Origin of the sequence: Citrobacter sp. NCU1 (assembly GCF_010231475.1) — a bacterium.
Classification (GTDB): Bacteria; Pseudomonadota; Gammaproteobacteria; order Enterobacterales; family Enterobacteriaceae; genus Citrobacter_D.
Genome location: NZ_NRDO01000028.1, coordinates 1 through 40,788 on the forward strand (window position 1 = coordinate 1; position 40,788 = coordinate 40,788).

Sequence of the window (40,788 nt, forward strand, 5' to 3'; positions counted from 1 at the left end):
TGCAGCACTGGCAAAATCTGTTTATGCAGTATGACGCCTGGGGCAACCTGGTCCGCCGCCGCAGCGGTCTGTATGAACAGCACTATGCCTGGGATGCAGAGAACCGCCTGATATCAGCGCAGGGCACCGGTCCGCAGGGACGTTTTCAGGCGCACTATCAGTATGATGCGCTGGGCTGACGCACGCGAAAACAGGTTGCCACCGCCAACGGCACTACTGAAACCCGCTTCCTCTGGCAGGGATACCGTCTGTTGCAGGAGCAGCACGACGGCGGGCAATGCAGCACATACCTTTATGACCCGAACGAAGCGTGGAGCCCGCTGGCGCGAATCGACCATCTGCGCGACGATACACAGGGTGAGATTTACTGGTTCAGCACTGACCTGAACGGCGCGCCGCTGGAAGTCACCGACGTACGCGGCAACGTGCGCTGGAGTGGTCATTACAACAGCTTCGGTGAAGTACGGCATCAGACGGCAGGCTTCACCGGCGCGTTACAACACACCGCCCTCGCCCATCAGCCCCTGCGCTACGCCGGGCAGTATGCAGACAGCGAAACCGGACTGCACTATAATCTGTTCCGCTACTACGACCCGCAGGTCGGACGGTTTATTGTTCAGGGTCCGATTGGGTTAAACGGTGGGTGGAACCTTTATCAGTATGCACCGAATCCGCTGGGATGGATTGATCCGTGGGGATTAAGTGGAGAGCCCGTAGGTAGTGAAAATAATCCATTTGGTTCTTCTCGCGCTGCTCGTCGTGAAGCCATGAGACAAGCTGGGATACCCACAAGCCAGCAACCGATTAGCCAATCACGAAATAGCTCAGGCCGAGAATATTCTCACGAGACACCAAAGCCCGGTGGTGGCACTGGCTTATCATCTGTACAAGAACAAACAATGGATATTAGTCATCCAGACAAGCCACACTGGGAAGCTGGGCAAGTTAAAACAGATGATTTTGGAAATCCTCGAATGAATAAATATGGACGACCTCAACTACGTAACGGTAAAGGGAAAGCATATTATGGTAAAGGAGGATGCAAATGAGTGTATCTGAATACGAACGAGCATTGCTCTATCGAAAAGCTCAAGGCAATGTATGTAAAAATGATTATTTTAATAAAATTCAATCATTTACAAACAGTATCATTGAGGTGGAGAACTTTCTTAACTTGGAAAAAACTGATGATATTATAAATTCCCTTAAAAATAAAAAAATAAGCTCAAAAGCTAAAATTGAAATTAATAGCTATCAACAGCTTGTTAATTTCATCAAAGAAAAAGCTGCAGAGCATTTTTCTTATTTATTAATTGATGAAGAATGGAAGTTTTGCGGCGCTTATAAAATAAGTAATAAGTTTTCTAGTGACTATAATTTTGATGAATTGCATTCGGACGAGATAAGAATAATATCTTGTGATCTGTCTTTTCAGATTCAAATAGACTATAGCAACAATGAAATAGAGTGTGAATATATTCTTTATAAATAGAATGTTATAAAACCAATACCGGGAGATATTTTTTCTTCCGGCTTTATTTTTTATTTAGTTGCTGCTATTCAGTCCACTAAACAATCGCCGCTTTAATCCCCTTAACCACCTGTTTAACCTGATTAACCTGCTCGCGCAGTTCCGGAACCTCGTTGCTGTCAGCAATGACGATCAGGCATCCCTCTGATATTTTCACCGTCACACCGCGCCCTGTCTCAATTCCGCCCTCTTTCAGCCAGTCGCCTTGAAGGTTCAGACTGGAATGGTGTAAATAATAGGTGGTCATGCCTGTTTTACTTTTTTCGGAGAAGGCCCTGAAAAAACTTACCTGATAATATCGCTGAGTCACTTGTTTTATATTTTGGTATTTAACCTTATGATTAAATAGTAGAATAACTATCGTGCAGATAGCTATTTTATCAGGGTACGGCGGTAGCGTACGCACTCTGAGGTAGTCATTCCGGGAATATAAGAACGACACTACAGGTCTGATTCGCTGTCCCCCTGCTAAAACACGACGAAGCCCGGCAGGGGCACAGCAGCGCGCATTTTCGTTATGACGCCGCGGATAACCTCGCCGCTAATGATAACGACCCGCCGGTCACCGATAACCGGCTGCAGCACTGGCAAAATCTGTTTATGCAGTATGACACCTGGGGCAACCTGGTCCGCCGCCGCAGCGGTCTGTATGAACAGCACTATGCCTGGGATGCAGAGAACCGCCTGATATCAGCGCAGGGCACCGGTCCGCAGGGACGTTTTCAGGCGCAATATCAGTATGATGCGCTGGGCAGACGCACGCGAAAACAGGTTGCCACCGCCCACGGCACCACCGAAACCCGCTTCCTCTGGCAGGGATACCGACTGTTGCAGGAGCAGCACGAAGACGGGCAATGCAGCACATACCTTTATGACCCGAACGAAGCGTGGAGTCCGCTGGCGCGAATCGACCATCTGCGCGACGATAAACAGGGTGAGATTTACTGGTTCAGCACTGACCTGAACGGCGCACCGCTGGAAGTTACCGACGTACGCGGAAACGTGCGCTGGAGTGGTCATTACGGCAGCTTCGGCGAAGTGCGGCATCAGACGGCAGACTTCACTGGCGCGTTGCAGCACACCGCCCTCGCCCATCAGCCCCTGCGCTACGCCGGGCAGTATGCTGACAGCGAAACCGGACTGCACTATAATCTGTTCCGCTACTACGACCCGCAGGTCGGACGGTTTATTGTTCAGGATCCGATAGGGTTAAACGGTGGGTGGAACCTTTATCAGTACGCGCCGAATCCGTTATCGTATATTGACCCTATTGGATTAAGTAGCTGTGTTTTAGGTAGAAACATGGGAGCTAGATCTGGTGACGGAATGGCAAATCACCACCTAATCCCTGAGCAATTGATGAAAGATCAGCGATTTAAATCTATGTTTGATCGACTTAAAAAAGTCGGTTGGGATGGTGATAGAGCATCTAATGGCACATTCTTACCTGGCTCTAAAGATCTAGCTGTAAAAATAGGAGTGCCTGGGCACTGGTCTAATCATAATCAATATACTGGAGCTGTGCGGGATAAACTGACTCAACTGGCAAAACAAGCTGATCGTTTAAGTGATACGCAATTAGTATTAGGCGTAAAAAAAATTCAGGATTGGGCCAGGGCTGGACTTGATAAAAATATTTTCAAAATAGATCCTAATACGGGGAGATTGTTGTGATTAATTCATCCGTTGATTTTTATGTTGTCAAATATGATCCTGATGGTGAAGGCGCCCCTCATTTTATGGAAAAAGAGTGGACTCCTGAATTACCAATTTTAGACATCCACAAAAAACCACCATCATTAAGTGATTTTGCTAGTGCATATAATCTAAAAGCAAAAACCTATAAATTAGATGGGGATTATTTGGTAGAAGATGATTTAATTTCATTGGACTTTTATAACCTATGTAAAGAATTTAACGTCAAATGTATATGCATACCTGTGAATATAAGTTTATTAAGAAAAAAAATACCCAGTAAAAAATACTTCTTATATTTCAATATAACTTCTCTATCTATATTGGATAATAATAAATCTGATTTTTCCATATCAAAAGATATCTATAATGGAAAGAATAATACTCCTGAAGATAAAAATATGGATATGATTTATTATGATAAGATAGATAAATTTCATGTGATTGACGGCATAAGTGAACACTTGTTTTACTGTAAAGATATTATGGATACAGTGTGTTCCAAATCTTTTAAAGATAAATTTGATTACCTTAATTTAAAGGGTGTTAAATTTATACCAATAGATCAAGATTACAAATATGATGCATGGGATGGTTGGTGATATGTAAACGTTAGCGGAGCCGCAGCACCAACCTGAATGGCGCACCGCTGGAAGTTACCGACGTACGCGGAAACGTGCGCTGGAGTGGTCATTACGGCAGCTTCGGTGAAGTGCGGCATCAGACGGCAGGCTTCACCGGCGCGTTGCAACACACCGCCCTCGCCCATCAGCCCCTGCGCTACGCCGGGCAGTATGCAGACAGCGAAACCGGACTTCACTATAATCTGTTTCGCTACTACGACCCGCAGGTCGGACGGTTTATTGTTCAGGATCCGATAGGGCTAAACGGTGGGTGGAATCTTTATCAGTATGCACCGAATCCGCTGGGGTGGATTGATCCGTGGGGATTAACCAGTTGTCAGCTATCAAAAGCAATGGAGATAAATGGCACACCACGACCTAAAAATTCAGCAGCACATCATATAGTTCCTGAAACAGCTAAATGTGCTAAGCCAGCCAGAAATATATTGAAGAAACATCAGATAGATATCAATAGTGCTGCTAATGGTGTTTTCTTGCCCAACCGAAATAATATGGATGAAATGTCAGGAATATTACATAATGGTAAGCACCCTGATGATTACATATCAGCAATAAATGAGCGAATCCGAAATGCAGATAAGCTCGGCGGTAAACAAGAAACTCTTAATGAGCTGGAAAGAATAAATAATGAACTTTCCAGTGCAGATCGTAACTCAAGTTGGTATACAATATTATTATGAAAACAATCTATTTATTAAAGTCAACATCGCGAAATACTTGTTCATTCATTCAAGATTACCCTGATGGAGAGGAGAGTATCATGGGAAGTGCTGTCGATGCTTCATGGCATCCTTTTGGCGATAAGTACTGCGCTATCACTCTAGAACTAAGAAGAAATGACGCTGGAAAAAGAAATTATCAGTTTGATTTTAGCAGCATGTTAAATCCTTTTCTCGTTATTAGTGAAGACGCACTGACTAAACTGGATGATATTTTAAAACCAAGAGGACAAATACTCCCCGTCATTACTGAAAGTAAAAAAAAATTTTACGGTTACTACCCAACAAATTCACTTTCGGGTTGTCTCAATATGGAGAAGTCAGTTTATCGTGTAGCTGAACGTGGTTTAATTATTGAAAAACCTGTACTGGTCGCATCAAACATAGTCGATGACTATTTATTTTCAATTGACGAAGATATAAGTAGAATATTTGTCACAGATAAGTTCAAAAAGAGAGTTGAAGAAGCCGAATTATTAGGATTTGACTTTTCAATTGAAATACCCACAGTGTAAAACCTAAGGCCGAAGATGTTAATAACTACCGGCCTCCTTGCTATTTACCCCCCATTAAAAACACTAAGCAAGTATCATTTTCATTCCATTAACCAGCTGTTTAACCTAAAAAAAAGTCCCTTCCTAGGTTCGTGCATTTCATTGCAGTCAGCACTCAGAGTCAGGCATCCATTCGAGACTTTTACAGTAACGTCAATTTCGGTATCAAATACCACTTCAGCCAGTCCGAGAAAAAACCTGCTATATTCTTCTCGTGGAAGGTTTTAAATTAGTTCACCCGATAATACAGCTGGGTCATTCATTTTATATTTTGGTATTTAACCTTTTGATTAAATAGTAAAATAGCTATTGTGCAGATAGATAGTTTTTCAGGGTGTGGCGGTAGCGTATGCGCGCTGACCTGGCGTTCCTGATATGCAAGCACAAAACCGTGGGTCTGATTCGCTTTAGCACCTGTTAAAACACGATGAAACCCGGCAGGGGCACAGCAGCGCACATTTTCGTTATGACGCTGCGGATAACCTCGCCGCCAGTGATAACGACCCGCCGGTCACCGATAACCGCCTGCAGCACTGGCAAAATCTGTTTATGCAGTATGACGCCTGGGGCAACCTGGTCCGCCGCCGCAGCGGTCTGTATGAACAGCACTATGCCTGGGATGCAGAGAACCGCCTGATATCAGCGCAGGGCACCGGTCCGCAGGGACGTTTTCAGGCGCACTATCAGTATGATGCGCTGGGCAGACGCACGCGAAAACAGGTCGCCACCGCCCACGGCACCACCGAAACCCGCTTCCTCTGGCAGGGATTCCGCCTGTTGCAGGAGCAGCACGAAGACGGGCAATGCAGCACATACCTTTATGATCCGAACGAAGCGTGGAGTCCGCTGGCGCGAATCGACCATCTGCGCGACGATAAACAGGGTGAGATTTACTGGTTCAGCACCGACCTGAATGGCGCACCGCTGGAAGTTACCGACGTACGCGGAAACGTGCGCTGGAGTGGTCATTACGGCAGCTTCGGTGAAGTGCGGCATCAGACGGCAGGCTTCACCGGCGCGTTGCAGCACACCGCCCTCGCCCATCAGCCCCTGCGCTACGCCGGGCAGTATGCAGAAAGCGAAACCGGACTGCACTATAATCTGTTCCGCTACTACGACCCGCAGGTCGGACGGTTTATTGTTCAGGATCCGATTGGGTTAAACGGCGGGTGGAATCTTTATCAGTATGCACCGAATCCGCTGGGGTGGATTGATCCGTGGGGATTAAGTAAATGTCCTGGCGTTACCCGTGGCGCAAATGGTGAAATTTTATCGGCGCAGGTGACCATATTTCCCTCTGATCTGAGAACCGGAACAGGCGTGAATGCCAGTGCACGATACGCGGCCAGAGCGATGGGGAATCAGACCGACGATGCCGGGCATATATTAGGTAAGGTACTCGGTGGGCAAGGGGGTAAAGGTAACGTATTCCCGCAGTTGCCTGCGATTAACCGTGGCGGATATCGCATCTTTGAGAAGTCAGTCAAAGACTATGTTACTCAGCATGGTGCTGTAGATATAAACTGGACATTTGTATATAAAAATGGCGGCGCAAGACGAACTGATATTATTTACGACGTATCCCAAAATGGGAAGACAGTCCTTTACTCTGTATTCGGGAATTAATTATGAATGCTAAAGAAACACTGATTGCCTTTATGAAAGTCATGAATAGTTGGGAGAATGGTTATCGTGATGCTTTTATGTCTGATCATTGTGTAAATAAAGAGCCGTACCTGGCTGAATTGAATAATATCTTTAGCAAATGGTGTACTATTAAAGAAAGAAAGTATGGTCGTCAAGCATCAATGCAAGTTAGCTTCCCACCCGATTATGATCCTGAAAAGGATGAAATCATAAGTGAGGATGTTATAAAAAACAAAGCATCTATTATTGTGCAGAAACATGCTGGCTTCAAAAATAAATATCGTTATACATTACAATTTAAAAATAACGAATGGCGTATTGATAAAAAAGAACGTTTTAGTTCAGATGAAAATAAATGGGTAAAAGATAATTTATAGAGACTGCAAATAATTCTGTGTAACCGCTAGCTTATTAAAGGTGATCGCTCAGACGATCACCGAACTCGATAATAAAATGGCTCATCGCCAGCTGCCAGTTCTGGATCGGAATACTCCATTTTTTTGATGCATCCCTGATTACCAGATAAATAATCCTCCGTACTGAGCCGTCTATCGGGAAGACTTACGCTTCTTTATGGCCGCCGGATAACGCTGTTCAGCGACTCGATAGGATTCGTGGTGTAGAAGGTCTTGCGAATATCAGGCGGGCACCGCACTGTTAGATATTCACCATGTCGCTCAGAAGCATCCCGCTGGCCAAGTTATATCTGGTTATGATCCTAAAACAGCACCATCTATAGCTGTACCAAGTGCTAAGTATAAATTAATACCAACTATGAGAGGTCCGTTTACTGGAACGGCAAGAGAACTATTAGCTAAAGATATACAAGATCTTCATAACTTTACAATGCTCCACCTTCAGCTATTCAAGATCTTATCAAACTGAATAAATAAATGTTCTCTGAGGGGTTCACTAAATTAAAGTGAGTTAAATGGATTCTGAGAAATTTATAGATGTATTAAATATTGTTGTGAAAGATGCCGCAGTGGTGGATGTAGTATCTTTACTGAAGTCGCCACCAGGTAAGGAACCATCAAAAAAATAGGTTGATTAATCTAATTCTTGTAATTCTCAAACCGATGATATCAAAGAGCTTATAAATAAGATAAATAAACGTACTGCTGATGATACTTTATTCTGTGTGCTATATATTATCGATGGCGTAAGTACGATAAAAGATGGCGAAAGCAAAGGAAAATTAGTTCTGACTTGCCATAAAGATAACAAGCCATCTTTTGTATTGAATAAAAATAAAGATCTACATGGTATATATAGCGCAAGTTAGACAGAAATCGGAGGATATATAACACGCTCCTTCCAGCTATTTTATTTAAACCATTAAATTCTGATAATGTATTAGATTCGAGAGATGAAGCGGAGTTTGATTATTACTGGATGAGTGAATTTAATTCACTAAAGAATGAACACATTCAAGATGAATACTGGTGCGAATATCATCTACAACTGGCCTACAGAAATGTAGGAATCCCATAAAATCGTGCCATCCACATTTAGAGATCTTACGGAATACTAATTTATAAGGTTATGGCGGTAACATATGTTCCTGCGGCCCATAATTTACAAAACCACGGGTATTGAAAAATGGATCTGACGCATGGTATATCCAGGCAATTTTCGACCATGGGAAGATGACGCAGTAGCCTGGTAACCCAGTGTCAAACAAAGGTGCAATATTGTCGAAAAGTCCCAAAATTTTGGTGACACAAAGTAGTGGGTTGATATACCTGCAAAACCTTTCATCAACTCCCTTTTACCGAAGACTTGTGTGGCGTGGAAACATTACATAAAAATCACCACAGACCTTCGCATAAACGGGAGTTGCAGAACAAAATTGAATGTTGTCCCACCGCCAGCACAACCCCCCAACCTACACCCGCCAGAAGAAACGAGAGAAGAGTATGAGCACAGGATATATTTCAAGACGCCCCAGTATCATCGCGACGCACATCAGGTACTTTGCCCCCTCGTTAAGGGTGCCGAATGTTGAAACGGTTTCACCAAACCCTAGTCCCATATTATTAATACAGGCCGCAACGGTTGCAAATGAGGTTAATAAATCATAACCCATCATATTAAGCAGCCAGATGAAAAAAACGGTAAATAAAATATAAAGGAAAAAGAAACTCCAGACTGAGCGCATAACACGGTCAGTAACGACACTTCTGCCAATCTTAATACTTATCAAGGCCCTGGGATGTGCTAACTGGTGCAATTCATGTCGGCTTTGTTTGAAGAGAATGAGAAATCTGAGAGCCTTAATACCGCCGCACGTCGAACCAACGCAGCCGCCAAAAAAGCTCACTAGCAACAAAAAGATGATCGTATGTGTCGGCCAGTCCGCATAATCCAAAGGCGCCAGGCCATTATCCGTCATCATCGAACTTGCCAGGAAGAACGAATGCACGAGGCTTTCAGGAATGTTGTACATTCCTGCATGCCAGACTTGCCATGCCGTAATCAGAATAACAATTAACGCGGCTAACAGAAAAAAATGCACCTCTACGTTGCGAAGTAGAGGTTTGAGAGTTCGCCTGATAATGACCACATACCACAGCGTAAAGTTGAACGCTGATAATAGAGAGAACAAGCCCGCCACAAATTCAATAGCGTAACTGTCATAGAACCCTATACTCTCCGTATGTGTTGAAAACCCCCCCAACGATACCGTCGACAATCCGTGACAAATGGCATCAAAAACCGGCATTCCTGCAATGACGTACGCGAGACTACATGCAATCCCGAGCAACAGATAAGTTAACCAAAGCGTGCGAGAGGTATCAGCAAGACGCGGTGTCAATCTCTCTTCTTTGAATGGGCCAGGCATTTCAGATTGATACAGTTTTGATCCACCAATTCCCAACAGTGGCAGCACGGCCACTGCCAACACGATAACCCCTAATCCACCAATGAAATTAAGTTGGGCACGGTAGTAAAGGTAGGATCGGGGTAACGCATTAACATCACCGATCACAGTTGCGCCCGTGGTTGTGATGCCAGAAACACCTTCGAATAACGCGTCTGCAAAGGTTAAATGAAGCATGTCATCCAGCCATAAGGGAAACGCGCTGATCGTTGAAAACAAAAGCCAAAACAACACGATAATGATAAACCCATCTCGCGTTCGCAGTTGAATACCTGTTCTTTTTGTCGCCATCCACGCACCGCCGCCGAGGATGAAAAATGCGATGAACGTTTCCAGAAAAACAAAAAAACTTCTTTCCTTGTTAACCAATGCGATTATCATTGGCGGCAGCATAGAAAAACTATAAAGCCAGACCAAAAAACCACACATATGAGTAACAACTCGAAGCTGAGATGTATTCAGGGAATAATAGGTTTTCAAACAACACCCCGGGCTTAAAGCGAAGATTCGTCATTTTTATCGCATTAGTATATCTCTTCTCGCGATAAATCACCTGCTTGCGGCATTCCCATGCATACTTTGTGCTTACTTTGCAACCAGTCCACCTTACCGACTCATCAGGTTTATCTGTCACATGGATTCCGCCGCGGTCGGCAAATGTCTTTGCCACTGGCTCACTGAGTTTGAGTCAATACCGGACATGAATGCCGTCACCGCAACGCTCCGGCCAACAGGAGAAAGCCTGCCAGTATCATGGTATTGGAGAGGTCGCGTAAAGCCGGACTTTCGCAAAAGTCCCAGCGATTGCCGGGACTTTAAGGAGGGATAGGATGTCTCGCAGGACTACCCCATGCTTTCTGCTGCAGCCCCTTTCACGAAAAGGAATTCACCGCAAAAAGGTAAAAGATGAATTAGTTGGTTGCTTTACCAATCATAGCGCCCGCGCCCGCGCCCACCGCAGCCCCCTGAACCACACTACGACCTGTCATTGCAGCAGCCCCGGCACCGACAGCAGCCCCGACAGCGCCGCCTTTACGTGCCGACTTCCCCTCTTTACCGTGTTCAGTCATGGCGCCAACCCCCCCGCCAACGACGGCGCCTTTAACAGTAGAACTCACACTTTTTCCCGTCAAAGCGCCAACAGCGGCACCCGCGACTGCACCACCTGAAGTTTTATCCATTGCCTGGGCTGAAAAAACAGGAACCATTGATAAAGCACAAACCACCAGCAATGCTCCTTTAGCAAAATTTTTCATGTGTATATCTCTTTTTTTAGAGCAGTTAATCTTCCCTGTGAATTTTACTTACCCAAAAGCAAACCTCAAGTTAAAAGCTTTCACAACCCACAGCAGTCTCGCCAGTATCAGAATATTCACTCTCAATCGCCGCCGGTTTGGTAGCCGCCACAGGGTTACTCGTTACCCCACTGGTTCAGGAATGTGGCTATCTCATCAATACGCTGCCCGTCGATACCCGCTTCGCTGGCCATCACTTTCTGCGCGTCCTCACTGATTTCTTCATTATTCATCAAGCGTGTGATCAGTAACTGGAAATAGCGTGCCAGGGCGTCACGTTCTGACTCGCTCACCGGTACCTCGCATTCCGTCGAATACTCATCCACGATGTCATAATATTTGAGCGGTATTTCATTGTTCATAAATTGATCCTGGGGGTTAATGTTTATGTCAGTCGCTGTCTGCGTTATCTGACGTAGATAATTTCATTCTCAAGGATTGCACTCCCTTAGTTCCTTACTCGGGGACTGCGACCTGCTTATGTTCCGGGCGCGGGTTATTTCTACATCTCGCGTTCGGCAGGCTCAAGTATCATCCCATCAATAATCTGTCTTTTACCCCTCATTTTCTACTACTTATTGTGCAAACTCGCCTTGATAAACTCACGTTAACATTAGTTTGCGAACCAACGGCATGATTTACCTGAGAGTACACATCCCGTGCAGTTCACTACCCGATGATTTTCACCTGGCGATAATGAGTAAAAAATGTCATCACCCGATGGGTTTTCGTAATACTGACTCAAATTGCAATCACCAGTAGCAGCATATGTTTTATCAGCAAAGCCTAAAAATTAGTGTACGGTTCAATATCATCTGTACAAGCTTGTCAGTGTATTAAATCATCCGCGCTGGATTACTGCAGAACAATCGGTCGCAGATTAATCATCGCCCACCTATTTTGATAAACCTGCAATCCGGCAAGTGAGTTATATTTTTATGCCGCCTCAGCAAGTTATCAACACTAAATTTCAAAACTTGATTTATCATTTAATTTTATTTCAAAGGCATTTTTTAAAGCATTGGTGATCCCTTCGAAATCATTCATTCCTAATGTATCATTCAGACATACTTGTGTTGTTCCATCTGACAATGTTTTAATGGCCTCATTTATATTTTCGGTAGACAAAGTAAAACATACCCCTCTATCCTTTGGATGCGTAGGGTTAAATTTACCACTCGCCAGTTGCCAATATCTGAATAAATATTGTGTTAGCCGTAGCGGCGCCCTGAATTTTTCACCTGATGATTCAGTTAATAAATCTTCTTCATGCTTCCATATTTCATTGAAAGTACTTTTCAGGAAGGGTTGTGGGATATGTCTACTATAGAAGCCTTCAAAAAGCCTTTCTTTTCTGTTAAGAAAATTTTTCATCATGAATCGTCCATAATTCGGACTATAGTATTTGTTTTTATGCTCACGCATTTTTATTTTTTTATCGAAATGGCTATTTATCACACTGACATTGAGAAAATCGGATGAACTCATGATGATTTCACCTTTATTTTTCGGAGGATATTTTTTTATGATCAAAAAATCATTGGGATAGCCATTCTCAAAATAAAAATTCTCTGCCAATGGTGATGTAATAAACATATCATCATTGAATAATACAAATTTATCGCTTAATCCCTTTATTTTATGGATATTTAATTCTATAGCATTAGAATTGAATGTTGGTAAATATTCATTTGGAATAAAATCATGATGGAAAACAATGTTTAGTTTTTCATGCTCTGTATTAATCCATGACGGAATTTGTCCACAAGTAACTAAATGTACTTTCCTTACCCATGGCGCGTATTTTTCCACACATCTGAACCAATAGTTGAAAATCCCCATATCTCTGAATCGTGAGGCATTGATAGCATTCTCTTGATGTTTACCCTTTCCTTTAAATTTAATAAAGTTTTTTTTGCCAGGAAGGATCGCAGGAATCAACCCACAAAACAACAAAATCAATATCGCTCATTTGCACTACCCTGGATAGTTATTTTTCGCAAGATGATAACATACTGCAGAACCAATTTTTTAACTAATGCTGGCAAATTTTCAACGAAATTTTTGTATCTAAAAAATACAGCACCAACAAAAAAATATATATTAAAATCAAACAGTTAAAACAAAACAAGCTGTATGTCATAAATATTTTAGGGTCTCGACCATCACTCTGATAGATCATTTCCGTGTATTTGCTGTTTCTTAAAGCGGTAAAGCCGATTTGCAGAGTGGTTAGCTGCCTACCTGGAGTGACTTCGTTTTATTCGCCCTACTTACCCGTTTTCATAACCGTTCGAATCCTAATAATAAAAAACGGGAACCAACTGGCTCCCGTTCTCATACAACCCAGAAACTGGATTACATGTTTTCGATGATCGCGTCACCAAACTCTGAACATTTCAGCAACTTAGCGCCGTCCATCAGACGTTCGAAGTCATAAGTAACGGTCTTCGCAGCGATCGCGCCTTCCATACCTTTAACAATCAGGTCTGCTGCTTCGAACCACTGCATGTGGCGCAGCATCATCTCGGCAGACAGAATAATTGAACCAGGGTTCACTTTATCCTGACCTGCATATTTCGGTGCAGTACCGTGGGTGGCTTCAAACAGCGCGCACTCGTCACCGATGTTTGCTCCCGGCGCGATACCAATACCGCCAACTTGTGCTGCCAGAGCATCGGAAATGTAGTCACCGTTCAGGTTCATACACGCGATAACGTCGTACTCCGCCGGACGCAGCAGGATCTGCTGCAGGAACGCATCGGCGATCACGTCTTTAACCACGATCTCTTTGCCAGTGTTCGGGTTCTTGATTTTAACCCACGGGCCGCCATCGATCAGTTCGCCGCCGAACTCTTCACGCGCTAACTGGTAACCCCAGTCTTTGAACGCGCCTTCTGTGAACTTCATGATGTTGCCTTTGTGCACCAGGGTCACAGAATCGCGATCGTTGGTGATGGCATATTCAATCGCCGCACGCACCAGGCGTTTCGTCCCTTCCTCAGAGCACGGTTTGATACCAATGCCACAATGTTCCGGGAAGCGAATTTTCTTCACGCCCATCTCTTCACGCAGGAATTTAATCACTTTCTCTGCATCAGCAGAGTCTGCTTTCCATTCGATACCTGCATAGATGTCTTCAGAGTTTTCACGGAAGATGACCATGTCGGTCAGTTCAGGATGTTTAACCGGGCTTGGGGTGCCCTGATAATAACGAACCGGGCGCAGACAGACGTATAAGTCGAGTTCCTGGCGCAGCGCGACGTTCAGAGAACGAATACCGCCACCGACTGGGGTCGTCAGGGGGCCTTTAATGGCTACGCGGTAATCACGAATCAGATCCAGGGTTTCAGCAGGCAGCCAAACGTCCTGACCATATACCTGAGTGGATTTCTCACCGGTGTAGATTTCCATCCAGGAGATTTTACGCTCGCCTTTATAGGCTTTCTCGACTGCAGCATTCACAACTTTGATCATCGGAGGGGTTACATCTACACCGATGCCGTCGCCTTCAATGAATGGGATAATCGGATTATTCGGCACGTTCAGTTTGCCGTTTTGCAGGGTGATCTTTTTGCCTTCAGCCGGAACAACTACTTTACTTTCCATTCACCTCTCCTTCGAGCGCTTCTGGTTTGCTCGTCTGTCATCACGCTGCATGTGCAATTGCGTCCTGCTACACGGATGCGTTAGAGCAATTTTTTGTTAATGTTTTGTAATGAGCGTGTCAATACTACCTTATTGTTTGCTGCCATGAAAGACACTCGTTATTAGGCTATAATGCGTCAATTGATAAGGCCTGAAAATACCATGCAAAAAACTTCTTTTAGAAATCACCGCCTTGAGCGATTCAGCTCACGACAAACCACCAGACAGCGCAAAGAAAACCAGCCAAAACGCGTGGTTTTATTCAATAAACCTTACGATGTTTTGCCACAATTTACCGATGAAGCGGGCCGCAGCACGTTGAAAGATTTTATTCCCGTGCAAGGTATCTATGCCGCAGGCCGTCTCGACAGAGACAGCGAAGGGCTTCTGGTGCTCACCAACGACGGCGCATTGCAGGCAAAACTCACGCAGCCTGGCAAACGCACCGGCAAAATTTATTATGTGCAGGTTGAGGGGGAGCCAGGCATTGATGCGCTGAACGCCCTGCGTCACGGCATTACGCTCAATGATGGCCCTACCCTGCCTGCAGGCGTTGATATTGTGGTTGAGCCGGAATGGCTCTGGCCAAGAAATCCGCCGATTCGCGAACGCAAAAACATTCCTACCACGTGGCTTAAAATCACGTTATATGAAGGCCGTAATCGCCAGGTTCGCCGAATGACCGCGCATGTTGGGCATCCGACGCTACGGCTGATCCGCTACGCGATGGGCGACTATACGCTTGACGGACTGGCTAACGGCGAGTGGCGGGAACATCCTTCGTCACACAGTGTCTGAAGAAGCGCCTCGCCCAACATCATCATGGAAGAAAATTATGGATACCCGTGTTATCGCCGCGTTAGCCTTATTGACCGTATCGCCATTTTGCGTTGCGAAGCAGGATTGCGAAACCATTGCGGGTGCCAGTGCAGGTGCTGCGGATTATCTTTATGAAACCGCAAAGGTGAAAACAGACTCTCGACTGCATTTCTACTCCGCGCCATACGCGGAATGCCGACTCCCCGCACATCTGATCAACGGTGACTCGGTAGAAGTACTACGAAGCCTGCAATACAAGCCATCAGATGATGCGCCAGTCCACACATATCGTTACGTGCGTTACCGTGATGCTAAAGGCTTGTTTGCGACCGGATGGGTGCCCGCCGAAGGCCTGGCTCCGCTACCGAATGCATTACCGGTTAATGAAACCTGTCAACAATGGGCGCAAAAGGCAATGCCGGCACGCGTCAGCGGCGCACCGGCAGCGGATAACCATTTTCAGGTTCAGGCTGGCGGACGCGCCTCGTTTTACACGATGCCGAATGAACAATGTCGCAGTTCCTCTCTGTTCCTGATCCCCGGCGACATCGTTTCCGCCCAGGAACAATCAGAAGATGATTTTCTTGAGGTGGCGTATTACACCGCCGATCGTCACGTCGTGCGCGGCTGGTTGAAAAAATCGCAGTTGCAGCCAGTAAATAGCGGTGATAGTTATCGCGATGATATCAATCCGTTATCTACAAATCTGGCGACACGCGTTGCCACACTCAATTTGCGTCACGACTATCAATGTGTCTTTTATGAGAGCTGGAACGCTAAAAAGGCCATTGAGATTATCGTTCGCGAAGACCATCAGGCCCCGTTGTGCCGTGGAGGCGCCGATCCAGCAACATCACCAACAACGGCCTACATCAGTATCGATAAGACCAGCGGCGAGATTAGCTGGCCAGATGTCGCTGAAGGATTCGAAGAAGAATAAGAGGTCACCGATGTTTAAACCGCACGTCACCGTTGCCTGCATTGTGTATGCAGAGGAAAAATTTTTAGTCGTTGAGGAAACCATCAACGGCAAAGCACTGTGGAACCAGCCCGCCGGACATCTGGAAGCGGATGAGACATTAGCCGAGGCCGTCGCGCGTGAACTGTGGGAAGAGACCGGCATCAGCGCGCAACCTCAGTACTTTATTCGTATGCACCAGTGGATCGCTCCCGATAAAACGCCGTTCTTACGTTTTCTGTTTTGCATTGAGCTTGCCAATATGTGCGATACCGAGCCCCATGACAGCGATATCGATTGCTGCCGCTGGGTGAGTGCGAAAGAGATACTTGATGCGCCAAATCTGCGTTCTCCGCTGGTTGCCGAGAGTGTGCGCTGTTACCAGAGCGGACAACGTTATCCGCTGGAGATGATCGGCGAATTTAACTGGCCGTTTACAGAGGGTGTCAAGTAAAGGGCTGCGTGATAGAATACGCCGCCTTGAAGTTCAATGTCGTGAGTATTCCTATGTCTGAAAGCCCAAAAAAAGTGATCGTCGGCATGTCCGGCGGTGTCGATTCCTCCGTTTCCGCCTGGCTGTTGCTGCAACAGGGTTATCAGGTAGAAGGCCTGTTCATGAAGAACTGGGAAGAGGACGACGGTGAGGAATATTGCACAGCGGCCGCCGATCTTGCAGATGCTCAGGCCGTCTGCGACAAACTCGGCATTGAACTGCATACCGTTAACTTTGCCGCAGAATACTGGGACAACGTTTTTGAACTCTTTCTTGAAGAGTACAAAGCCGGTCGTACGCCGAACCCGGATATTCTGTGCAATAAAGAAATCAAATTTAAAGCCTTCCTCGAATTTGCCGCAGAAGATTTAGGTGCCGATTACATCGCCACCGGTCACTACGTGCGCCGCGCCGATGTAGACGGTAAAAGCCGTCTGCTGCGAGGACTTGATGGCAATAAAGATCAAAGCTATTTCCTCTATACGCTCGGCCATGAGCAGATCGCGCAAAGTCTGTTCCCGGTGGGTGAACTTGAGAAACCGCAGGTCCGCAAAATTGCCGAGGATCTGGGGCTCATCACCGCGAAGAAAAAAGACTCCACCGGTATTTGCTTTATCGGTGAACGTAAATTCCGTGAATTCTTAGGTCGTTACCTCCCGGCACAACCCGGTAAAATTATCACTGTTGATGGCGACGAGATTGGCCAGCATCAGGGGTTGATGTACCACACTCTTGGTCAACGTAAAGGTCTGGGGATTGGCGGAACCAAAGAAGGTTCTGAAGATCCGTGGTATGTCGTCGACAAAGATGTTGAGAACAACATTTTGGTTGTTGCTCAGGGTCATGAACACCCGCGTCTGATGTCTGTCGGGTTGATCGCGCAGCAATTGCACTGGGTTGATCGCGAACCATTCAGCGGAACCCTGCGCTGCACAGTGAAAACCCGTTACCGTCAAACTGACATCCCTTGCACGGTTAACGCCCTGGACGATGATCGCATTGAAGTGATCTTTGATGAGCCGGTTTCTGCGGTAACACCAGGCCAGTCAGCCGTTTTTTATAATGGTGAAGTGTGTCTCGGCGGCGGAATCATCGAGCAGCGCCTGCCCCTGCCGGTATAATTATTCTCTTAGACTGATACAAGGAAGCAGTGATCGTGGCAAAGAATTTTTATGACATCACCCTCGCGCTGGCCGGTATTTGCCAGTCGGCACGCCTGGTGCAAGAACTGGCGCACCAGGGACACTGTGATGCCGATGCGCTACACGTTTCACTGAATAGCGTCATTGACATGAACCCCAGCTCAACGCTGGGCGTGTTCGGTGGCAGCGAGGCCAATTTGCGCCTCGGACTGGAGACCCTGCTCGGCGTGCTCAACGCCAGCAGCCGTCAGGGTTTAAACGCAGAGCTGACCCGTTACACCCTGAGCCTGATGGTGCTGGAGCGCAAGCTGTCAGCTGCAAAAGGGGCGATGGATACGCTGGGCGAGCGAATCAACGGTTTACAGCGCCAGCTCGACCATTTTGATTTGCAGTCGGAAACGCTGATGAGCGCCATGGCGGGCATCTATGTTGACGTCATTAGCCCATTGGGACCACGCATCCAGGTGACCGGTTCCCCCGCTGTTTTGCAAAGCCCTCAAGTTCAGGCAAAAGTTCGCGCCTCTCTCCTTGCAGGTATCCGTGCAGCCGTGCTCTGGCACCAGGTTGGCGGAGGTCGTCTGCAATTAATGTTTTCTCGCAATCGTCTGACCACTCAGGCCAAACAAATTCTTGCTCATTTAACCCCGGAGTTATGATCTATGGAATTATCCTCACTGACCGCCGTTTCCCCTGTCGATGGACGCTACGGCGATAAAGTCAGCGCGCTGCGCGGGATTTTCAGCGAATACGGTTTGCTGAAATTCCGTGTACAAGTTGAAGTACGCTGGCTGCAGAAACTGGCCGCGCACGCAGCGATCAAGGAAGTTCCTGCTTTTGCTGCCGACGCAAACGGTTTCCTTGATACCGTCGTGGCGAACTTCAATGAAGACGATGCCACCCGTATCAAAACCATTGAGCGCACGACAAACCACGATGTGAAGGCAGTGGAGTATTTCCTGAAAGAAAAAGTGGCCGGAAACCCGGAACTGCATGCGGTTTCCGAATTCATCCACTTTGCCTGTACTTCTGAAGACATCAACAACCTGTCTCACGCATTGATGCTGAAAACCGCCCGTGATGAAGTGATCCTTCCATACTGGCGCCAGTTGATTGATGGTATTAAAGATCTGGCAGTGCAATATCGCGATATTCCGCTGTTATCGCGCACCCACGGTCAACCCGCCACACCGTCAACCATCGGCAAAGAGATGGCTAACGTGGCGTACCGTATGGAGCGCCAGTTCCGCCAGTTAAATCAGGTAGAAATTCTCGGTAAAATCAACGGTGCGGTCGGCAACTATAACGCGCACATCGCCGCGTACCCGGAAGTTGACTGGCACCAGTTCAGCGAAGAGTTTGTCACGTCGCTGGGCATTCAGTGGAACCCGTACACCACCCAGATTGAACCGCATGATTACATTGCAGAGCTGTTTGATTGTATTGCCCGCTTTAACACCATCCTGATCGACTTCGATCGTGATGTCTGGGGTTACATTGCCCTCAATCACTTCAAACAGAAAACCATCGCCGGTGAAATTGGTTCTTCGACCATGCCGCACAAGGTTAACCCGATTGACTTTGAAAACTCCGAAGGCAACCTGGGCCTGTCTAACGCAGTACTGCAACATCTGGCGAGCAAACTGCCGGTATCCCGCTGGCAGCGTGACCTCACGGACTCTACCGTTCTGCGTAACCTGGGTGTTGGTATCGGTTATGCGCTGATTGCCTACCAGTCCACCCTGAAAGGCGTGAGCAAACTGGAAGTGAACCGCGACCGTCTGCTGGACGAGCTGGATCACAACTGGGAAGTGCTGGCGGAGCCGATCCAGACCGTCATGCGTCGTTATGGCATTGAAAAACCGTATGAGAAGCTGAAAGAGCTGACCCGTGGTAAACGCGTCGATGCCGAGGGCATGAAGCAGTTTATCGACGGTCTGGCACTGCCGGAAGAAGAGAAAGTGCGCCTGAAAGCCATGACCCCTGCGAACTACATTGGCCGCGCCATCACCATGGTTGACGAGCTGAAGTAACTGCATTGCCCGGTGGCGCTGACGCTTGCCGGGCCTACTATCGCGTAAGCCGGATAAGGCGCTCGCGCCGCCATCCGGCACTTCCCTCCCCTCGGTTTAGTTAATGTTTATAACCACAACAACATAATCGGCGTTAAACTATTCATACTATTTACGTAGGGAGAAAAGAGAATGCGCGTACTGGTTGTTGAGGATAATGCGTTGTTACGCCACCACCTGAAGGTTCAATTGCAGGATTTAGGGCACCAGGTAGATGACGCAGAAGATGCAAAGGAAGCCGATTATTACCTTAACGAACATCTGCCTGATATTGCGATTGTCGATTTAGGCCTCCCGGATGAAGATGGGCTTTCTCTCATTCGCCGTTGGCGTAGTAACGAAGTTTCTGTGCCCGTCCTTGTGCTCACCGCGCGTGAAGGCTGGCAGGACAAAGTCGAAGTGCTCAGTGCCGGCGCCGACGACTACGTGACAAAACCCTTTCATATCGAAGAGGTGATGGCGCGTATGCAGGCATTGATGCGCCGCAACAGCGGCCTGGCCTCCCAGGTCATTTCACTGCCCCCTTTTCAGGTCGATCTCTCCCGCCGCGAACTGTCGGTGAATGACGAAGTGATTAAGCTGACAGCATTTGAGTACACCATTATGGAAACGCTCATCCGCAATAATGGCAAAGTCGTCAGTAAAGATTCGTTGATGTTGCAGTTGTACCCGGATGCTGAACTCCGCGAAAGCCACACTATTGATGTATTGATGGGGCGTCTGCGCAAAAAAATCCAGGCCCAGTACCCTGACGACGTGATCACCACCGTGCGTGGTCAGGGATATCTTTTCGAACTGCGCTAATGAATAGATTACTGCGTCACTTTTTTCCCCTGTCGCTGCGGGTCCGTTTTTTACTGGCGACGGCGGGCGTTGTACTGGTCCTTTCCCTGGCTTATGGCATGGTGGCGCTGGTCGGTTACAGCGTTAGCTTCGATAAGACAACGTTCCGCCTGTTGCGCGGGGAAAGTAATCTTTTCTATACCCTCGCAAAATGGGAAAACAACAAACTTCAGGTCGAACTCCCCGAACATCTCGATATGCAAAGCCCAACGATGTCGTTGATTTATGACGAGAACGGCAAACTGTTATGGGCGCAGCGCGACGTGCCCTGGCTGGTCAAACGAATCCACACTGACTGGCTGAAAACCAATGGTTTTCACGAAATTGAGGCCGATGTCGATGCGACCAGCGCATTGTTGAGTGGCGATCATTCCGTCCAGCAGCAACTTAAAGAAGTACGGGAGGAGGATGACGATGCTGAGATGACCCACTCTGTGGCAGTGAATATTTACCCCGCGACCGCGCGCATGCCGCAACTCACTATCGTCGTTGTTGATACTATCCCAATAGAGCTGAAACGCTCTTATATGGTGTGGAGTTGGTTTATCTATGTGCTGGCCGCCAACCTGCTGTTAGTGATCCCCCTACTCTGGGTCGCCGCCTGGTGGAGTCTGCGACCTATTGAGGCGCTGGCGAGAGAAGTGCGTGAACTGGAAGATCATCACCGCGAAATGCTTAACCCTGAAACAACGCGCGAACTGACCAGCCTTGTGCGTAACCTCAACCGACTGCTGAAAAGCGAGCGGGAACGTTACGACAAATATCGCACGACCCTGACCGACCTCACTCACAGCCTGAAAACACCACTGGCGGTGCTGCAAAGTACGCTGCGTTCCCTGCGCAGCGAAAAGATGAGCGTCAGCGAAGCCGAACCCGTAATGCTGGAACAAATTAGCCGTATTTCGCAGCAAATTGGTTATTATCTGCACCGCGCCAGCATGCGCGGCAGCGGCGTTTTGCTCAGCCGTGAACTGCATCCTGTCGCACCGCTTCTGGACAATCTGACGTCGGCGCTGAATAAGGTCTACCAGCGTAAAGGGGTCAATATCAGTCTCGATATTTCGCCAGAAATCAGCTTTGTGGGTGAACAGAACGATTTTGTCGAAGTGATGGGCAACGTGCTCGATAATGCCTGCAAATACTGTCTTGAGTTTGTCGAAATCTCAGCTCGCCAGACCGACGATCACCTGCATATTCTGGTTGAGGATGACGGACCGGGGATCCCGCACAGTAAGCGAGCGCTGGTCTTTGATCGTGGCCAGCGCGTTGATACCCTGCGACCAGGGCAAGGTGTGGGGCTGGCGGTGGCGCGTGAAATTACCGAACAGTATGACGGGCAAATTATTGCCAACGACAGTCTGCTGGGGGGTGCGCGCATGGAGGTTATTTTTGGTCGACAGCATCCAGGCCAGAAAGACGAGTGAATAGGTTTGTAATATTTGTGTATATAGTTCACCGCATCGGGTTACGCATCCGTTATAATCGGTGTCAGATACCAGCCTGCGGATACTTTATATGGAATACCAATTAAACCTCAACTGGCCCGAGTTTCTCGAACGCCACTGGCAAAAACGTCCAGTGGTGTTGAAGCGCGGGTTCACCAACTTTATTGATCCGCTCTCTCCTGACGAACTGGCAGGACTGGCAATGGAAAGTGAAGTCGACAGCCGCCTTGTCAGTCATCAGGACGGTAAATGGCAGGTGAGCCATGGCCCTTTCGAAAGCTACGACCATCTTGGCGAGAACAACTGGTCGCTGCTGGTACAAGCCGTGAACCACTGGCATGAACCGACCGCCGCGCTGATGCGCCCTTTCCGTGCCTTGCCTGACTGGCGTATCGACGACCTGATGATCTCTTTTTCCGTTCCCGGCGGCGGCGTAGGTCCCCATCTGGATCAGTACGATGTCTTTATTATTCAGGGAACTGGCCGTCGTCGCTGGCGGGTCGGTGAAAAGCTGCAAATGAAGCAGCATTGCCCACATCCCGACCTGTTACAAGTTGATCCTTTCGACGCCATTATTGATGAAGAGCTGGAGCCTGGCGATATTCTGTATATTCCACCGGGATTCCCACACGAGGGTTATGCGCTGGAAAATGCCATGAACTACTCCGTCGGGTTCCGCGCGCCCAATACTCGTGAGCTGATCAGCGGTTTTGCCGATTATGTTCTGCAGCGCGAACTGGGCAGCACGTATTACAGCGACCCCGATATGCCGACTCGCGATCACCCTGCCGACATTTTGCCGCAGGAAATGGATAAATTGCGTGAAATGATGCTCGGCTTAATCAATCAGCCGGAACATTTCAAACAGTGGTTTGGTGAGTTTATTTCCCAGTCTCGCCACGAACTCGATATCGCGCCGCCGGAGCCTCCCTATCAGCCCGATGAGATTTATGACGCCCTGAAGCAAGGCGATGTGCTGGTTCGTCTTGGCGGATTGCGTGTACTGCGCATTGGTGACGATGTGTATGCAAACGGCGAGAAGATTGATTCCCCACATCGTCCGGCACTGGAAGCCCTTGCCAGCCATATCGTGCTGACCGCCGAAAACTTTGAGGATGCGCTGGACGATCCGTCGTTCCTTGCGATGCTGGCCGCGTTGGTCAACAGTGGATACTGGTTCTTCGAAGGGTAAGTTATTACGATAGTTGTCGGATAGTGACTTACGCCTTATCCGGCCTACGGTCCGGCACTTAAGTCGTTCGTAGGCCGGATAAGCAAAGCGCCATCCGGCATCTACCGATACCTGTTACTTTTGCTTCGCCGTCAGTTCTGCGATACGCACAATCACCTGCACCGCTTTTTCCATCCCTTCCAGCGTCACAAACTCATGCTTACCATGATAGTTGTAACCGCCGGTGAAAAGGTTCGGACACGGTAATCCCATGAACGACAGTTGTGCTCCGTCGGTACCACCACGGATCGGTTTCATCATCGGCTCAATGTCACAATCACGCATTGCCTGTTGAGCAATATTCAGAATGTGCGGATGCTCAACAACCTTTTCATGCATGTTGTAATAGCTGTCTTCGATCACCAGCTCAATGTAGCAGTCCGGATGCAAGCCTTTGCCGACCTTCCTGGCGATATCCATGATTTTACGCTTACGCGCTTCAAACTGCTTGCGGTCAAAATCGCGAATAATGTAGTGCATATCGGCCCGATCGACGGTGCCCTTCATGCTGGCAAGATGGTAAAAACCCTCGTAACCGTCTGTGGTTTCAGGGCTTTCATCCGCCGGGACTTCTGCATGAATTCGCGCAGCCAACGACAGCGCATTCACCATGACACCTTTTGCGGTGCCAGGATGCACATTGTTACCCACGATTTTGATATTGACGGAAGCAGCATTGAAGTTTTCAAACTCCAGCTCGCCAACGCCGCCACCATCAACGGTGTAAGCCCATTGCGCGTTAAAGGCGGCAACATCGAAGTGTTTAGCCCCTTTGCCAACTTCTTCATCCGGCGTGAAAGCGACTCGAATATCGCCGTGCGGGATCTCTTTGTGTTTCAGTACCGCCAGCGCGGTCATGATTTCCGCCACACCTGCTTTGTCATCCGCCCCGAGCAGCGTTTTTCCGTCCGTCGTGATTAGCGTCTGTCCCAGCAATTGATGTAAAACCGGGAACATCACCGGCGATAACACTTCATCACCAATACCCAACGCGATATCGCCACCGCGATAGTTTTCCACAATCTGCGGATTCACGTTTTTACCACTGAAATCCGGTGAGGTATCCACATGGGAAATAAACCCGATGGCAGGAATATCGCCAGAGACATTCGCTGGCAGCGTCGCCATCACCGTCCCTTTGTCACTTAACGTAACGTCAACCAGCCCCATTTCTTCGAGCTGTTGTTTGAGTAACTGTAGTAGCTTCCACTGTCCCTCGGTGCTGGGAACCTGTCGCACACCCGGTTTTGACTGGGTATCCAACGACACATAGTGCAAAAAACGCTCAAGTAATTTATCCATGCAGTCACCCTCACTTTTTGTGACAACATTATCAATAAGCAAGAAAAGACAAATATTGCGTCAGGTCACTTTTATCCCCTAAACGAGAATATTTCGATCCGCAGCCCTTCCTGAATATAAAGCTAACCTCGTAATTCGCAACAAGGATTGGCGATTTCAGTGGTTTGCCGTAGAATAACCGCCCTCATTAAGAGTCACCAAGGTGGTTAACCACAAACCCCGCATCGGTCAGCCATCCGTTGCGTCTACATGGGACAGAGTAAAAAATTGAATAAACAACCGCGTTCGCTTTCACCGCTGGTGCAATTGGCGGGAATTCGCAAAAGTTTTGATGGCAAAGAGGTCATTTCTAACCTGAATCTGACCATTAATAATGGTGAATTCCTCACGCTACTTGGCCCCTCTGGCTGCGGTAAAACAACCGTTCTACGCCTGATTGCCGGCCTGGAAAATGTGGATTCCGGTCATATCATGCTGGATAACCAGGACATTACCGATGTTCCGGCAGAAAACCGTTATGTGAATACGGTCTTCCAAAGTTATGCGTTATTCCCGCACATGACGGTGTTTGAAAATGTGGCTTTTGGGTTGCGCATGCAGAAAACCCCCGCCGCCGAAATTACTCCCCGCGTTACCGACGCGCTGCGCATGGTGCAACTCGAAGAATTTGCCCAGCGTAAGCCGCATCAACTCTCCGGCGGACAACAACAACGCGTGGCGATCGCCCGTGCCGTCGTTAACAAACCGCGTTTGCTGCTGCTGGACGAATCGCTTTCTGCGCTGGATTACAAGTTGCGCAAGCAGATGCAGAACGAACTGAAAGCGTTGCAACGCAAACTTGGCATCACCTTCGTGTTCGTTACCCACGATCAAGAAGAAGCGTTGACCATGTCAGACCGTATCGTGGTGATGCGTGACGGCGTTATTGAACAGGACGGCACCCCGCGCGAGATCTACGAAGAGCCGAAAAACCTCTTCGTGGCCGGTTTTATCGGTGAGATCAATATGTTTAACGCCACCGTGATCGAGCGTCTTGACGAGCAGCGTGTTCGTGCGAATGTGGAAGGCCGCGAATGCAACATTTACGTCAATTTTGCCGTTGTTCCAGGGCAAAAGTTACATGTCTTGCTGCGCCCGGAAGATCTACGCGTTGATGAAATCAATGACGACAACCACATTGAGGGATTGATTGGTTACGTTCGCGAGCGCAACTACAAAGGGATGACGCTGGAATCGGTCGTCGAGCTGGAAAACGGCAAAATGGTGATGGTGAGCGAATTCTTCAATGAAGACGACCCCGATTTTGATCACTCGCTCGATCAAAAAATGGCCATTAATTGGGTCGAAAGCTGGGAGGTCGTACTGGCTGATGAAGAACACGAGTAAGTTCCAGAATGTGGTGATTGTCACCATCGTCGGTTGGCTTGTGTTGTTTGTCTTTTTGCCCAACCTGATGATCATTGGTACCAGTTTTTTGACCCGCGATGACGCCAATTTCGTCAAAATGGTCTTCACGCTGGAAAACTACGCGCGTCTGCTCGATCCGCTCTATTTTGAGGTGATGCTGCACTCGCTCAATATGGCGTTGATTGCCACTCTCGCCTGTCTGGTGCTCGGTTATCCATTCGCCTGGTTTCTGGCAAAATTACCGGAGAAAATCCGTCCGCTATTGCTGTTCTTACTGATCGTCCCGTTCTGGACTAACTCACTGATCCGCATCTACGGACTGAAAATTTTCCTGAGCACCAAAGGCTATCTTAACGAATTCCTGCTCTGGCTGGGCGTTATCGACACACCGATTCGCATCATGTTTACCCCCAGCGCCGTCATTATAGGTCTGGTTTATATCCTGTTGCCCTTTATGGTGATGCCGCTCTACTCCAGCATTGAAAAACTGGATAAGCCGCTGTTAGAAGCGGCGCGTGATTTAGGTGCCAGCAAGTTGCAAACCTTTATCCGCATCATCATTCCGTTGACCATGCCGGGGATTATCGCGGGCTGCCTGCTGGTGATGCTGCCAGCGATGGGACTGTTCTACGTTTCAGACCTGATGGGCGGCGCAAAAAATCTGCTGATCGGTAACGTTATCAAGGTGCAGTTCCTGAACATTCGCGACTGGCCGTTTGGCGCCGCCACCAGTATTACGCTGACCATTGTAATGGGACTGATGTTGCTGGTTTACTGGCGAGCGTCCCGTCTGCTGAACAGAAAAGCAAGCGAGCTCAGCGAGTAAGCCGCCACCTTCCTTTGAGTGGATGATGAAAAAACCGACACCGTGGGGCGTCGGTTTTTTTTATTCGTTATGCACCCACTGGCGCAAATCCGGTTTTACCGCCAAATTTGATACGAATCAGAGCAACGAAAAGGTGATGGGGGTCATCGTACAGTCATCCTCCGTCAGGCGGTATGGGGGGCAAAACGTATAACACCCGTCATTAAATCAGCCATTTTTTCCCGATAGCCGGGAAAATTGTTGTAAAATGCGCGGCCTCACATGATGGCCGCGTTTTTTTGCGCGCTATTTAATCAAAGAGTTTTGGAGATATTTTGGAGATAAAGGAAAAATTGAATCATTTCAATACTCTGAAACTGTCCCCTCTGCAATGCAAGGAGGTGGATCTCGAATGATCGGCAGACTGCTTCGCGGTGGTTTTATGACCACCATTTATGCTTACCTGTATATTCCAATCATCATCTTGATTGTTAACTCCTTTAACAGTTCGCGCTTTGGCATCAACTGGCAAGGGTTCACCACTAACTGGTATAACTTATTGCTCAACAACGACAGTCTGCTTCAGGCTGCCCAGCATTCACTTACGATGGCCGTCGTCTCGGCAACCTTTGCAACGCTCATTGGTTCACTTACTGCCGTCGCGCTGTATCGTTATCGCTTTCGCGGTAAACCCTTCGTCAGCGGTATGTTGTTTGTCGTCATGATGTCACCGGACATCGTGATGGCCATTTCCCTACTGGTGCTATTTATGCTGCTTGGCATTCAACTGGGGTTCTGGTCGCTGCTCTTCTCTCACATCACGTTCTGCCTGCCGTTTGTTGTCGTGACCGTTTATTCACGTCTGAAAGGCTTTGATGTCCGAATGCTGGAAGCTGCAAAAGATTTGGGCGCCAGCGAAGTCACTATTCTGCGCAAGATCATTTTACCTCTGGCCATGCCCGCCGTGGCGGCCGGTTGGTTACTGAGTTTTACCTTGTCGATGGATGACGTCGTGGTGTCGTCATTTGTGACCGGACCAGGGTATGAAATTTTGCCGTTGAAGATCTATTCGATGGTGAAAGTGGGCGTATCACCCGAGGTGAATGCGCTGGCAACGATATTGTTAGTTCTGTCGCTGGTGATGGTCATTGCCAGCCAGCTTATTGCTCGTGATAAAACGAAGGGCCGTTAAGGCCTGTAATTCAGGGGACGTTAAATGAAAAAATGGTCACGCCACCTGCTTGCTGCGGGTGCTCTGGCACTGGGCATGAGCGCTGCTCACGCCGCTGATAACAACACACTCTATTTCTACAACTGGACCGAGTATGTTCCACCAGGACTGCTTGAACAGTTCACCAAAGAGACCGGTATTAAGGTTATCTATTCGACCTACGAATCGAATGAAACCATGTACGCCAAGCTCAAAACATACAAAGACGGTGCCTACGACCTGGTGGTTCCTTCTACCTACTACGTCGACAAAATGCGCAAAGTGGGCATGATCCAGAAGATTGACAAGTCGGCATTGACCAATTTCAACAATCTCGACCCTGAGATGCTCAACAAACCGTTTGACCCGAACAACGACTACTCTATCCCTTACATTTGGGGTGCCACGGCGATTGGCGTCAACAGCGAGACAATTGACCCGAAAACCGTTACCCGCTGGGCCGATCTGTGGAAGCCGGAGTACAAAGGCAGTCTGTTGCTGACGGATGATGCGCGTGAAGTGTTCCAGGTCGCGCTGCGTAAGCTGGGCTATTCTGGCAACACAACCGATCCGAAAGAGATTGAAGCGGCCTACAACGAACTGAAAAAGCTGATGCCAAACGTAGCGGCGTTTAACTCTGACAACCCGGCAAACCCCTATATGGAAGGTGAAGTGAATCTGGGAATGGTGTGGAATGGCTCTGCCTGGGTTGCGCGTCAGGCCGGTACACCGCTGGAAGTCATTTGGCCAAAAGAAGGCGGGATTTTCTGGATGGACAGCCTGTCGATTCCGGCAAATGCTAAAAACAAAGAAGGCGCGCTGAAACTGATTAACTTCCTGCTGCGCCCGGATGTCGCGAAACAAGTGGCGGAAACCATCGGCTACCCAACACCTAACCTGGCAGCCCGTAAGCTGTTAAGCCCGGACGTTGCTAACGACAAATCGCTGTACCCTGATGCGGAAACCATCAAAAAAGGGGAATGGCAGAATGACGTCGGCGCGGCCAGCGCCATTTATGAAGAGTATTACCAGAAGCTGAAAGCAGGACGCTAATTCAGCAGGAAGGCCCGGTATCGCAATACGAACCGGGCCTTTCATTTTACAAACCTTTCAACAACTTCTCGACAAATTCCGGCACCACCTGACTCGCAGGGCCGTAATACTTCTCTTCAAATTCACTGCCTACCTGGCTCGGTTCAAGGTTTAGCTCGATCGTATGTGCGCCGTGCAGTCGCGCTTCATGGACAAAACCCGCAGCCGGATAAACGTGGCCCGAGGTGCCAATCGCGATAAAAATATCCGCCATCGCCAGTGCCATGTAGATGTCATCCATCCCCAAAGGCATTTCGCCAAACCACACCACATGCGGGCGCAACGGTGCCGGAAACTGGCAGCAGTGACACTTATCATCAGGGGTGACATCACCTGTCCACTCAAGGATCTGCCCACTCTGGGAACAACGCACCTTCAACAACTCACCATGCATATGGATAATATTGTCGCTGCCTGCACGTTCATGGAGATTGTCGATATTCTGTGTCACCAGCAAGAAGTTATCGCCGAGGGCTTCTTCCAGTTTTGCCAGCGCAATATGCGCCGCATTAGGTTGAATTTCCGGTCGCTGCAGTTGCTGTCGACGCGCGTTATAAAATGACTGGACCAGTGTAGGGTTACGCGCAAATCCTTCCGGGGTCGCCACATCTTCAACGCGATGCTCTTCCCAAAGACCATCTGCTGCACGAAACGTACGAATGCCGGATTCGGCTGAAATCCCTGCCCCTGTAAGTACTAAAACTCTTGGTTTTTCCATCACTTCCGGCACCACTCTGTCTCTGAAAAAGATCCGTTGACGCAGACGTTCGCGTAAATGGCGTTTGTTTTTACGAAAACGACTTAATCGATGACCCCGACGCGACTGCATAACAACCTCTTTTGATTAGTCGGTAAGATGTAAGAAGGCGGCGCCGCGCATTCCTCCCGCATCACCATGTCGTGCGCGTTCAATACGCGGCACCCTGGCGACAGGCAAGAGATGATCTGGCAATCGGTCCGCCAACTGCGTTGTTATCGCTGTGAAATTCGATAAACCGCCGCCGATCACGACCAGATCGGGATCGACGATAGTCAGGATATTGCCCAGGCATACCGCTAACAAATCCAGATAGCGTTCAACGTGGGCGCGCGCCTGAACATCACCCTGCTCCCACAGCGCAATGATTTCAGGAGCCTGCAAAGGTTGATGATAGTAATGCTGATATAGCCACGCAAATCCACGACCGGAAAGATAGTTTTCGATGCAGCCCAGTTGACCACAGCCGCAGCGGCGCAACGGGAAGTCAAAACCCATCAGCGTGAGTGCATCGACGGGCAAACGTATATGACCAAATTCACCGGTAATGTAGCTGTGTCCGGCGATTGATTTTCCATTGATGATAAGACCGCCACCGACACCCGTGCCGAGGATCAGCCCCATCACCAGCGGATACTGCGTAAACTCATCGTCCCAGGCTTCGGAAAGGGCAAAACAGTTGGCATCGTTGTCCAGACGAATATCGCGATCCAGGCGAGCGCTGAGATCGGCACGCAAAGGCTTGCCGCTGGCGGCAGGCACATTGGCGGCGTACAGCGTACCGTCCGCCGTCTCAGGCATTCCGGGAATACCGATACCAACACTGCCTTTCTCGCCAAATCGCGCATCGGCCTCAGCAACCAAATCACACACAGCATCCAGAAAAGCGTCATAGCTGTCGCGGGGAGTTGGCACGCGCTTTTCCCACTGTAAATGCCGTTGGTTATCAAACACGCCTAACGCAATTTTGGTCCCGCCAATGTCAAACCCGTAATACATCGCCGCTCCTTGTTTCTGTGTGCCGTAGTTATTGGCCGCTGAGAACTCTCGCTGGATCGATATTACTGGCGCGTCGCGCCGGATACCAACTGGCTAACAAGCTCAGCAACAATGCCGTGACCAGCACGTAAATAACATCCAGCCAGTGTAATTCGGATGGCAGGAAGTCGATAAAATAGATATCCCCGGACAAGAACTGATGACCGATTATTGTCTCAATACCTTCAATGATGGGGGTCAGTTGCAACGAAACGACAACGCCGATCACCACCCCACACAGGCTACCAAACAGCCCCGCCAACAATCCATACCAGACGAAAATGGCGCGAATCAAACCGTCTTTGGCGCCCAGCGTTCTTAATACGGCAATATCACCACTCTTGTCTTTTACCGCCATCACTAAAGTCGAGACGATATTAAAACAGGCCACGCCGATCACCAGCACCATCGCCAGATACATAATGGCGCGGATCATCTGAATATCGCGATACATATAGCCGTATGTCCCAATCCAGCTCTTGATGTAAACATAGCTATTGGTAACTTCGCCCGCGTCACGCACCAGTCTGTTGGCGTTAAAGACATCGTTAACTTTGATCGCAATACCAGAAACACTGGACCCCATCTCCAGATACTGCTGAGCATCAGCCATCGGGATCATGGCAAAACTGTGATCAAGCTGGCCACTCAATTGCAAAATCCCCGCGACATGCAAACGCACGCGTTTGGGTTGCATCAGTTTATGATCCGAATTTGAATTGGGGATCATGATCGAGACCCAGTCGCCCTGTTTGACTTTCAGGGCGTCTGCCACGCCTTTGCCGATAATAATTTGCTGTTCACCGGCTTTAAAGTTATCCCAGGCATGGTTTTGCACAAACGAGGGAAGCGCGCTCAGTTGCTGTTCCTGTTTAGGGTCAACCCCTTTCACCTGAATAGCGCGTAGATTAGCGCCACTCTCCACCAGTCCGGTAAAGTTGATGTACGGTGCTGCCGCCACAATGCCCGGCACCTTCTGTACGTTATCCAGCGCTTCGCGCCAGTTGGTCCACGGCTGATTCACCGCTTCTATTTCGCCGTGCGGAACCACCGCCAGAATACGATTATTCAGTTCACGTTCAAAACCGTTCATTGCGCTTAAACCGACGATCAAGACCGCCACACCCAGCGCAATACCGATCGTAGAAATCACAGAGATCAGCGAGACCATACCGCCGCGCCGACGACCACGGCTAAACCGCAGCCCAATCAATAACGATAAAGGCGCAGCCATTACTCTGCTCCCATCAGGCTCAATTCCGCTGTCAGGCGACCATCGCGCATCTCGAGCTGGCGATTCATCCGTTTCGCCAGTTGCAGATCGTGGGTGACAACCAAAAAGGCGGTGCCCTGAGAACGATTCAACTCGCCCAAAAGCTGGAAAATACTGTCGGCATTACGCGCATCCAGGTTCCCTGTGGGTTCATCCGCCAGTACCAGTCGCGGGTTGTTGACCAGCGCACGCGCAATCGCCACACGCTGGCGTTCGCCGCCAGAAAGCTCTGAAGGACGGTGACTGGCGCGATGATCCAGTCCCACCGCTTTCAGCATTTCACGCGCGCGTTCGCTAATTTCCGCCGGTTTCTTTTTGCCGATCAGCAACGGCATGGCAACGTTTTCCAGCGCGCTGAAATCCGGCAGCAGATGGTGAAACTGATAAATAAAGCCGAGCTTCTGGTTGCGTAATTCCGCTTTTGCGGTCGAGGAAAGTTGGCTCATGGGTTGGCCGCTAAAAATCACATCGCCCGAGGTGGGTGTATCCAGTCCGCCCAGCAGATGCAGCAAGGTACTTTTACCCGACCCAGAACTGCCAACAATGGCCATCATTTCGCCTTCGCCTACGCTAAAACTGACATCATGCAGCACGTCGGTTTGCACGGTGCCTTCCTGATAGCGTTTGCACAGGTTGTCGCATTGCAACAGGATCTTATTCATAACGTAAAGCCTCAGCGGGTTGAGTGGCGGCAGCGCGCCAGGAAGGATAAAGCGTAGAAAGCAGTGCGATAGCCATTGCCACCAGCGCGATGACAATAACCTGCAACGGCTCGATGGCCACAGGCAGCGCAGCGCCGTCCAGTATCGCGCCGATTACCGGCATCAGGTTATTCAACTGACTGGCAAGTAATGCGCCCAATGCCGCCCCCAGCAGCGCGCCGATAATACCGGCACTCGCCCCCTGAACCATAAAGACCATCATGATTTGGCGCGGCGTCAGTCCCTGCGTTTGCAAAATAGCCACTTCTCCTTGCTTCTCCATCACCATCAAGCCCAGCGAGGTAATAATATTGAATGCGGCAACTGCCACGATCAGGCTCAACAACAGCCCCATCATGTTCTTTTCCATTCTTACTGCCTGGAACAGTTCGCCTTTGCGCTCACGCCAGTCCTGCCATTTTGTCCCTGCCGGCAACGTTTGCTGGCTGAGGGTGTCGACTTTCAACGGTTCGTTCAGCCACAAACGCCAGCCGGTAATATTCCCTGCCGGATAGCGCATCAGACGCGAGGCATCCTGAATATTGACCAGCATCTGGTAGCCATCGACCTCGCTGTTCGCGGCAAATGTGCCAATCACCGTAAATAAGCGCTGGCTTGGCAGTCGCCCCATCGGGGTAAACTGGCTGGCGGAAGGTACCATCACGCGAATTTGATCGCCGCGGTTCACCCCCAATTGCCCGGCGAGCTGCTCGCCAAGGATGACATTATACTTGCCCGCTTCGAGGGAGGTTTGTTTCACATTGACCAAATACGGCGTTAACGGATCTTTTTGCGCCGGATCGATACCCAACATGACCCCCACCGCCACACTGCGCGCACTTTGCAGGACGACATCTCCCGTCGTCAGAGGCGCAATACGATTCACGCCATTTAAGACAACGGCTTTTTCCGGTAATTGCTGAGGATTAAGGGAACCTTGCTCAGACGAGAGAATGGCCTGAGGCATCAGGCCAAGAATGTTGTTTTGCAGTTCACGTTCAAAACCGTTCATGACCGACAATACCGTCACCAGCGCCATCACCCCAAGGGTAATGCCAATGGTGGAAAGCCAGGAGACAAAGCGACCGAAGCGATCTGCTGCACGCCCACGCATGTAGCGCAGGCCGATGAATAGAGCGACAGGTTGATACATGAAATCCGTCTGGTTGCGGTTAGCAAAGTCACGAGTATATAAGCGAAAGCGGAATGGGTAAATGACTGAACCGCAAGTGTTCGTCAGTGTTATTCCGAAAAGTATTCACAAATCAACTTACTAAAGTGACCCGCTCGGCACCCTCCTCCTGACCTGATCTTTATCTTAAAAATATAAAAAGCAGATTGTTACGCATTACAGCAACGCGCATGACCCGCAGGATCGCAGGCTATGTCGAACAATACGGGCAGGCCGTCTTTATGAAACAAAAAGAATTATGGATTAACCAAATCAAGGGGTTATGTATTTGTCTGGTAGTAATCTATCACTCGGTGATCACCTTTTACCCCCATCTCACCACCTTCCAGCACCCCTTTTCGCAGGTGATCTCTAAATGCTGGATCTATTTCAATCTCTACCTGGCGCCGTTTCGTATGCCCGTCTTTTTCTTTATCTCTGGTTATCTAATCCGCCGCTATGTTGACGTGGTCCCCTGGAAGGCCTGCCTAGAAAAACGCATCTGGAGCATTCTGTGGGTCCTCGCACTGTGGGGCGTTGTGCAATGGCTGGCGTTAACCTCACTGAATCACTGGCTGGCACCTGAACGGGATTTGAGCAGCAGTGCAAATGCAGCCTACGCCACAAGCGTAAACGCATTTCTGCACGGGATGCTTACCGCCAGTACCAGCCTGTGGTATCTGTATGCGCTGATGGTCTATTTTGTCCTGTGTAAACTTTTCGCCCGCTGGGCAACGCCGTTGTTCGCGGTCTTTGTTGTACTGAGTGTCACGATCAATTTTCTACCGACATCCTGGTGGGGGATGAACAGCGTCATTCGTAACCTTCCCTGGTACAGCCTCGGCGCCTGGTTTGGCGCATCGCTGATGGCGGAAATGAAACAGACGCCGCTACGGCGCCACCCTGTTGTCATACTTACCCTCGTCGTCGCAGCGGTTGCCGCGTGGCTGGCAAACATTGCACTGCTCCTTTCGTTTGTTTCAATTGTACTGATCATGAAAGCGTTTTATCAGTTCGAGCAACGTTACGGTATGCGTTCGTCCGGTCTGCTCAACGTCATCGGCTCCGACACCATTGCTATCTACACCACCCACCGTATTCTGGTTGAGTCCTTCAGCTTAACCCTGACGCCTAAACTGAATCATGCGGCATGGTCGCCTCAGATTGAGCTTATGCTGTTGCTGGTCTACCCCTTCCTCAGTCTGCTGCTTTGCACCCTGGCGGGACTTGCCGTGCGTAACGTGTCGCAGAAGCTCTTTGCCGATCTCTTCTTTTCTCCCCCTTCCCGCCTGAGCGCCGCACGCTCGTCTGCGTAAGTTTTTCACCCCTGTTCGGGGGCGAATCATTTGCTAATGAGTGATGATCAAGGATAATAAAGAGCATTGCTTATCAGTCATATGCCCCCATAGTGTGGCGTATACCCAAAAGAGATCCTGACAACCGAATGCCTGAACAACAACGTTACACTCTGCCGACGAAGGTCGGCGATCAGCGCCAGTTGGGTGAGCTTACCGGTGCGGCTTGCGCCACACAGGTCGCGGAGATTGCCGAGCGTCACGCGGGACCCATTGTGCTCATTGCGCCGGATATGCAAAATGCCCTGCGACTGCATGATGAAATTGGCCAGTTTACCGATCAGATGGTGATGAATCTGGCAGACTGGGAAACGCTCCCCTACGACAGTTTTTCGCCGCACCAGGAGATCATCTCCTCACGCCTCTCAACACTGTATCAACTCCCGTCGATGCAACGCGGCGTACTGATAGTGCCCGTCAATACCCTGATGCAGCGCGTCTGTCCGCACACTTATCTGCATGGTCACGCGCTGGTGATGAAAAAAGGCCAGCGATTGTCGCGCGATGCCTTACGCTCGCAGCTGGATAGCGCTGGATATCGTCATGTCGATCAGGTCATGGAACACGGCGAATACGCCACCCGCGGCGCGTTGCTGGATCTGTTCCCGATGGGCAGCGAGCAGCCTTATCGTCTCGATTTTTTTGATGATGAAATAGACAGCCTGCGGCTGTTCGACGCGGATACTCAACGCACGCTGGAAGAAGTTGCGGCGATTAACCTGCTGCCAGCGCACGAATTCCCGACGGACAAAGCGGCCATTGAGTTGTTTCGTAGCCAGTGGCGAGACACCTTTGAGGTAAAACGCGACCCTGAACATATTTATCAGCAGGTCAGTAAAGGCACGTTACCGGCAGGAATCGAATACTGGCAGCCGCTGTTTTTCAGCGAACCACTGCCGTCGTTGTTTAGTTATTTTCCGGCCAATACGCTACTGGTGAACACCGGGAATCTGGAAAACAGCGCCGAGCGCTTCCAGGCTGATACCCTGTCACGTTTTGAAAATCGCGGCGTTGACCCCATGCGCCCTCTGTTACCGCCGGAATCACTCTGGCTGCGCGTTGATGAACTTTTTTCCGAGCTTAAACGCTGGCCCCGCGTACAACTCAAAACCGAGCATCTGCCGGATAAAGCCGCCAATACCAATCTGGGGTTCCAGAAACTCCCCGATCTGGCGGTACAGGCGCAGCAAAAAGCCCCGCTGGATGCCCTGCGTAAGTTCCTGGAAGCCTTTACCGGTCCGGTGATTTTCTCCGTAGAAAGCGAAGGTCGCCGGGAAGCCCTCGGTGAACTGCTTGCCCGCATCAAAATTGCGCCGAAGCGAATTTTACGTCTGGATGAAGCGAGCGATGCTGGCCGCTATCTGATGATTGGCGCGGCGGAACACGGATTTATCGACACGCAGCGTAATCTGGCGTTGATTTGTGAAAGCGATCTGCTCGGTGAGCGCGTGGCGCGGCGTCGTCAGGATACCCGCCGCACCATCAACCCGGATACGCTCATCCGCAACCTGGCGGAGTTGCATCCTGGTCAGCCGGTGGTTCACCTTGAGCATGGCGTGGGTCGCTATGCCGGTATGACCACGCTGGAAGCCGGCGGCATCAAAGGCGAATATTTGATGCTTACCTACGCCAATGACGCCAAATTATATGTCCCGGTATCGTCTCTACATCTGATCAGCCGTTACGCGGGCGGTGCGGAAGAGAATGCGCCGCTGCATAAACTGGGCGGTGACGCGTGGTCGCGCGCCAGGCAGAAAGCGGCGGAAAAAGTGCGCGATGTGGCGGCTGAATTGCTGGATATTTATGCCCAACGCGCCGCTAAAGAGGGCTTCGCCTTTAAGCACGATCGCGAGCAATACCAGTTATTCTGCGACAGCTTCCCGTTTGAAACCACGCCTGACCAGGCGCAGGCCATCAATGCGGTTCTCAGTGATATGTGCCAGCCGCTGGCGATGGATCGTTTAGTCTGCGGCGATGTTGGATTTGGTAAAACCGAAGTGGCGATGCGCGCTGCGTTTCTGGCCGTGGAAAACCACAAACAGGTGGCGGTACTGGTCCCAACCACTCTGCTTGCCCAACAACATTTCGACAACTTCCGCGATCGCTTTGCCAACTGGCCAGTGCGTATTGAGATGCTCTCTCGTTTTCGTAGCGCCAAAGAGCAGACGCAAATCCTTGAGCAGGTCGCCGAAGGTAAAATCGATATATTGATCGGCACCCACAAACTGCTCCAAAACGATGTAAAACTGAAAGACTTAGGCCTGTTGATTGTCGATGAGGAGCACCGTTTTGGTGTCCGTCACAAAGAGCGCATTAAAGCCATGCGCGCCGATGTGGACATTCTGACACTGACGGCGACGCCGATCCCGCGTACGCTGAATATGGCGATGAGCGGCATGCGGGATCTCTCCATTATCGCTACCCCACCCGCCCGCCGTCTGGCGGTCAAAACGTTTGTCCGTGAATACGACAGCCTGGTGGTTCGTGAGGCGATCCTGCGTGAGGTGTTGCGTGGAGGCCAGGTGTATTACCTGTTCAACGATGTGGAGAATATACAGAAAACGGCAGACCGCCTGGCAGAACTGGTGCCCGAAGCGCGTATAGCGATTGGTCACGGGCAGATGCGCGAACGCGAGCTGGAACGCGTGATGAATGACTTCCACCATCAACGCTTTAACGTACTGGTGTGCACCACCATTATCGAAACCGGGATCGACATTCCCACCGCCAACACCATCATTATCGAACGCGCCGATCACTTCGGCCTGGCGCAGTTGCACCAGTTGCGTGGCCGTGTGGGTCGCTCGCATCATCAGGCGTATGCCTGGCTGCTGACGCCGCATCCAAAAGCAATGACCCCTGATGCGCAAAAACGCCTTGAGGCTATCGCGTCGCTTGAGGATCTGGGGGCAGGCTTCGCGCTGGCAACGCACGATCTCGAAATTCGTGGCGCGGGGGAATTACTCGGCGAAGATCAGAGCGGCTCGATGGAAACCATCGGTTTCTCGCTCTATATGGAGTTGCTGGAAAACGCCGTTGATGCGCTGAAAGCCGGGCGTGAACCCTCACTGGAAGACCTCACCAGCCAACAGACGGAAGTTGAACTGCGCATGCCGTCGCTGTTGCCGGATGATTTTATCCCTGATGTGAACACCCGCCTCTCGTTCTACAAACGTATCGCCAGTGCAAAAAGCGAAAACGAACTCGAAGAGATAAAGGTAGAGCTGATCGACCGCTTTGGCCTGTTGCCTGATCCCGCCCGCACGCTGCTGGAGATTGCCCGTCTGCGTCAGCAGGCGCAAAAACTCGGCATTAAAAAGCTGGAGGGCAACGAAAAAGGCGGCATCATCGAATTCGCGGAGAAAAACCACGTCAATCCGGTCTGGCTTATCGGTCTGTTGCAGAAACAGCCACAGCACTTCCGTCTGGACGGCCCCACCCGGCTGAAGTTCATTCAGGAACTGAGTGAACGTAAAACGCGTATTGAGTGGGTACGTCAGTTCATGCAGCAACTGGAAGAAAACGCCGTCGCGTAATGACTCTGCCGGGTGACGTCAGCGCTCACCCGGCATTGAGTTTTACAAACTCTTTGCATTTCCCTGCACTTCCCGACATAGCCAGCCGTCATAATCCACGTTTACGTTATCGCAACAATAACCCTGTGATTTACATGGATTTATAGTGATGAGAATACACATACGCTTTTCTCGCTGGCTGACATTTTTTGCCCTCGCCGCGACCGTGGCGATGGCGCTGCCCGTCAAAGCAAACACCTGGCCACTTCCTCCGACGGGGAGCAGGCTGGTGGGTGAAAACAAATTTCACGTCGTTGAAAACAATGGCGGATCGCTGGAATCGATCGCGAAAAAATACAATGTTGGTTTTCTGGCGCTGTTACAGGCAAACCCGGGGGTTGATCCTTATGTTCCGCGCGCAGGCAGCGTGCTGACCATCCCTTTGCAAACTCTTCTGCCAGACGCGCCGCGCGAAGGTATTGTGATCAACCTGGCGGAGTTACGTCTGTACTATTACCCGCCGGGGAAAAACACGGTCACCGTCTACCCGATCGGCATCGGTCAGTTAGGCGGCGATACATTGACGCCAACGATGGTGACGACCATCTCTGACAAACGCGCCAATCCGACCTGGACTCCAACAGCGAATATTCGCGCCCGCTACAAAGCGCAAGGCATTGACCTCCCCGCCGTGGTCCCTGCCGGACCGGATAATCCTATGGGGCATCATGCGATTCGCTTAGCCGCCTACGGCGGTGTCTATCTGCTGCATGGCACCAATGCCGATTTTGGTATCGGCATGCGCGTCAGCTCAGGGTGCATTCGCTTACGTGACGGTGATATTGAGACATTGTTCCGCCAGGTCACGCCTGGGACAAAAGTGAATATCATCAATACGCCAATCAAAGCCTCAGTAGAACCGGGCGGTGTCCGTCTGGTGGAAGTGCATCAGCCGTTGTCGAAGAATCTGAACGATGACCCGCAGGTATTGCCCATTGAATTGAACAGCGCAATGCAGGCGTTTAAAGCCTCAGCGCAGACCGATGCCGCGATCATGGAGCATGTTATGGAAGTGCGTTCCGGTATGCCAGTGGACGTCACCCGCCATCAGGACGCCACACCACAGGCGATGTAGAGGCTCAGCACGTAAAAAACCCCGCAAACAATCGCGGGGTTTTTTGTGGCAATTAAACAGGCATTAATGAGGGAGTCATGCTTATTTGTAAATAACCGCCGTCCCGTGAAGAGTGTTAGGACCGGTAACTGAAGTAATACGGAAAGATTTCGCCCCCATCTCATCCGCTTTCTGGGCCAGTTGGTCTTCCAGAGAGCCCAGATTAGTCCCTGCATTCGCAGAGATAGTGCCCACTTTTTGTTGACCGGCAGGCGTAGACTGAACTTCGACAGCCGCGAAACTGGCAAATGAAAGTGAACTCAGAACAGCAGCAGCGATAAGGGTTTTTACGTTTTTCATGATAGTGACCTGTAGCAGATGAATGATGTCGTTACGATTAACTTAACGATCGATAGCTAAATGATAGATGT

33 protein-coding genes and 6 pseudogenes are annotated in these 40,788 nt (G+C 49.5%); 25 read left to right on the top strand and 14 right to left on the bottom strand.

Going from position 1 to position 40,788, the window contains the following annotated elements:
• Both CJP72_RS25995 and CJP72_RS09265 read left to right on the top strand, forming a co-directional pair.
• A pseudogene (locus tag CJP72_RS25995) lies at positions 1-704 on the top strand (RHS repeat-associated core domain-containing protein); the annotation flags it as partial.
• 341 nt (positions 705-1,045) lie between these two features.
• Positions 1,046-1,492, top strand: coding sequence for a hypothetical protein (locus CJP72_RS09265; RefSeq protein WP_162380581.1), 447 nt, complete (start codon positions 1,046-1,048; stop codon positions 1,490-1,492).
• A gap of 76 nt (positions 1,493-1,568) precedes the next feature.
• Here the strand turns inward: CJP72_RS09265 and CJP72_RS09270 are convergent, their stop codons facing one another.
• On the bottom strand, positions 1,569-1,778 hold the full coding sequence (locus CJP72_RS09270; RefSeq protein ID WP_238340028.1) for a SymE family type I addiction module toxin: 210 nt from the start codon (positions 1,776-1,778) through the stop codon (positions 1,569-1,571).
• A gap of 218 nt (positions 1,779-1,996) precedes the next feature.
• Here CJP72_RS09270 and CJP72_RS26290 point away from each other — a divergent pair.
• The 7 genes and pseudogenes from CJP72_RS26290 to CJP72_RS09300 all read left to right on the top strand — a co-directional run.
• Positions 1,997-3,205: pseudogene (locus CJP72_RS26290) on the top strand (RHS repeat-associated core domain-containing protein); the annotation flags it as partial.
• A complete protein-coding gene (locus CJP72_RS09280) occupies positions 3,202-3,828 on the top strand; it encodes a hypothetical protein (RefSeq protein WP_162380582.1) in 627 nt (208 codons plus the stop codon). The pseudogene CJP72_RS26290 and the gene CJP72_RS09280, both read left to right, overlap by 4 nt.
• Positions 3,829-3,851: 23 nt before the next feature.
• Positions 3,852-4,550 (top strand): annotated as a pseudogene (locus tag CJP72_RS26000) (RHS repeat-associated core domain-containing protein); the annotation flags it as partial.
• An 80-nt stretch (positions 4,551-4,630) separates the two neighbouring features.
• Complete coding sequence (locus CJP72_RS09290; protein ID WP_342212292.1) at positions 4,631-5,104, top strand: hypothetical protein; 474 nt, start codon at positions 4,631-4,633, stop codon at positions 5,102-5,104.
• A gap of 453 nt (positions 5,105-5,557) precedes the next feature.
• Positions 5,558-6,373 (top strand): annotated as a pseudogene (locus tag CJP72_RS25470) (RHS repeat domain-containing protein); the annotation flags it as partial.
• 135 nt (positions 6,374-6,508) lie between these two features.
• A pseudogene (locus CJP72_RS26295) lies at positions 6,509-6,769 on the top strand (DNA/RNA non-specific endonuclease); the annotation flags it as partial.
• 2 nt (positions 6,770-6,771) lie between these two features.
• Positions 6,772-7,167: an NTF2 fold immunity protein gene (locus tag CJP72_RS09300; protein ID WP_162380583.1), complete on the top strand. Its 396-nt coding sequence runs from the start codon at positions 6,772-6,774 to the stop codon at positions 7,165-7,167.
• Between the two features lie 34 nt (positions 7,168-7,201).
• On the opposite strand, the pseudogene CJP72_RS09305 reads toward CJP72_RS09300, so the two are convergent.
• The 6 genes and pseudogenes from CJP72_RS09305 to icd all read right to left on the bottom strand — a co-directional run.
• Positions 7,202-7,436, bottom strand: a pseudogene (locus tag CJP72_RS09305) (transposase); the annotation flags it as partial.
• A 1,242-nt stretch (positions 7,437-8,678) separates the two neighbouring features.
• Entirely contained in the window at positions 8,679-10,136 is a 1,458-nt protein-coding gene (locus CJP72_RS09310; protein WP_162380614.1) for a TrkH family potassium uptake protein, read from the bottom strand.
• A 449-nt stretch (positions 10,137-10,585) separates the two neighbouring features.
• A complete protein-coding gene (locus CJP72_RS09315; RefSeq protein WP_238340035.1) occupies positions 10,586-10,882 on the bottom strand; it encodes a glycine zipper family protein in 297 nt (98 codons plus the stop codon).
• A 203-nt stretch (positions 10,883-11,085) separates the two neighbouring features.
• Positions 11,086-11,331 carry a YmjA family protein gene (locus tag CJP72_RS09320; protein WP_162380585.1) on the bottom strand — a complete coding sequence of 82 codons (246 nt, stop codon included), beginning with the start codon at positions 11,329-11,331 and terminating at the stop codon, positions 11,086-11,088.
• Between the two features lie 601 nt (positions 11,332-11,932).
• Positions 11,933-12,931, bottom strand: a complete 999-nt coding sequence (locus CJP72_RS09325; protein WP_238340029.1) for a capsular biosynthesis protein — start codon at positions 12,929-12,931, stop codon at positions 11,933-11,935.
• A gap of 396 nt (positions 12,932-13,327) precedes the next feature.
• Complete coding sequence (gene icd, locus CJP72_RS09330) at positions 13,328-14,578, bottom strand: NADP-dependent isocitrate dehydrogenase (protein WP_162380586.1); 1,251 nt, start codon at positions 14,576-14,578, stop codon at positions 13,328-13,330.
• Positions 14,579-14,749: 171 nt separating this feature from the next.
• On the opposite strand from icd, the gene rluE reads away from it, so the two are divergent.
• The 9 genes from rluE to roxA all read left to right on the top strand — a co-directional run bounded on the left by rluE (position 14,750) and on the right by roxA (position 23,578).
• Positions 14,750-15,415 (top strand): 23S rRNA pseudouridine(2457) synthase RluE, encoded by a 666-nt coding sequence (rluE, locus tag CJP72_RS09335; protein ID WP_162380587.1) that lies wholly within the window; start codon positions 14,750-14,752, stop codon positions 15,413-15,415.
• Positions 15,416-15,452: 37 nt separating this feature from the next.
• Complete coding sequence (locus tag CJP72_RS09340) at positions 15,453-16,376, top strand: hypothetical protein (RefSeq protein WP_162380588.1); 924 nt, start codon at positions 15,453-15,455, stop codon at positions 16,374-16,376.
• A 10-nt stretch (positions 16,377-16,386) separates the two neighbouring features.
• On the top strand, positions 16,387-16,848 hold the full coding sequence (locus CJP72_RS09345; RefSeq protein WP_162380589.1) for an NUDIX hydrolase: 462 nt from the start codon (positions 16,387-16,389) through the stop codon (positions 16,846-16,848).
• Positions 16,849-16,901: 53 nt separating this feature from the next.
• Positions 16,902-18,008: a tRNA 2-thiouridine(34) synthase MnmA gene (mnmA, locus tag CJP72_RS09350; protein ID WP_162380590.1), complete on the top strand. Its 1,107-nt coding sequence runs from the start codon at positions 16,902-16,904 to the stop codon at positions 18,006-18,008.
• A gap of 35 nt (positions 18,009-18,043) precedes the next feature.
• Positions 18,044-18,685 (top strand): high frequency lysogenization protein HflD, encoded by a 642-nt coding sequence (hflD, locus tag CJP72_RS09355; RefSeq protein ID WP_162380591.1) that lies wholly within the window; start codon positions 18,044-18,046, stop codon positions 18,683-18,685.
• 3 nt (positions 18,686-18,688) lie between these two features.
• Complete coding sequence (gene purB / locus CJP72_RS09360; protein ID WP_162380592.1) at positions 18,689-20,059, top strand: adenylosuccinate lyase; 1,371 nt, start codon at positions 18,689-18,691, stop codon at positions 20,057-20,059.
• Positions 20,060-20,230: 171 nt separating this feature from the next.
• Positions 20,231-20,902 (top strand): two-component system response regulator PhoP, encoded by a 672-nt coding sequence (phoP, locus tag CJP72_RS09365; protein WP_162380593.1) that lies wholly within the window; start codon positions 20,231-20,233, stop codon positions 20,900-20,902.
• Entirely contained in the window at positions 20,902-22,365 is a 1,464-nt protein-coding gene (gene phoQ, locus CJP72_RS09370) for a two-component system sensor histidine kinase PhoQ (RefSeq protein ID WP_162380594.1), read from the top strand. The genes phoP and phoQ overlap by 1 nt, the downstream gene beginning before the upstream one ends.
• A 91-nt stretch (positions 22,366-22,456) precedes the next feature.
• Positions 22,457-23,578, top strand: coding sequence for a [50S ribosomal protein L16]-arginine 3-hydroxylase (roxA, locus tag CJP72_RS09375; protein WP_162380595.1), 1,122 nt, complete (start codon positions 22,457-22,459; stop codon positions 23,576-23,578).
• Between the two features lie 114 nt (positions 23,579-23,692).
• Here the strand turns inward: roxA and pepT are convergent, their stop codons facing one another.
• Positions 23,693-24,919: a peptidase T gene (gene pepT, locus CJP72_RS09380; protein WP_162380596.1), complete on the bottom strand. Its 1,227-nt coding sequence runs from the start codon at positions 24,917-24,919 to the stop codon at positions 23,693-23,695.
• Between the two features lie 249 nt (positions 24,920-25,168).
• Between pepT and potA the strand changes: the two genes are divergently transcribed.
• The 4 genes from potA to potD all read left to right on the top strand — a co-directional run bounded on the left by potA (position 25,169) and on the right by potD (position 29,394).
• Entirely contained in the window at positions 25,169-26,305 is a 1,137-nt protein-coding gene (potA, locus tag CJP72_RS09385; protein ID WP_162380597.1) for a spermidine/putrescine ABC transporter ATP-binding protein PotA, read from the top strand.
• A complete protein-coding gene (gene potB, locus CJP72_RS09390; RefSeq protein ID WP_162380598.1) occupies positions 26,289-27,152 on the top strand; it encodes a spermidine/putrescine ABC transporter permease PotB in 864 nt (287 codons plus the stop codon). Before potA ends, potB begins: the two co-directional genes overlap by 17 nt.
• A 391-nt stretch (positions 27,153-27,543) precedes the next feature.
• Positions 27,544-28,323: a spermidine/putrescine ABC transporter permease PotC gene (gene potC, locus CJP72_RS09395; RefSeq protein ID WP_162380599.1), complete on the top strand. Its 780-nt coding sequence runs from the start codon at positions 27,544-27,546 to the stop codon at positions 28,321-28,323.
• 24 nt (positions 28,324-28,347) lie between these two features.
• Positions 28,348-29,394, top strand: coding sequence for a spermidine/putrescine ABC transporter substrate-binding protein PotD (potD, locus tag CJP72_RS09400; protein WP_162380600.1), 1,047 nt, complete (start codon positions 28,348-28,350; stop codon positions 29,392-29,394).
• Between the two features lie 46 nt (positions 29,395-29,440).
• Here the strand turns inward: potD and cobB are convergent, their stop codons facing one another.
• From cobB to lolC, 5 genes are read right to left on the bottom strand one after another with little or no spacing between them, the layout of a single operon-like run.
• Positions 29,441-30,262 carry a Sir2 family NAD+-dependent deacetylase gene (gene cobB, locus CJP72_RS09405; protein WP_162380601.1) on the bottom strand — a complete coding sequence of 274 codons (822 nt, stop codon included), beginning with the start codon at positions 30,260-30,262 and terminating at the stop codon, positions 29,441-29,443.
• Between the two features lie 15 nt (positions 30,263-30,277).
• Positions 30,278-31,189 (bottom strand): N-acetylglucosamine kinase, encoded by a 912-nt coding sequence (gene nagK / locus CJP72_RS09410; RefSeq protein WP_162380602.1) that lies wholly within the window; start codon positions 31,187-31,189, stop codon positions 30,278-30,280.
• A 28-nt stretch (positions 31,190-31,217) separates the two neighbouring features.
• On the bottom strand, positions 31,218-32,462 hold the full coding sequence (gene lolE, locus CJP72_RS09415) for a lipoprotein-releasing ABC transporter permease subunit LolE (protein WP_162380603.1): 1,245 nt from the start codon (positions 32,460-32,462) through the stop codon (positions 31,218-31,220).
• A complete protein-coding gene (lolD, locus tag CJP72_RS09420) occupies positions 32,462-33,163 on the bottom strand; it encodes a lipoprotein-releasing ABC transporter ATP-binding protein LolD (protein WP_162380604.1) in 702 nt (233 codons plus the stop codon). Before lolD ends, lolE begins: the two co-directional genes overlap by 1 nt.
• On the bottom strand, positions 33,156-34,355 hold the full coding sequence (lolC, locus tag CJP72_RS09425; protein ID WP_162380605.1) for a lipoprotein-releasing ABC transporter permease subunit LolC: 1,200 nt from the start codon (positions 34,353-34,355) through the stop codon (positions 33,156-33,158). The genes lolD and lolC overlap by 8 nt, the downstream gene beginning before the upstream one ends.
• A gap of 260 nt (positions 34,356-34,615) precedes the next feature.
• On the opposite strand from lolC, the gene CJP72_RS09430 reads away from it, so the two are divergent.
• From CJP72_RS09430 to ldtC, 3 genes are all read left to right on the top strand, one after another.
• The gene (locus CJP72_RS09430; protein ID WP_162380615.1) at positions 34,616-35,689 is read left to right on the top strand and encodes an acyltransferase family protein; all 1,074 of its coding nucleotides are present in this window, start codon (positions 34,616-34,618) and stop codon (positions 35,687-35,689) included.
• A 128-nt stretch (positions 35,690-35,817) separates the two neighbouring features.
• The gene (gene mfd / locus CJP72_RS09435) at positions 35,818-39,264 is read left to right on the top strand and encodes a transcription-repair coupling factor (protein WP_162380606.1); all 3,447 of its coding nucleotides are present in this window, start codon (positions 35,818-35,820) and stop codon (positions 39,262-39,264) included.
• Positions 39,265-39,412: 148 nt separating this feature from the next.
• Positions 39,413-40,378, top strand: a complete 966-nt coding sequence (gene ldtC / locus CJP72_RS09440) for a L,D-transpeptidase LdtC (protein ID WP_162380607.1) — start codon at positions 39,413-39,415, stop codon at positions 40,376-40,378.
• 81 nt (positions 40,379-40,459) lie between these two features.
• On the opposite strand, the gene bhsA is transcribed toward ldtC, so the two are convergent.
• On the bottom strand, positions 40,460-40,717 hold the full coding sequence (gene bhsA / locus CJP72_RS09445; protein ID WP_162380608.1) for a multiple stress resistance protein BhsA: 258 nt from the start codon (positions 40,715-40,717) through the stop codon (positions 40,460-40,462).
• Between the last annotated feature and the right edge of the window lie 71 nt (positions 40,718-40,788).

Coding starts and splice junctions, on each gene's coding strand:
- CJP72_RS09270 (WP_238340028.1), bottom strand. CDS start 1,778: ATGACCACCTATTATTTACACCATTCCAGTCTGAACCTTCAAGGCGAC.
- CJP72_RS09315 (WP_238340035.1), bottom strand. CDS start 10,882: ATGGTTCCTGTTTTTTCAGCCCAGGCAATGGATAAAACTTCAGGTGGT.
- CJP72_RS09345 (WP_162380589.1), top strand. CDS start 16,387: ATGTTTAAACCGCACGTCACCGTTGCCTGCATTGTGTATGCAGAGGAA.
- pepT (WP_162380596.1), bottom strand. CDS start 24,919: ATGGATAAATTACTTGAGCGTTTTTTGCACTATGTGTCGTTGGATACC.
- ldtC (WP_162380607.1), top strand. CDS start 39,413: ATGAGAATACACATACGCTTTTCTCGCTGGCTGACATTTTTTGCCCTC.
- nagK (WP_162380602.1), bottom strand. CDS start 31,189: ATGTATTACGGGTTTGACATTGGCGGGACCAAAATTGCGTTAGGCGTG.
- phoP (WP_162380593.1), top strand. CDS start 20,231: ATGCGCGTACTGGTTGTTGAGGATAATGCGTTGTTACGCCACCACCTG.
- potD (WP_162380600.1), top strand. CDS start 28,348: ATGAAAAAATGGTCACGCCACCTGCTTGCTGCGGGTGCTCTGGCACTG.
- mfd (WP_162380606.1), top strand. CDS start 35,818: ATGCCTGAACAACAACGTTACACTCTGCCGACGAAGGTCGGCGATCAG.
- CJP72_RS09340 (WP_162380588.1), top strand. CDS start 15,453: ATGGATACCCGTGTTATCGCCGCGTTAGCCTTATTGACCGTATCGCCA.
- lolE (WP_162380603.1), bottom strand. CDS start 32,462: ATGGCTGCGCCTTTATCGTTATTGATTGGGCTGCGGTTTAGCCGTGGT.
- mnmA (WP_162380590.1), top strand. CDS start 16,902: ATGTCTGAAAGCCCAAAAAAAGTGATCGTCGGCATGTCCGGCGGTGTC.
- CJP72_RS09300 (WP_162380583.1), top strand. CDS start 6,772: ATGAATGCTAAAGAAACACTGATTGCCTTTATGAAAGTCATGAATAGT.
- CJP72_RS09320 (WP_162380585.1), bottom strand. CDS start 11,331: ATGAACAATGAAATACCGCTCAAATATTATGACATCGTGGATGAGTAT.
- potB (WP_162380598.1), top strand. CDS start 26,289: ATGAAGAACACGAGTAAGTTCCAGAATGTGGTGATTGTCACCATCGTC.
- potC (WP_162380599.1), top strand. CDS start 27,544: ATGATCGGCAGACTGCTTCGCGGTGGTTTTATGACCACCATTTATGCT.
- icd (WP_162380586.1), bottom strand. CDS start 14,578: ATGGAAAGTAAAGTAGTTGTTCCGGCTGAAGGCAAAAAGATCACCCTG.
- lolC (WP_162380605.1), bottom strand. CDS start 34,355: ATGTATCAACCTGTCGCTCTATTCATCGGCCTGCGCTACATGCGTGGG.
- bhsA (WP_162380608.1), bottom strand. CDS start 40,717: ATGAAAAACGTAAAAACCCTTATCGCTGCTGCTGTTCTGAGTTCACTT.
- roxA (WP_162380595.1), top strand. CDS start 22,457: ATGGAATACCAATTAAACCTCAACTGGCCCGAGTTTCTCGAACGCCAC.
- CJP72_RS09290 (WP_342212292.1), top strand. CDS start 4,631: ATGGGAAGTGCTGTCGATGCTTCATGGCATCCTTTTGGCGATAAGTAC.
- phoQ (WP_162380594.1), top strand. CDS start 20,902: ATGAATAGATTACTGCGTCACTTTTTTCCCCTGTCGCTGCGGGTCCGT.
- cobB (WP_162380601.1), bottom strand. CDS start 30,262: ATGCAGTCGCGTCGGGGTCATCGATTAAGTCGTTTTCGTAAAAACAAA.
- purB (WP_162380592.1), top strand. CDS start 18,689: ATGGAATTATCCTCACTGACCGCCGTTTCCCCTGTCGATGGACGCTAC.
- CJP72_RS09265 (WP_162380581.1), top strand. CDS start 1,046: ATGAGTGTATCTGAATACGAACGAGCATTGCTCTATCGAAAAGCTCAA.
- rluE (WP_162380587.1), top strand. CDS start 14,750: ATGCGTCAATTGATAAGGCCTGAAAATACCATGCAAAAAACTTCTTTT.
- CJP72_RS09430 (WP_162380615.1), top strand. CDS start 34,616: ATGAAACAAAAAGAATTATGGATTAACCAAATCAAGGGGTTATGTATT.
- lolD (WP_162380604.1), bottom strand. CDS start 33,163: ATGAATAAGATCCTGTTGCAATGCGACAACCTGTGCAAACGCTATCAG.
- potA (WP_162380597.1), top strand. CDS start 25,169: ATGGGACAGAGTAAAAAATTGAATAAACAACCGCGTTCGCTTTCACCG.